The organism is Niveispirillum lacus, from assembly GCF_002251795.1.
Lineage (GTDB): Bacteria > Pseudomonadota > Alphaproteobacteria > Azospirillales > Azospirillaceae > Niveispirillum > Niveispirillum lacus.
Genome location: NZ_NOXU01000026.1, coordinates 171,955 through 229,165, shown reverse-complemented (window position 1 = coordinate 229,165; position 57,211 = coordinate 171,955). Strand labels below are relative to the sequence as shown.

Sequence of the window (57,211 nt, the reverse complement as noted above, 5' to 3'; positions counted from 1 at the left end):
CCTTCAACGCCCTCCACAGCACAGACCAAACCACAGGCATTGGACCCCAGGATCGGACCTGCCTGTTCCAGAACCGTCTGGGCATAAGCATCCAACCCCATATCGGGTCGCAGGCGATCATCAAGAGCGATCATGCGCCGCAGTCCGCGGCGGTTAGCCTCAATGGTTGTGATGCTGTCATAAGCCCGCAGTGCTGCAATCACGGTGGTAAACAGCTTTTGCGAGGTCAGTTCCGTCTTAGCCTTGTAGTCATTGACGTCATAATCGACGATCACCCGTTCTTCCGGGGCCTGTCCGGGCTGTCCGGTGCGCAGGATGATACGGATGGCCATATCGCCAAGATCTTCACGGATGGCACGCACCAGCCGCAGACCGGCATCATCCGTCTCCATCACCACGTCCAGCAGGACCAGAGCGACCGCAGACTCCGCCGCCAACATGGTCAATGCTTGCGCAGCGGAATAGGCTGACAACAGTTCCAGGGGCCGGTCGCGAAACCGAACCTTGCGCAGCGCATAGCGGGTGACAGAATGTACTTCTTCGTCATCATCGACGATCAGGATACGCCAGGGCGGGCCGTCCGGCTGGCGGCTTTCCGGAAGCGCGATTGGCGCACCGCGCAGGGTGCCATCCTCCGCGAACAGGAAATCGTCATCAACCAATGATCGCCCCGTTCTGTCTGCGGCGCCCGTCCCTTGCTGGGTCGTCGCCGACACACCAAACCAACACAAAATAAGACCACCCGGCCATTCCCCGCGATCAAACGGCAGAACGGGTCAGGCGGCTGACTAATCTGATTACCACTATAAATCCTTTCAGGAACCGATGCCCGCCCTAAATGATGGGTCCAGCAGGATTTCCCCATTGGCGTCCGGGGCAGCACCGCCCTATCTTTGCCACCAAACTCACAATGAATAGGGTGTCGCAAATGTCATCGGGTGATCCAGCGCGGGGCGGTATTCGCCGCCCAGGCATCCTTATCCTGTTTGCTGCCCTGGTTGGGGCCACCACCCTTGCCTACGTAACCCTGCCGAGGAAGCCCGCCGAAATGCCGACACAGCCCGTCGCCCAGGCCGGCAACGACCTGCCACCTTTGCGTCAAAGCCTGTTCCCCGCACCACCCGTCGCCCAACAGATCCCGGTGGAACATGTGCGCCATGGCGACACGTGGATCGATCCGTATGATTGGCTACGGGACCGCTCCTACCCCAAGGTCGATGATCCGGAGGTGCTGGACTATCTCAAGGCCGAGAACGCCTATACTGACACGGTCATGGGGGCCGAAGAGGATGGGCTGCGGGCGGCACTTTTCAGCGAACTGAAGAGCCGGGTGAAAGAAGACGACACCGGCGTGCCCTACCCCAAAGGCGGATATATCTATCAGTCACGCTATGCCACTGGCCAGGACCACCCCACCATTGTGCGCCGCGCCAAGGGCGAGCCGGAAGGGGCGGAGAAGACCATCCTGGATGTGAACGATTTGGCCAAAGGCAAAGATTTCTATGATATTGGCGACATGGCGCCCAGCCCTGATGGCCGTTATCTCGCCTACAGCTTTGATGATAACGGCTCGGAGAACTTCACGCTTGTCGTGAAGGACCTGACAAACGGCGAATTCTTGGGCGAACCGATCCCCGCAACGTCTGGATCTGTGGTCTGGGCCGCGGACAACCGGACCCTGTTTTATGTGCTGAAGGATGAAAGCCAGCGGCCCAAGCAGGTGATGCGTACCACATTGGGTGCCAAGGCCGATGCCGGCGTGCTCGTCTATGAGGAACAGGACCCGTCCTGGTGGGTCGGCATTGGTGAAAGCCAGTCAGGCCGCTTCATCGAGATCGGGTCAGGCACCCTGGTTTCCTCCGAAACCATGCTGATCCCGTCTGACAATCCGACGGCAGCGCCCAAGCCCGTGATCCCGCGCCGCGAGAATCACCTTTATTCCGTGGCCGACCAGGGTGACAGTCTGTGGATTCTGTCCAATGACAAGCACCTGAATTTCCGTCTGTTGAAGACCCCGATCAATGACTGGTCGGAAAAAGCCTGGACGGAAGTGATGGCAGGTAGTGACCGGCAGTACCTGACCGGACTGCTGGCGCTGAAGGACTGGCTGGTGGTGTTCGGCCGCCAGGATGGCACGCAACAGGTCTGGGTACTGGACAGTAAGGGCGGGTCGCACACCATCGCCTTCCCCGACGCCGCCTTCGCCGTATCGGGCATGAATAATGAGGAATATGAGACGGGCACCCTGCGGGTCCGTTATCATTCGCTGGTGACGCCGCCGACCGTATTTGATTATGATCTGGCCGCCCGCACCTTGACCACACGCAAGGTGCAGGAAATCCCCAGCGGTTATGATCCCTCTCTCTACACGTCCGAACGGCTGATGGCCCTGGCGCGGGATGGCACGCCCATTCCCGTCTCCATCGTCTATCGCAAGGATGTGAAGAAGGACGGCAAGGCGCCGCTGCACCTCTATGGTTATGGTTCCTACTCCATCGCCATGGAACCCGGCTTCTCCACCAACCGAATCGGCCTGCTGGATCGCGGCTTTGTCTATGCCATCGCCCATATTCGCGGGGGTGAGGAGATGGGCCGTCCCTGGCACGATGCCGGTCGCCTGACCAACAAGCCCAACACCTTCAACGATTTCTTGGATGTGGCCCAGTTCCTGGTGGCCCAGGGCTATACCAGCCCCGGCCAGATCAGCATCGAGGGTGGGTCTGCCGGTGGCACCCTGATGGGGGCCGTACTGAACATGGCATCCGACGGCATGTTCGCTGGGGCCGTGGCGCATGTGCCCTTCGTCGATGTGCTGAACACGCTGTTCGATGACACGCTGCCACTGACTACCGGCGATTACCCGGAATGGGGCAATCCCAATATCAAGGAAATCTACGATGTCATGAAGACCTACAGCCCCTATGACAATGTGACCAAGCGGCCCTATCCGCCGCTGCTGATCACGGCGGGGCTGAATGACTACCGCGTCACCTATTGGGAACCGGCCAAATGGGCGGCAAAACTGCGCGCCTACAAGACCGACGACAATGTCTTGATGTTAAAGACGGAGATGAGTGCAGGTCATGGCGGCTCAACCGGCCGTTTTGACAAGTTGAAGGAAGTGGCGTTGTCCCAAGCCTTCATTCTGCGCGCCCATGGGATGAACCAGTGACCGAACAGACGTTCGGCCGCTATCCGGCCGACACATTGAAGGCCGATGGGCTAAGGTCAGCAGGGGGCCTGGCGGTGACGCTGGGCCCCCTTGCCCTGGTTGGGTTCGACGCTCACCCGCTGGTAGCCATCCCACTGCTGACGGGGGCAGGTCTGTTCCTTTGGCTTGGGCTACGGACGCTGGGCCGACAGCAAACACAGTACAGCCTGCGGTCCGATGGACTGGGCTTTCAGACGAATTTCGTGGCCGCCATTCTGCGCTGGGACCAGATCACCGGCGTGAAGCTGCGCTATTATTCCACGAAGAAGGACCGGTCCGGCGGCTGGATGCAACTGACCTTGCAAGTGGGCCGCCGTCGCCACAGCATCGAAAGCCAGCTCACCGGCTTCGATGCGATTGCGGCGCGTGTAGCAGAACTGGTGCTGGAACGCCAACTGCCCGTCGACGCCACAACACAGGAGAATTTCCTGTCATTAGGACACTACATCAATCCGTCTTGATCGGTTACGATCAAGACGGATTTCTGTGCCAATGGTTGCTCACTGCAAAAGCAAAACCCCCGCCGGTGACCCGGCGGGGGTTCGCATATCAGCACCCCGCAAAGGGCGCTCAAATCAGTAGCGGTAATGATCCGGCTTGAACGGACCCTGGACCGGCACGGCGATATAATCGGCCTGCTTCTGCGTCAACTGGGTCAGCTTGGCGCCGATCTTTTCCAGATGCAGGCGGGCCACTTTCTCGTCCAGGTGCTTGGGCAGCACATAGACCTTGTTCTCGTACTTGGCATGGTTCTGCCACAGCTCAATCTGGGCCAGCACCTGGTTGGTGAAGCTGGCGGACATCACGAAGCTGGGGTGACCGGTGGCGCAGCCCAGGTTCACCAAGCGGCCCTTGGCCAGAACGATCAGGCGCTTGCCATCGGGGAACACGACCTCATCGACCTGCGGCTTCACTTCGTCCCAGACATAGTTCTGGAGCGAGGCGATCTGAATCTCGCTGTCGAAATGGCCGATATTGCAGACGATGGCGCGATCCTTCATGGCGCGCATATGGTCTTGGGTGATGACGTCGACATTGCCCGTGGCGGTCACGAAGATGTCGCCGACGGGGGCTGCTTCTTCCATGGTGACAACCTGATAGCCTTCCATGGCGGCCTGGAGCGCGTTGATCGGGTCGATCTCGGTCACCAGGACGCGGGCACCCTGGGTGCGCAGGGAGGCGGCAGAGCCCTTGCCCACGTCGCCGTAACCGGCAACGACGGCGACCTTGCCGGCGATCATCACGTCAGTGGCGCGCTTGATGCCGTCCACCAGCGATTCCCGGCAGCCATAGAGATTGTCGAACTTCGACTTGGTGACGCTGTCATTCACGTTGATGGCGGGGACCTTCAGGGTCCCGGCCTTCACCATCTCATACAGACGATGCACGCCCGTCGTGGTCTCTTCCGACAGACCCTTCACCTCGGCCAGCATCTCCGGGTACTTCTCATGCATGATCTGGGTGACGTCGCCGCCATCGTCCAGGATCATGTTCGGGGTCCAGCCGTCGGGGCCACGCAGCGTCTGCTCAATGCACCACCAGAATTCTTCTTCCGTCTCGCCCTTCCAGGCGAAAACCGGGATGCCGGCAGCAGCGATAGCGGCAGCGGCCTGATCCTGGGTGGAGAAGATATTGCACGAAGACCAACGCACAGTCGCGCCCAGGGCAGTCAGCGTCTCGATCAGCACGGCCGTCTGAATGGTCATGTGCAGGCAGCCGACGATGCGGGCACCGGCCAGCGGCTTGGACGCGCCATATTCCTCACGCAGGGCCATCAGGCCCGGCATCTCGGTCTCGGCGATGGTGATTTCCTTGCGGCCCCAGCCGGCCAGCGAGATGTCGGCGACCTTGTAATCGGTGAAGGCGGTCATGGATGGCTCCGGTGGCACCCGTGCAGGTGCTGATCTTGGCGTTTACAGAATGCAAAACAGCGGCATGCCATAATGGCCACCGCGTCTGGTGCAGGATGTATCAGGCAGAGCGATGGCAAGCAAGCATAAAGATATCTTTATGTGTGCATCTGTTTGTTGCGATTCTGTTTCGGCTCCGCGACACTTTGACGCCAGCCATGTGAAGGAGGCGGATTGCCACCCCCGCCCCGCTGACGGACTATCGGAAACGGTGGGGGCCATTTGTAAGTGGGACGACAGATGGAAATGGATGATCGGGACCAAGGTGGCGGGCGGCGTGTTGTCACCACGGAGAACCAGACGGACGAACAGCGCCGCCAGTCACGGCAGACAGATTGCATCCGTGATCTGGAACGGATGATGCGCGGGGCCGCAGCGTTTTCACGCCAATCCGGGGAATAGGGGGCGGGTCAGCCGCGCTTTATCAAAAAGCCGCGGGCCACCCGCACCGCCTCTGCCAGACCGACCTTGCGCACCTCCACCCCGTCGGGGAAAGCGCCTAGCAGGCGCGATGGCATCATCGGGTCCAGCAGGACAAACACCCCCTGATCATCGGCCCGGCGCACCAATCGGCCAAAAGCCTGGCGCAGGCGCAGGCGGGTGATCATGTCGTCAAAGCCGCGGCGGCCCGCGATCTTGTCGAAATAGTTCCGCCGTGCCTTGTGCAGGATATCGGGCCGGGGCCAGGGCACGCGGTCAAAGACGATCAGGCGCAGGGATCGGCCCGGTACATCCACACCGTCCCGGACAGCATCGGTACCCAGCAGGCAGGCATCCTCCTCGCCCCTGAAGATATCCACCAAGGTGGGCACATCCATGCCGTCCAGATGCTGGGCCAGCAGCGGGATACCCGCCGCCTCCAGCGGTTCGGCGATGCGTTCATGGACGGCGCGCAACCGTTGGATCGCCGTGAACAGGCCAAGACCGCCCCCACCCGCCGCCAGGAACAGTTCCCGGTAGGCCGCCGCCACCTGCCCCAGATCATCCTTGCGTACATCATTGACCACCAGCACCCGCGTCTGGTTGGCATAGTCGAAGGGGCTGGGTACCGCAGCACGCAAGGCCGTAGCCGCCATATGGACGGTACCGGTGCGCAGATGCGCCGCCTGCCAGTCCTGCTCCACATCTCCGGTCCCGTCGGTCAGGGTCGCACTGGTCAGGACCAGCCCATGGGCCGCCGTTCCCACCGTATCAGCAAAGGGAATAGTGGGGTCGACCCAGTGGCGATACATACCCAGGTCAAAATCGCGTCCTTCCACCCGCTCAATCCCGAACCAGTCCACGAACTTACGCGGCGTCTCATCCTTCAGGCTTTGCAGCATCAGCCGCCAGCCATTGACTTCATTCTGTGCGCGGCGTTTGCAGGCGCGCGCCACGCTGTCCATGCGGCGCCGGGTTTCGGCCTCCAATTCGTCGCTTTCTTCGTCCAGCATCTCCTTCAACCGGTCGGCCAGCTTCTCCAACGGCGTGGCCAGTTTCAAAAGAGCGGTATCCAGGTCGATGGCCAAATCGACCAGCCCCTCGGCCACGGGCTTGCAATCGGTTTCCAGGCTGTAGGGATTATCCACGCCCTGGGCGCGGGCGTAGACCTGTCCGCGCACCCCGGCCAGGAAGGCCTCCAACGGGCCCTTCACCTCCCCGCCATGGATGCGCTGCGACCAGGCTTCACCCGGCAGGATCTGGGCCGCCTGCTGTATCTCCTGCAGCAGGTCCAGGGAGACCTTGTCCCCACCGACCAGATCCTCCACCCGCCGGCGCAGGCCGCGTGCCCGGCTGCGGCCCGATACTTCCGCTCCCAGCAGCCAGCGGCGCAACTCCGCCGCCTCTGCCGCTGTCAGGTGGCCGGCAAAGGCATTGTCGGCGGCATCAAAGACATGATGCCCCTCGTCGAAGACATAGCGGGTGGGGACATAGGCATCATCCCCCCCGCCCAGCGCCGCCTGCACCATGACCAGAGCATGGTTAGCCACCACAATGTCGGCTTTGCGCGCCCGCCTGACGGACTTCTCTATGAAACACCGGGAATAGTGCGAACAGGCATTGTAGACACATTCGCCCCGCCGATCCGCAAGGCCCAGCGTGCGCCCCTTGCCCAGAATATCCACCAGCCAGCCAGGAAAATCCCCGCCCGCCATGTCGCCATCACGCGTGGCCGCCGCCCAGCGGGCCATCAGACCGATGGCATTGGCATAGGCCGGCTGGGTATGGGCGATATTGGCCGCTTCCTCCAGGTTCAGCAGGCACAGGTAATTCTCCCGCCCCTTGCGCACCACCACCCGCTTGGCCTTCACCGCCGGGTCGGGATGCAGCCGGTCCAGTTCCTTGTCGATCTGCTGCTGAAGTTGGCGGGTATAGGTCGATATCCAGACGGGTCCGCTGTTCTTTTCCGCCCAGACCGTGGCGGGCGCCAAATAGCCCAAGGTCTTACCAACGCCCGTCCCGGCCTCTGCCAGAACCACATTGGGTACGCCCTGTTCCTCACGCGGGGTGAAGGCGCTGGAGACGGCGCTGGCATAGTCGGCCTGCTGCGGGCGCGGTTCGGCCCCGGCCCCGCTACCCACCAGTTCGGCCAGACGCCAGCGCGCCTCCGCCGGTTCCACGGGGATATGGCCGGGCGGTGGTTCCGGCGCCTCCGCCTGCCATTCCTTTAGGTGGTTCCAGACCATCAGGCCGCGCCGAGCCCGCCCGTCGCCGGGACCATGGGGCAAGCCTAATGCAGCCATCACTGACGGCGCCCAGGACCAGCCCGCCTGCCCCATGAACCAGCCGATGCCGGCAGCGTCCGACCGTTCGCGGGGTAGTTTACGCTTCTCCCCGTCGGGTTCGGGGCGATTATTCTCGGCCAGTTCAGACAGAAGCGCGCGGGCACTGTCAATCAGAGACAGGGCCTCTGCCTCCGGATCGGCGGGGATGGGCTGTCCCGTCGCCTCGGCCAACCCCTTGGGCGTGGGCAGGCAGAACCGTGCAGGCCGAACAAAGGCGAACAGTTCCAGCAGGTCGAACGGATCGGCCATCCGTTCTGACCTCAGGCGTCGGGCCACAGCACGAGCATGGACCATAATCACATTCTGGTGACGCAGGCGGTATGCTGCCTCGTCGTGCGGGATCAGGTCCACCTCCCCATCAGGGGTCACCCACGTAACGCCCCGCGCGCCTACCACAATGGCCGGCGCATCGGGTAACAGCAGGCGCGGCGGTGCCGTACGCAGCTTGGTGGCCGCGTCTGGCACCTTGTCGGCGCCGGGCCGGCGGAAGGGGACAATCTCGCTCATGGCGGCGGAGTATAGGCAACTCCAGCAGCCATGCATCAACAAAACGGGAACATCACCAATCGATCAGCGCGGCAGTAACCGGTCCAACGCCTCAGCCACCGCCGTCATCCCTGCAAGGTTGGGGTGGTAGGGCGCTACGCCGGGGGGTGCAGGATAACCAGTCATCCAGGATACTGTAGAGCAAGCCCCGTGATCACGTGAGAGATCAGAGACCTTCAGCAAAAAGGTCCCGGACGCCTCCGCGGCGGCAGCCGTCAAGCCCCGAAGCCGCCGGTCTATGTCCCGCAGTCGCTCAGCGGACTCTGCCGACAAGGGGGTTGCAGCACAGGTGCCGATTGGTGGCAGGATTGCGGCATAGTCCACAAAAACCACAATGGCTTCAGGTGCGCGGCTACGGATTTCTGCGGCAACCCTGCGCAACGATGTGTCCAGGCGCTGGAACCCGTCTTCGGTCGGCCAAGCGGGTGCCCGGCACTTATCCATGCCCTGGCCGGCACCGGCGGCAAGTATTTGACAAGAGGCAGCGATCATATTGCCGATATAGGCAACATCATTGCCGCCGATGGTTATCGTGACCAAGCGCGTATCGGTACCAATGGCCGTCATTTGTGCCGGCAGTTCGTTCCAGCCATCCAGCACCGCTCCGGTCGCAGCCCCGGAACAGGTGACATCCACCAGGGCAAGACCGCGTTTCACCGCCAACTGCTGGGCATAGTTGCGGCTGGACCGGGCACAGCGTGCGGGCGCGCCCGGAACATAGGGCAGAAGACCAGGGCCGGCAGCAAACGAACTGCCCATCGCGACATAAGATGCCCCCGGTGGCAGTGATTGTTGACCGCCGGCGCAGGCGGTCAACAAAGATGACAACAAGGCAAGGCAGAGAAGGCGCATGGCGGCCACCACAGAGCTGAAACCTCCGCCACCCTGCCAGACCCCAGGCCGATTCCCAAACCAAGGAACCGGACCGCCCATCCTGTGAACAGGGCTGGGATCAGGCCGCCCGGATACCGGAGAGGAAGGTCTCGACCCTGTTCTTCATGATTTCGGCCTGTTCGCCCAGTTCACGAGCAGCCCCCAGCACCTGGGTGGCGGATGCACCGGTTTCCCCAGCCGCCTGGGTTACCGTGGCAATGTTGGACGAAACTTCCCGCGTGCCCAATGCCGCCTGCTGCACATTGCGGCTGATCTCCAGCGTTGTGGCATTCTGCTGTTCCACCGCAGCGGAAATGGTGGCCATGGCTTCGTTGATCTGGCCGATCGTACCGGTGATGGAACCGATGGCCCCCACCGCATCCCCTGTTACCGCCTGCATAGACTGTATCTGCAAGGCGATCTCATCCGTGGCCTTGGCGGTCTGGTTGGCAAGGCTTTTCACTTCTGACGCAACAACGGCAAAGCCTTTGCCCGCCTCTCCGGCTCGCGCCGCCTCAATCGTTGCATTCAACGCCAGAAGGTTGGTCTGGCTGGCAATCTCGGAAATCAACTGCACCACGGTCCCGATACGCTGAGCTGCTTCGGCGAGCGTCTGCACTGTATCATTGGTGCGCGCGGCCTGGTCGGCGGCCTGATCGGCCACCTGGGTAGAATGCACGACCTGGCGCGCGATTTCCTGGATTGAACTGGCCATCTCTTCAGCCGCAGAAGCGACTGTCTGTACATTGGCGGCGGTCTGATCCGCAGCACTGGCAGTCGCGGTGGCTTGGGCGCGCGTTTCCTCAGCAATCGCGGTCATGCCCTGGGCAGTAGCATCCAACTGACTGGTGGCCCCGGTCACACTGCCGAGGACGTCTGAGACCTCACGGTCGAAGCGAGCAATCAGATCTTCGATGGCCTGGGTCCTGCGCACTTTGGCCGCTTGTTCACGGGCCTGTTCGGCGGCCAGTTCATCGGCGCGGATCGCGTTCTGACGGAACACTTCCAACGCACGGGCCATGCCCCCGACTTCATCCTTGCGGTCCAGACCAACGACCGTGATGGTCTTATCCCCGCCCGCCAACAAGCCCATCTGATCGGTCATTTTAACGATCGGTCGTGCAATGGCACCCGCAAGCGCCAGACCCGCACCGATGGCGATGATCAGCGACCCAATGGCCCCCGCAATGGTGGCAATGTTCGCTGTCAAAAAGGCGCCTTGCAACCCTTCACGACGGCTTTCCAGCAGCGCACGCTGCGTGTCCTGCACCTCTTCCACTTTGGCTCGCAGGGCGATCATGCGGGTCTTGCCAATACCTGTGGCGGCCATGGCACGGGTTGCTTCGCGGGTGGCCGGATCTTTCATACCGGCAATCATGGGCTCCGCCACATCGCGGTTCCAAGCGTCGGAGGCCTGCTTGATGTCGCGCAGCCGCGCCTGCTGCTCCGGATCGTTTTTGGTCAGTTCACTGGCGCGGGCGAAACTGTCGTCAAAATTCTTTATCCCTGCATAATAGGGTTCCAGAAAGTTGTCGTCTGCGGTCAGAAGGAAACCACGCAGGCCTGTTTCCTGATCAACTTTGGCAAGGGTAAGCTGTCGTACCGTGCGCATGACCTCATAGGTATGCACAGTTTCAACATTACCGGCTTCAATGAACGTCAACTGACCGCGATTGATCATCCCGACCGCCGCTGACGTCAGGACAAGAGCGCCGAAAGCCATCAGCAGTTTGCGGGCAATTGACAGGTTGCGCAGGGTGGCAAGCATGTTTGTCTCCATTCCACGTCCGGTTCGCCGGCGTGTATCGGCATCGGGAAAGGCCTATGGCCTCTTATTGGGGGAGCCGCCTGATAGTTAAAATAAATAAATTAATCGCAATCTATGTTTCCTAGCCAAACACACACAGAGTCTTGAATATATCATTCAGTTATAGAATTATTATCTCTGATGTGATTGCGTCACTTTTTAGTTCAAGGGTGTTTTTTGTTGGTTTATATTTATGGCAATCAGATACGCATACAAGAAGGACAAGCGGCATCCACCCAATAACTTTGGTGTTACGACTGAGCTAATTCAAAGGGAAGATATACGGCTATGTCCCTAGAGAAACAGGGTAAGCACCCCGGTATAGCCGTAAAGACGGGCATTGGAGATTTCGCCACCCGCTGCAAAACCGGTGAGTGGAAAATCACCCAGATGGCGGTGGATCAGCTCAATCTCTGCACCCTCTCTGCCAAAAAGCCGGGCACCACGGGCGACACAAGTGACATAGATGCCGGCGCGCGGCGCCTGGCCCGTCGGCAAGCGGCGCTTTAACCCTTCAAGCATGCGATCAAGGTCGACTTCAGCCGCTTGGGCGTCCCGACGGCAAAACTGGATCGCTAGGCCATTGGCAATAGTTTCCCCGATGGCAAGCCACCCGCGTTCCAGATCAATGGCGGTCAGGTCCCGGACCAGTCGGTCGCCGCGATCATCGCCACGGACGGGCAGCCCGGCCATGATCAGGCCACCAATGCGGCGTAGGTCACCGGCCAGATCCGGACCGATGTCGGCTTTAAGGACCGACAGGGCTGGTAGACCATCGATCTCCATGACCACATGTGCGTCAGATCGGGTGACGGTGCGGACCGGGCCAATGGGGGTACAGCCCTGGCTGAGGCCAGTCGCCACCGGCACTTCAGCATCGAACATGATGCCCGATAGACCCGGATTAATATCGTGACCGCATAACACCGCCTGTTCCCCGCGCGATGCCGTCAATCCCCCAACGATGAAACTGCCCGTCCGCCCCGCCACATCGGTCAACAGACCAGGCAGGCGCGCGTGTCGTGGGTCACCATGCATCAGCATCAGCAAGGGGGCATGGTCACGCAGCCATGGCGTTGCCGCGTCCAACGGCGCCATGGCGTCGGTCAGCGGTCCCAAGAGCCTTGTGGCTCCCGCTGCCAGTCGCCCGATCAGAACAGAGACGGCCGGCCGGTCGAAAATCTCCACGCCCGCACCCAGCACCCCCAACCCAACTGTCCCTACCCAGTCGCGGACACCCGTAACCCCGCGCAACAGAGTGGCGACACTACCCAACTGGTCGGCCAGATGGTCGGTGACATAAAGCACACCGAAATTCGCACCGGGCACCAGGGTCAGATTATTTAGGCAGTCCTTGGCAGCGCTAGACCAATCGGCACCGGTCCCAGTGGCGCTGGCAAAGAGCGGGGCATCGTCGCGCGGGTCTTCCATCACTTAGCCCCGGCCTTCATCGTGTCCAACACCGCCATAACGGAGGGCATGATATTCTTGACGATCACGGCCACCCCTTCAGCCGTGGGATGCATGCCATCTTCCTGATTCAGTTTCGGGTCCATGGCCACCCCTTCCAGGAAAAAGGGGTAAAGCGGCACCCCATGTTTCTTGGCAAGGTCAGGATAGATCGCATCGAACACCTTTGCGTATTCGCTGCCCAGATTGCGCGGTGCCATCATACCGGCCAACAGCACCGGCACTTTCTTTTCCTTCAGCTTCGACAGGATCTTATCAAGATTTTCCCGTGTGCGGGCGGGATCAATGCCCCGCAGCCCGTCATTGGCACCCAGTTCGACAATCATCATGTCCGGTTTGTCCCCCAGGACCCAGTCCAGGCGGGAAAGCCCGCCCGAAGTGGTTTCGCCGGAGACCCCGGTATTGGGCACAGTGACGTCATAGCCCTTGGCCTTCAGTGCCACTTCCAACTGGCTGGTGAAGGCGGCCTCACGCGGCAGTTTGTAGCCGGCGGACAAGCTGTCACCCAGTACGATAATTTTTATTGGCCCGCCTGACGTGGCAGGTGTGACCTGCGCCATCGCGGCGCGTGGTGCCAAAAGGCACAAAAGCAGCAAGATCACAGTTCCGAGTCGGTTGAAAGCCGACCCTAAAAGGCCATATCGGTTCGGATCACCCTTGCTGCAAAGGTTTGTCATGGCGATGCCCATTGTTCCGGCCGATCCCGTTGTGCAGTTGCGCGATATCCGTCTTAAGCTGGAGAGCGAGGCGGGCAGCGTCAACATCCTGAAAGGAATTGATCTGCATGTCGGCCGTGGCGAAAAGGTAGGGGTCGTGGGGCCCAGCGGGTCTGGAAAATCATCCATGATGATGATCCTGGGCGGATTGCAGCCCCCAACCTCCGGTTCCGTGCAGGTCAAAGGGCATGAATTGACACGCATGGACGAAGATGCGTTAGCCCGCTTCCGCCGCGATGAGGTGGGGATCGTATTCCAGTCCTTCCACCTCATACCCACCATGACGGCGCTGGAGAATGTCGCCATTCCGTTGGAATTTGCCGGGGCGCCTGATGCGTTCGAGCGGGCTCGCAAGGGGCTGGAAGCCGTCGGCCTGGGCCATCGCCTGACCCATTATCCTGGCCAATTGTCGGGCGGTGAACAGCAGCGTGTGGCCTTGGCCCGCGCCTTTGCGCCAGAACCATCCCTGCTGCTGGCGGATGAACCCACAGGCAATCTGGACGGGGATACGGGCAAACGCATCATCGAACTGATGTTCGCTATGGCCGACCGGGTGGGCACAACCATTGTCCTGATCACTCATGATTCGGGTTTGGCCCGGCAATGTGACCGGGTGATCCGCCTGGTCGACGGGCTGATTGTGGATGACGCACGCGGCGATGTGCAGCGTCGGGCGGCGGGGCATTGAGATGACTGCAACAACGCTTTCCACCGGAACGGTGACGGCACCGCCCAAGGGCACTTGGCTGTCAGAATGGAAATTGGCATTCACCATCGCGCGACGTGAACTGCGCGGCGGGCTCTCCGGTTTTCGGATTTTCATCGCCTGTCTGGCTATCGGTGTTGGTGCCATCGCAACGGTGCAGTCAATATCAAGCGGGATTGAGAATGGCATGCGCAGTGACGGACGCGCCATTCTGGGTGGGGACGTTGCCGCGCGTATCCTGTATCGCGAAGCGACGCCCGAACAACTGGCGTTCCTGACAAGCAGGGGCGAGGTGATGACCTCGGCCGAAATGCGGGCGATGGCCCGCGATCCGCAAGATGGCGGCACCAGCGCCCTGGTTGAGCTGAAATCAGTCAGCCCCAATTACCCGCTTTATGGGACCTTTGAGATTCAAGGGCCGGATGGATTGCCACAAGCGGTGGATATCCAGGCCCTTCTGGCCGAAAGGCAGGGCCGTTTCGGTACGGTGGTGGAAGATACCCTCGCCACCCGCCTGAACCTGAAAACCGGTTCCCTGGTCAGTGTCGGCGGCACAGAGGTGGAGGTACGAGGTCTGATCGCGCGTGAACCGGACAAGGCCGGATCGGGCAGCTTCTCTCTTGGCCCCCGACTGATGGTGTCCGATGCGGCCCTGGCACGCACAGAGTTGGTGCAACCCGGCAGCCTGATCACCTGGTCCTACCAAGTCCGGCTGAAGGATGGGATTGGCATCAAAGAGTTCCGAGAACAGGCAAAGGCCGAACTGCCCGATGCGCCGTGGCGGCTGCGAGATTATCTGAATGCCGCCCCGCAATTGTCGCGTTTCATCGACCGCATGACCCTGTTTTTGACCCTGGTTGGGTTGACGGCGCTGCTGGTGGGCGGGGTTGGCGTCGGTAATGCAGTGCGTGCGTATATGGATGCCAAATCGAACACCATCGCCATGCTGAAATGCGTCGGCGCGTCGGGTTCGCTGATCTTCAAAACCTATCTCATTCAGATTTTGGCACTGTCATCGATTGGCATCGCTATCGGTCTGGCGGTGGGTACGGCCGGCCCCCTGGCGGCCGGCCAGGCACTGGCGGAAGTGTTACCTATTACAGCACGGATCGGGGTCTATCCGCAGGCATTGGCTATCGCCGCAGGTTTCGGGTTTCTGACCGCCCTGGCTTTCTCGCTATGGCCATTGGGTCACGCGCGCGAAGTTCCGGCCATCGCGCTGTTCCGGGAAGTGGTGCAGAAGGCCAAGGGCACACCACGCTTCGCTTATCTTCTGGGGATTGCCGCATCCGGTTTGGCCTTGGGGACGTTGGCCGTTGCGACAGCAGAAGAGAAAGGGTTCGCCATCTCCTTCGTTATTGGCTCCGTAATGGTGTTAGGGCTGTTCTGGCTGGCTGGTATCGGTGTGACAAAACTGGCCAAGGCGGCAGGCAGGCCGCGCCTGCCTGTCCTTCGACTGGCGCTGGCCAATATCCACCGTCCCGGCAGCCCGACCAGTGCCGTGGTCCTGTCACTGGGCCTGGGCCTGACCGTCCTGGTCGCAATTGCCCTGATCGAAGGGAATTTCCAGAAGGAAGTCTCCGACCGCCTGCCGACTGATGCGCCGGCCTTTTTCTTCGTCGATATCCAGCCTGATCAGGTGGAGGAATTCAGCCAGACAGTATTGGCCGTACCTGGTACGGAAGACCTAAACCTCGTGCCCAATCTGCGCGCCCGAATCGTTGCCATCAACGGAGTAGAGGCGGAAAAAGCGCTGAAGACCAAGGAATATTCCTGGGTTCTGAATGGTGACCGCGGCATCACCTGGCAGGCCAAGGCCCCGGCCAATGACACGGTCCTGGCCGGCGAATGGTGGCCGGCAGATTATCAAGGCCCGCCCAAACTGGCCGTTTCAAAGGAGATTGCGGAGAGTTTTGGTATCGGACCCGGTGCGACAATGACCATCAATGTCCTCGGCCGTGATATCGAGGGGGAAGTTGCGGTGGTCCGTGAACTGGATTGGGATACGATCACCATCAACTTCACCCTGGTCTTCTCTCCCGGGGTTCTAGAGTCGGCACCCCAGACCTACCTAGCAACGGTGCGCGTGCCGGAGGCCTCGGAATCGGCTGTGCAGCGCAATGTAGCGGTAAAGTTCAGCAATATCAGCGCCGTCCGTGTCAAGGATGCCCTGGATACGGTGTCGGGGATTCTGATGAATGTGGGGTTGGCCGTCCGGTTGACGGCGGCAGTGACCCTGCTAGCCGGCACCTTGGTACTGGCTGGCGCGGTGGCGGCAGGCCATCGCCGCCGGGTCTATGACGCCGTGGTCCTGAAGGTGCTGGGCGCCACCCGCACCACCGTTCTACGCGCTTTCCTGTTGGAATACGGACTTCTGGGCCTGATCACGGCAGCGATTTCGGGAATTCTGGGTACGGTGGTCGCCTGGATTGTGATCACCGAAGTGATGGATTTCTCCTTCCACTTCATGCCCTGGGCCGTAATCAGCACGGCTTTGATTTGTACCGCCATCACCCTGACCTTGGGCTTCATTGGGACTTGGCGCGCCCTGGGTCAGCCAGCCGCCCCTGTCCTTAGGATTGATTGACGAGACCTGATCCCGTCTGTTGTAAATATGCAAAAGGTGGTCCCCCACGCGTGATAAGCGTGGGGTCCTCCCCTATCGCGGATGGGACAGTGATACAGGTGACAACAATGGACCCGGCGATCATCGATCCAGTGGTCAAGGAACCGGCCGCAAGCGCCAATGGCACGGCGGATGCCATCCCGGATGAGGCGCTGAACGCCAAACTGATCGCCTGCTGGCAAGCGGCGCTCAATACCGATGACCCGAATGAAAGCCAGCGCTGGGTCGATATGGCCGAATGGCTGGCCCATCGTGACGATGTGACGATGCCTGTCAGCATGGACAAGCGGCCGACCACCGAACGCCGGCGCTTCCCGCGCGTTCCTGTGCGAAGCCCGGCCCTCCTGGCTGTCGGGGATCGGGTTATCCGCGGCGAAACCGTCAACCTGTCGCGTACTGGCGCCTGTTTTGCCTGTACGGGGCCAGAGGGGGTTGACGCAGGTGCCGTTGGCCTGTTCTCCGTCCATGGGTGGGTAGAAGATCGTACCGCCCGTATCGTTGCATTGGAACCGGGCCAGATCCGATTGACCTGGTCGATTTGATCGGATTCTGCTCGCGCTTGTCCCAAGCGACGGCCTGATGCGGCAACAAAAAACCCCGCCATCGTCATGATGGCGGGGTTTTTTTTTGAATGTCGGCCAGATGGGTTTAGAAGAACCTGACCGACACCGGACTCAGGCAGCGGCCTTGCGCTGCTCAACGGCGGCAACGAAGTTGCGCAGCATCGCATCAATCAGCCCGCTCATATCTTCATTGCTCTTGGCGGTCAGCAAGAAGCGATCCTGCACAATCTCATCGTCAGACCATTTGGCACCAGCAGCCTCCAGTGTCGCCTTGGCGCTGTCGGCACCGGTCACGGTGCGACCCTTGATCCGTTCCACCAGAGCTAGGAGCTCGACACCCTTGCCGAAGGCGGCAATGCCTTTGCCGCTATCGACAAAGCTGCCCACGATGCGGCGGGTGTGGGGATTGCTGGCCAACTTGGCCACGGAACGATCGCCGCCGGGCAGGACCAGCAGGTCGAAATCAGCCGCCAGAACTTCGCCGACATGACGATCAGTGGGGAAATAATGTCCCCAGGCGGCTCCGTGCCAGCCATTGACCAGGCCCTGTTCGGGCGAAATCACTTTCGGCTTTGCGCCAGCCTTCAGCAAGGCGCGCTGCGGCTCGGTCATCTCCAGTTCTTCAAAGCCATTGGCCACAAGAATGGCGATGTTCTTTCCGGCAAGCAGTTGTTCGGTCAAGGTCTCGTCTCCTTCTGTTGGTCCGGTGGTTTCGGGGCCCGACCCGGGGTCGGTGAAACCATGGACAGGGAACGCGCCAGCCGGGCCGGTCACGTCCAATTTGCCATGCCGAAAGCGGCGCTCGATCCCGCATCCCCATTAAATCCGGTCCCGATGACGCTGCTGCCATGTCAGGGCGGAATTGGGACTGTTCCAGGTACGGCACTGGCATCCGTTCCAGCCCGTCTATGCGGTGCTGGTCGGGCTAGAGCCCCCCTTGGGGTCCCACGGGGACTGGGGGCGGATTACGTCTTTTCATGCATGGCGCGGTAATTGGGCCTTTGTGCGCGGAAGGTCAATCCGCAATTCCCTCAAACCAGCCATCACCGGTCGGCGGTCACGCCATAAGTCCGATCTTAACAGGTCAGCGGAAGATTAACTGGGGCCCGTTCCTTGACGATGTCCAGCACTGTCCCGCCCACCGGCACAAACCCGGTCCGGTCCAATAGCCTATGCGCCGGGTTATCGTAAAATAACCGCGCACGTAATGATCGCCCAAATCGGTCAGCAACGGCACACAGCGCGGACAGCGCAGAGGTCCCGTGACCCCGCCGCCGAAGTTCGGGCAACAGGGTTAAATCAACAAGCGTGACGGGGCCGGTGGAGGGCCAGTCCAGGATCAACAGACCAATGGGGCGGCCGGCATGCGACAGCAACAGGATGCTGGCCAGCGGATGATCCCGCATCAGCGCTGACAGACGGCCCTCCACCTGGGCACCAATCAGCAGAGCACGCGCCGAAGCCGGAACGCCGGTGAGCATCTCGCCCGTATCCGCCCCCACGATCTGCCGCAGCGCCGCCCGGTCAGCCTGGCCGGCAACGCGGGCCTGCATGTCGGCCAATGTGTCGAGCAGGGCGGCGATGGGGTCAGGGTTCATGACGCGACGATCCTGGGTTGCGTTATCGGTCCCAGGATAGACGCGGCCGGCATCAGTACCCGTGTGAATTGCTTCACGTCATGGTCTGCACCGGCCGCGGTTCTATTCGGCTGCGGCCCCAGCGTTTGGCAGGGCATGGTTCAGGAACCGCTTACGCAGTTCGGTTTTCAGGATCTTACCTGTAGCCGTGTGGGGCAACTCGTTAACAAAGACAATGTCGTCGGGCAGCCACCATTTGGCCACCTCGCCTTCAAGATGGCGCATCAGCGCGTCCTTGTCGGCCGCATGTCCAGCACGGGGAACGATGATCAGCAAGGGGCGTTCGACCCATCGTGGATGGGGCACACCGACCACGGCCGCCTCCTGCACCGATGGATGCCCCATGGCGGCGTTTTCCAGATCAATGGAACTGATCCACTCACCGCCGGACTTGATCACATCCTTGGCGCGATCAACAATGCTCATGGCGCCATCGGGGCTGATCACGGCCACATCACCGGTCCTGAACCAGCCATCGGGCGTGAAAGCGCCCGCATTCGCCTTCTCCTCCCGGTAATAGCCCCGGGTGATCCACGGACCGCGCACGACCAGTTCGCCATAGGAGGTGCCGTCACGCGGCTGATCCTGACCATCCGGGCCAATGACACGCATTTCCACACCGTAAAGCGGGCGACCCGCCCGCATTTTGGCATCATGCTGCTTCTCCATGGGCAGTTTGGCCTCGGCCTGAGACAGAGCGCCGACGCTGCCAACGGGCGACATTTCGGTCATGCCCCAGCCCTGGACACAGGCCACGCCGTGGGTCAGTTCAAATTCCTCCAGCATGGCCCGTGGCAAGGCGGACCCACCGACCGTCACACTCTTCAAGCTGGTGAACTTTGCGCCCGTGCTGCGCAGATGGGCCAGAAGACCCAGCCAGACAGTCGGCACCCCAGAGGAGATGGTGACCTGTTCCTGCTCCATCAGTTCATAAACACTCTTGCCATCCAGCTTGGGCCCGGGAAGCACCATCCGCGCTCCGGCAATGGCGGCGGCATAGGGGTAACCCCAGGCATTGGCATGAAAGAGTGGTACCACCACCAGAATCGTCGATGCTGACCGCACATCCAGGCCCGGTGCTGTCAATACGCCATACGCATGCAGGACCGAGGATCGATGGGAATAGAGCACCCCCTTAGGGTTTCCCGTCGTACCGGAGGTATAGCAAAGCCCGCATGCCGTATTCTCGTCGAATTCAGGCCAGTCAAACGTGTCGGCTTGGCCGGCCAGCAAGGTTTCATAACAGAGAAGGTTGGGGATGGCACTGGCGGCCGGCATCAGGTCCGGCCTGGTCATGACAATCACCGCTTCTACCTGCTGAAAGGCTGGCCACAGCTTTTCCACAAGCGGTAGAAACATGGGATCAATGAACAGAAACCGATCTTCGGCATGGTTGACGATATAGGTGATCTGATCCGGGAACAGCCGTGGATTGATGGTGTGACACACCGCTCCAATTCCCGGCAGCGCGTAATAGAGCTCCAGGTGCCGATGGTCGTTCCAGGCCACCGTTCCCACCCGATCACCGGGCTTCACGCCTAACCCATTCAGGGCATGGGCCAACCGCGCCGATCGATGCCAAGCATCCCGCCATGTGTAGCGATGCGGATCTTCCAGCGCGAAACGCGAGGTGATTTCCTGGTCTCCGTAGTTCAAGGCGGCATGCCGTAGCAAACCAGTCGTCAGCAACGGCCGGTCCATCATCAACCCTGCAAGCATTCGGATCGTCCTCCCAAGCGTTTTTGTTATGGCTCGAATGCATATAGCTTGGGGCTTTCCACAGCCGCTTTCCAGAGGCATTTAAACGCTTGTTCCAAAAAATCCTCGCCGCGGAGACATATGCACACGAAAAAGCCCGGCTGCCGTTTCGGCGCCGGGCTTTGGCCAGACGGACATCAATCGGGTGTTCGGGACCAGCCAGTCAGCGGCAGGCCTCAAACTCCGCCAGCAATTCCCGCATATCAAGCGCCTGTAGCGCTTCAAGGGCAGCGGTCAATTCGGCCGCACAGCGGCTAAGTTGTTGGGCGTGAAAGCTGATTGTAGCTGCATGATTGGCGATGTGCCCGTGCGGCAGGCGTGTACGCATATCAATGACCATGGAGACCCCGTGGATGCTGGTGTGGCTTGTTTTGGTGGACGATACTTATGGTTAGGTACTTTGGTCTTGAGTCCATTGATGCATGTCTTGGAAATCGCTGCAATAGAAAAAGTAGTGCACTATATTCACCTAAAATTTTAGAAGGTTTCCTTTAAAAGCGCACTGAGATACACCAACTGGATCGGTGCGATTGCCACCCTTGCGAAGAAAGCCAGTTTTATGGATGACCAGACCCAAACGGAACTTGAAGCGGCGGCCTTCCGCCATTTGGTGGCCCACTTGCAGGCCCGAACAGACGTGCAGAACATCGATATGATGAATCTGGCCGGCTTTTGTCGTAACTGCTTGTCCAAATGGTACCGGGCTGCCGCGGTAGAACGCGGGATAGAGATCACCGATGCGGCTGCACGCGAACGGATCTATGGCATGCCATACGAGGAATGGAAGGCCAGACACCAGCGGGAGGCAACGCCAGAACAGAAGGCTGCGTTCCAACAGGCCAATGGGCATTGAGCAGTATCACAGGGCGCCGGTGACGATGCCGGGCATGCAGTAACCAGCATCACCGCAAATGAAAACATTTGCGGCGCGAACGACACGATCAATCGCATCCTATAGTTTGCAACCTTGATCAGAACCTGCCGGTTCTGATCAAGGGCGCCTGAGGCTGGCAGTCGTTACCTTACTAAGGGTGTGATGAGTTCCCCTCATCAAAACTGGGTATCAGGCGGGATAGACATTGGCACGACGCAGACGCAGTGATACGGCCTGTCCCGGCGCCAGGAGCAACGGTGTGGCGTGTCGGTCCAGAACGGCCTCCACCACCTTGCCATCCAGGTCCAGATCCAGGCGCAGTTGCGGCCCCACGGGCTGGATCAGACGGATGATGGCCGGCAAAGTCCCCGCCTCACCCGCCGGTGCCAAATCAATATCGTGGGCGCGGATATAGGCGGTGGCCGGTCCTGGCGGGGGTAGATCATTGACCACGGGTACCCGGGCCCCGCCGATCACCGCCGCCCCATCGGCTACGACACACTCCAGTCGCGTGCCTCCCCCCAGGAAGTCACAGACAAAAGCAGAGGCCGGATTATCATAAACTTCTGCCGGGGTGCCCACCTGTTCGATGCGTCCCTTGTTCAAAATCGCGACACGATCAGCAAGTTCGAGCGCCTCTTCCTGGTCATGGGTCACGAACACTGTCGTGACACCCATACCCTTGTGAATATCGCGCAACCAGCGGCGCAGCTCCTTACGTACCTTGGCATCAAGCGCACCGAACGGCTCATCCAGCAACAGCACACGTGGTTCGGTGGCCAGCGCGCGGGCCAGGGCCACACGTTGCCGCTGACCGCCCGACAACTGGTTGGGGTAACGGTCTGACAGCGGGGCCAGTTGCACCAATTCCAGAAGGTTCATAACCCGGGTACGGATTTCCGCTTCGGAAATTTTCGGGCGGCGACGGGATACGCGCAGCCCAAAGGCCACATTTTCAAAGACGCTCATATGCCGAAAAAGCGCATAGTGCTGGAACACAAACCCCACGCGGCGCGCGTGCGGTTCGGCGATCGTGGCATCCTCCCCCTCGATCAGCAGCGTACCCTCATCGGCAAAATCCAGACCGCCGATCATGCGCAGCAAGGTGGTCTTGCCCGATCCGGACGGACCCAGCAGGGCCATCAGTTCACCAGAGTGAATATCCAGGTCGATCCCATCGACCGCTGCGAAGCCACCGAAACGCTTGGTCAGGTTATTGATGTTGATGCTCATCGGTCCATTCCCATCAATGGCGGCGGGCGGTGGCTGCCAATTCGGCGCCGTGACGCCATTCCAGCAGCGATTTGGCGACCAGCGTCACCAGGGCCAGGATGGCCAGAAGCGAGGCCACCGCAAAGGCCGCCACGAAATTGTACTCGTTATAGAGGATCTCCACATGCAGGGGCATGGTATTGGTCTCACCCCTGATGTGACCGGACACGACCGACACAGCCCCAAACTCTCCCATGGCGCGGGCGTTACACAGCAACACGCCATAAAGCAGGCCCCAGCGAATATTTGGAAGAGTCACGCGACGGAAGGTCTGCCAACCGCTGGCGCCCAGCGTTATCGCCGCCTCTTCCTCATCCACACCCTGGGCCTGCATCAGGGGGATCAGTTCGCGCGCCACAAAGGGGAAGGTGATAAACATGGTTGCCAGCACCAAACCTGGCACTGCGAATACGATCTGCACGCCATGTTCACGCAAAAACGGCCCCAACAGACCGTGCGCCCCGAATAACAACACATAGACCAGGCCGGAGATGACCGGACTTACCGAAAAGGGCAGATCAATCAGGGTCAGCAGCAGGGATTTGCCGGGAAACTTGTGCTTGGCGATGGCCCAGGCGGCGGCAATGCCGAAGACCACATTCGCGGGCACGGCGATGACGGCGACCAGCAAGGTCAGTTTGATGGCGGCCAGCGCGTCGGGTTCCACCAATGCCTCGGCATAGGCGCCGAAGCCACGGCGCAAAGCCTCGGTGAACACGGCTGCCAACGGCAGCAGGATGAAAAAGCCCAGAAAGCCCAGGCCTGCCAGCATGATCAGTGCCTTGACCCAAGTGGGCTCCGACAGGGTCACGCGGGATTTGGGGGTATGTCCGCTCATCTCACACCCCCGCCCAGCGGCGCGACCAGCGCTGCAACAGATTGATCACCAGCAACATGATGAAGGACAGGATCAGCATGGCGATACCGACAGAGGCGGCGCCGGCATAGTTGAACTGCTCCAGCTTAATCACGATCAGCAGCGGCGCGATTTCCGACACCATGGGCATATTGCCGGCAATGAAGATTACCGACCCGTACTCCCCAACCGCCCGCGCCAAGGCGAGAGCGAAGCCGGTCAGGAGGGCTGGGAAGATCACGGGGAAGATGACGCGCATGAAGGTTTCAAACCGCGTGGCACCCAAACAGGCCGCTGCTTCCTCCAGTTCGGTATCCAGTTCTTCCAGCACCGGTTGAACCGTGCGCACCACAAACGGCAAGCCGATAAAGGTCAGCGCTACCACGACGCCCAGCGGCGTGTAGGCAACCTTGATCCCCAACGGGTCCAGGAACTGCCCTATCCAGCCATTGGGCGCGTAAAGGGCGGTCAGCGCGATACCAGCCACGGCCGTGGGCAGGGCAAAGGGCAGATCGACAGTGGCATCCACCACCCGCTTGCCCCAGAAATCATAACGCACCAGCATCCAGGCCACCGCCAGCCCGAACACCGCATTGATGGCCGCCGCCACAAATGCCGCCCCGAACGACAGGCGCAGTGCCGCCAGCACACGCGGTTCTGTGACCTGATGCAAAAAGCCCGACAGGCCGATCTCCCAGGGGCGGATCACCAGGGCCGCCAGCGGTATCAGCACGATCAGGGTCAGATATGTCAGCGTTATGCCCATCGTCAGGCCAAAGCCCGGTATGATGGAACGGTTGCGCCGTCGGAAAAGCGAGAAGCCGGAAGACACCGTCATGCTATGCCCCCGCGATGGGCAATGCCGACGCGGCGCTGAAAGGATGGCAGTGAAGGCAAGGCAAAGTTCCTGTCCAAAAATGCCCCCTTTCTTGACGCACAGACCCCGCCGACCCTGTCGGGTCCGGCGGGGAACTGGCTCTGGGGGTAAGGGTAGTCTGATTCTGCACCACCACAAAGGGTGCAGTGGTTAACATCGCTATTACTGACCGGGCTTGTAGATCTCGTCGAACACACCGCCGTCGGCAAAGTGGGTTTTCTGAGCCACGGTCCAGCCACCGAACTTGTTAATATCGAACAGTTTGATGTTTGGGAACTGGTGGGCGTATTTCTGGGCCAACTGGGGAAGGCGCGGGCGATAATAATGCTTGGCAGCCAGTTCCTGACCCTCGGGCGTGTAGAGATAGGTCAGGTAAGCTTCGGCCACCTTGCGTGTGCCCTTGCGATCAACATTCTTGTCCAGCACAGCCACCGGCGGTTCGGCCAGGATGGAGACGGACGGCACCACGATCTCCAGCTTGTCGGCGCCCAGTTCATTGATGGCCAGGAACGCCTCATTTTCCCAGGCCAGCAGCACGTCACCAATGCCACGCTGGACAAAGGTCGTGGTGGAACCACGGGCACCGGTATCCAGCACCGGTACATTCTTAAACAGTTTGGTCACGAATTCCTTGCCCGCCGCGTCACTGCCACCGGCCTTGTCCGCCGCATAGCCCCAGGCAGCCAGATAGTTCCAGCGCGCCCCGCCCGAGGTCTTGGGGTTGGGCGTGATCACCTGGATGCCAGGCTTCACCAGATCATCCCAGTCCTTGATGCCCTTGGGGTTGCCCTTGCGGACCAGGAACACGATGGTGCTGGTATAGGGTGTTGAATTATAGGGCAGCTTGGCCTGCCAATCTTTGGACAGGAGGTCCGAGTTCTCGGCAATCGCGTCAATGTCCGATGCCAGGGCGAGGGTCACGACATCGGCGTCCAGCCCGTCAATGACGGAGCGGGCCTGCTTGCCGGAACCGCCATGCGAAACCTTGATCTCCAGCTCTTCGCCCGTCGTGGCCTTCCAATGTTTGGCAAAGGCGGCGTTGAACTCTTTGTAAAGTTCACGGGTCGGGTCGTAGGAGACGTTGAGAATCTGACCGCTGCCCCACACAGGCGACACGGCCAGGGTGGCAAGTGCGGCGGTGGTGATGGCGACTCGCTTAAACCATTTCATCGTGGAAACTCCTTCATCCATCAGGCGGCTGCCACGAAGCATGGTTCGTGGCGCTTTAGCGTTTGGTGACGCGGCGCAAGCTGCGCGATCAAATTGCCGCGACCGTCGGGGTAATCCCTATCGGTGATATGGACTTTCGCCTTGTCATCACGTGGTGTCAATATGATTTTTTAACGGTAGGAAAATGTTGTTTTTCCAACGAAGGGGGTATTTTACTAGTCCGCGAAGTGTATTTTCATATAATCTATGTAAATCAGTATCTTAGCGCTGGTAACGGCATCGTGCCGTCGCAGCGTGCGTCCAACAGAAAGCGTGCCACCTGCAGGCATGCAGACGGAAAACCGCCAGGGCATGATCACTGAGCGACGAATGCGTCTTTCTTTTACATGAAATAATCGGAAAATTAAATGGACGGCGATACTGCCAAGGGCTGACGCGTATCGACCACCATTTGTGCCCTGCGGTGCCGGGCCGTATCCTCAGCCACCGCGCTGCCAGACCTTACTGATCAGGAAATTCTTGGCCAGGAACTGATAGGTACGCTTCAACCGGTTTTCGGTTTCCGGTTCCTTGTCGATATCGTTCCCATCCCACATATCGATCATCTCGTCCCACACCATCAACAGGGTGTGCAACTCATCGCGCATACGGCGGATGAAGGCGACCTGGGCATCAAAAGTACGCAGCATGGCCATCACCTCAGCCGTCTGCCCGTCCACTTGGTCGAAGATATCATCGAAATTGGCGACAGGCGTCTTGGCCAAAGCCTGCATACGCGCTACGTCCGCGACGACCTGCCCCTCGCCTTTGAAAGTGCGTTTGGCCTGATTGAGCTTCGACATGATTTTCTGAACATGCGAATAGCGGTCACGCAGCGCTTCGATGTAGGACAGTTCGCGGGCCAGATAATCGACCTTATCGACCATCTCCTGTTTGCGGTCTTCGGGCAGGCCGAATTGTTTGGCCAGTTTGGAGAAGGCTTCCTGTGCCTTCTGCTTGGTCTGGGGGTCTTCCACGATCTGTTCCAGTTGGAACCGGTCAGTGATCATGGATTCCCGGCCCGTGATCCAGGAAACCAGTTGCAGGGTCAGGCGGCCACGCGCGATGGTCAAGTGCCGTTCATCAACACGCCAGGACGCCGAACCGTCGAGCAATTCACGCGGGATGCTGTCGCCTGGGCGGATTTCCCTGACGAATTTCAGACCCTTTTCCACGATGCCCAGCAGGCGGGCATCATCGCTCTTGTCTTCAATCTGAAAACTCTCCCGCAGGGTACGGAACGGAATCTTCCCCCAGACATCACCCAAATGCACATTGAAAACAGGATCATTGTTGTCCTTGGACAGGGCAAAATAGCCGCCAGGCAACTGGAAGACCTTGCTGGTGAAGAGAAAATGGGTACTGGTGTCCCCTTTCTGCTCCCCTTGATCCTTGCTTGGGCCGTCTGTCGGGTTTTTTTCAGACACTGAAACCTTCCGGGCAAGCCCGGTCCCCATCGTCCACGATCATTGTGACGACCAGTATAGCCGGCCCGTCCCCATTTGCGAACGGAACCATATCATCCAAAGGGTGGGTTGACGAACCCCTAAGTTGATTTCTGGCGTGTGCCTGTTTGGAAATGGACAGACCCCTGTAACCTTTACGGTACAAGGCTTAGTCATTCATCATCTTGGCGCTCTTGATGGCGTCACGCAGCAACACACCTTTGCGCAGAATGTTGTCGACGATACGGCCCTGCACCAACTGAATACCAGCCTTCTCCGCGAACATCAGACCGGACACAGAGCCGCACCGGGCAAGAATGAAGCGGCAATTGCTCTGAGCCCGGATTTTTTCGGCAAACACCTCATATTCATGGTCTGACATCATGTCCATTTCGTCGTTCCAGAATATCTTGGCATAGTCGCAGGCCATATACTCCAGGTCCATATGCGTGACCCAAAAGTCATTCAGCCCGTCGATGCAAATCTGATAGCCTTTGGACGAGGCAAAATCGACGACCTCCTTGTAGGTGTCGATATTCTCCACCAGATCGGCCTTGTTGATCTCCAGGATCACATTGCCACGTAGATCGGCGGTGAGGCGTTCATCGAACTTCACGAAAGCAGCCGACATGATGGTCGACAAGTTCAGGTTCAACCCAATACGGCGGCCCCGCAGAAAATCGACCCCATAATTGAGTGCCTTCAGCACTGAATTATCCAAGTTGGCGGTAAAATAACTGAACAGCCATTTGTTGGCGGTAATGTCGTAGTTGGGTGACAGCCGCTCTTCCAACGCCTTTATCGCGATATAAAGCTCGAAATACTCGAACTGATTCTGTTCGCTGTTGGTAATGTCAACAACTGGTTGATTCAGCATGAAGGGCGACAGGTCGAACATCTGTACAGCGCGTTCGATCTTGCCCAGTTCTTCCAGCGTGATTGGCGGCTTTGTCTCCGCCTTGGCGGCATCTGGCCCATTCTCCCGGGCCAACCCTTCGATGAACCGGATCACGTTCACGAAGTTCAGGGAGAGTTCCATGATGGAATAGAGGCTGTCTTCCCCATAGGGATTGCGCTTCACCATGGAGGTGCGCGACAGCATCAGCTTCTCGATCTTAGAGCAGACGTCTGAAATCAAGGAGAACTTGATGCCCTTATAGAGGACGATGACGTCGTCATTGGACAGGGAGAAAAGCTGGAGGTATGCCGACTGATCAGCCGTTTCCTGCATGGCCCGCTTGATGGAGATCAGATCAAGCTGGCTTTTATCCTTCAGCAAAGACATATGCAGGTGGATCAGGCGCAGACCCTGCACCTCGCGCTTGGCACTCTGCAGCAGTGTCAGCAGCTTCTGATCATCATATTCGGGCTTTTCATTCATCGCGTTGGCAGACGAACGCTCGCCGGGTTTTACCCGGACCCAATCGCGTTTCGGTGCATTCGGTTGGCGATTCATGAAGCTGCCCTTGCGCCCTTCTGCCTGGATGCCGTTTCCGGCGGCACATTGTCCCGTGTGGGTTCCGTGATCGTCGGGTCCACCGTGCGTTCACATAGGGTATTTATACCCCAAAGACATACATCCGACTATCCACCATCGGACAAGTATACAAAATTTTATCTATTCCTCCTAACGTGATCTTCCACCGCTTCACAACGCTCTGCAAGAGGATCAGTCGCATATATGCGGAAGTAACGCCCGGCTGGCGGAACGCATAGGGCAACATCTTGATCCGATGGAAAAATCAACAGGGTGGCTGGGGCGCCAGGATTCGAACCTGGGAATGGCGGTACCAAAAACCGCTGCCTTACCGCTTGGCGACGCCCCAACACCGGCCCTTACCTGGGCGGGCGGCACCATAGTCAGTTTGATTGCCGGGTGCAATAGGGTCGCGAGGGCTTCATCATCACATTTGCCAGATGGCTTGGATATGGCGAACACAAGTGGTCATGCTAAAGTGTCGTGCATACCCACTCCCTAGTGTCGGAAAGACCGGCCGGTGCCGGAACTGTCAAGAATGTCGATCAAAGCCCCTGCCACCGTGCTACGCCGATTCGCCCGCTGCCTTGTCCTGCCTCTGCTGCTTTCGGCGACGGCGCCGGCATCACTGGCGCAGGTGACGGAACCGAAAAAACCGACAGTGCAGAAACCCGCTAAACCTGCGGTGAAAAAAACCACAGCAGCAACCACGACTGCTGCCAAACCCAAAGCGAAACGCAAGGCTGGGGCTGCCGCTGGCGCGGCTGTCACAGCGGGGGCCGCAGCGTCAGCGTTGGCCGCCGGCACACAACTTCCCCCGCCACTGCCGGCTAACGCCGATCCGGAACTGAAGCTGCTGGAAGCAAAGGCGCGTGAAGGGGAGGCTGAAGCCCAGATTGGACTTGCCGATGCCCTGATCGCGCAAACGCCGACCAGTGCCGTAGACATGCGCCGCGCGCTTTATTGGTATGGACAGGCCGCCAACAAGGGCGATGCCGATGCTGCCTGGACACTAGCAGAATTGTTCCGGGGCGATCTGGGCATACCGGATGATATGGAACAGGCCGCCGGCTGGTACCGTAAAGCGGCAGAAATGGGGCATGCCGAGGCGGCTTTTGATCTGGGCCTGCTCTACACAGAAGGTTATGGCGTTGAACGTGACACCAGCGAGGCAGCGCGTTGGTTTCAGCAAGCGGCGGATGCTGGCATTGCTCGCGCGCTGTACATGCTGGGCACGCTTTATGAGCAAGGGGTCGATGGCGCCGCCGATCTGGAGGCAGCACGCGCATGGTATCGTCAGGCCCAGGATGCCGGCGATACGGGGGCCAGCCAAGCCCTGCGGCGACTGGATACCGGCGGTCGCAATGTCGAGGTGGCAGCAGGCCCGCCTGCCGGTATGCTGGGCGGGCCGCCGGGCAGTGCCAGTATCCGACGCTCGACGGCATCTGTAAGCCCTACCAGCGCCGAGGGGGAGGAAGATGGCGAAGCGAATGGCCCCACCCCGCCAGACCGCCCGACTCAGCTTAACGGTACGACCATTGCCAACCGCCCTATACCGGTGGACCAGGCTGGTGTCCGGGAGATCCAGACACGGTTGGTCAAACTAGGATTCCACAAAGGCAAGGCTGATGGCTTTCTGGGAAAAAGGACCGCCGCAGCCATCCGTGCCTATCAGAAGTCGGTTGGTCTGCCATCCGACGGCAAACCCACCCAGGCCCTGCTCTACCGTTTGCGGCAAGGTTGAAACGGTCCTCAGCAACGAACAAGGGCCTAGTACCAGGGCTGTCCCAAACCCTCCTGTTCAAAGGCACGGGTAACGGCGGGTAAGGCTGTGGTACGGGCCGCGTGGGCCCCGAGATGATGTAACAGGCGAGGCGGTCGCCCAGCAAAGTTTCGGCCCCAGCGCACCATCATCAGCAGCATGAAATCGACGATGCCGGGCCCGCCCCCGCCCAACCATTCTCGGCCCTCCAGCGCCTTCTCAACCACGTCAAACAGCGCGTTCAGGCGGTTTTCGGCCGCCTGTTTGACGCTGTCAGCAAAGGCAGGGTCCATCACATGACGCTCCGGATAGTAATAGGCTAAAAAGGCAACCTGCACCGAATTGGTCAGATGGATCAGCCATTGGCAGGCCCGCGCCCGTTCAATGCTGCCGAGTGGCGGGAGCAGACCAGCCTGGGGATGCCGGTCGGCCAGATGCAGCAGAATGGCGGCCGTTTCAAAAATCGGCTGATCGCCATCCACCAATGTCGGCAACCGGCCGGTTGGGTTCAGCCGCAGGTACTCTGGCTGGTGATGCTGCTGGTTGGCCGTATCGACCCAAACCATCACATAGGGCACGCCGATGGTTTCCAGCGCCATATGCGGTGCCAGATTGGCCATGCCGGGACTCCCATAAAGCTTGTACATCGCCGGTGGCTCCTTCATTGAGTGTAGCGGAGGTTTGCTTCTCTTAAGGGACCATACCCCCATTGTCCGCACCAAGATGCGGACAGGGACGGGCAGGCTGTCGGGATACGGAGAGGATGGCGAGCGGCAGGCGCTGGAGCATTCGGAAGATAGTGCGGGCCCTTGCGCTGACCGTGGCTGTGCTGTTCGGCCTGTCCATAGTGTGGGTCCTGACCTACGCCGTGTTGCCTGTGCCGGCGACCCCGTTGATGATCATCCGTGCCCTGGAAGGCCATGGCTGGCACCATGAATGGCGCTCCATGGAAAAGATCAGCCCCGCCCTGGTTCGGGCTGTCATCGCGGCAGAGGATAGCCGGTTCTGCAACCATATGGGGGTTGATCTTGACGCTGTGGAACGGGCGCTTGAGCGCAACCAGACCGGCAAACCTCTGAGGGGCGGCAGCACCATCAGCCAACAGGTAGCGAAGAACGCCTTTCTGTGGCCCGACCGATCTTGGCTGCGCAAAGGAGTGGAACTTTGGTTCACCCTGCTGGTGGAAAGTTTCTGGCCAAAGAAACGGATTATGGAGGTCTACCTGAACATTGTGGAGTGGGCGCCTGGTGTCTATGGCGCTGAAGCCGCCGCACGCACCTGGTTCGGTAAGGGTACCAGCGAACTCTCCAACCAGGAGGCCGCCCTGCTCGCCGCTATCCTGCCTAATCCGCTGAAATGGAAAGCCAACCCGCCGGGCCGCTATGTTGCATCCCGCGCGGGGGTGTTGCAGCAGCGTATGGAGATTGTCCGCCGCGACGCGCTGGACACCTGTACCCGGTAGGGATCAGGCCTTTTCATTACGTTGTGACAAGCACTGCCCCAATCGGTCACGTTCTGCACCGGGCAGATCATAAAACGCCACACCCATGGCGCCAGCTTGGCGCCAACCAACAATCGCCTCACCGGCAATGTCAGAACCGCCGAGCGACAGGACAAAACTGAACCGGTCCTGTGGGTTCAACAAACCGCGATAGCCCAAAAGACACATTCCCGACCCGTTTACCTCAGTCACAGCCAGCTTTTGTCCGTTCACCAGTACCGAGACGCCCAGCAGCGGCGGGGACGAATGCGGCCGACTGCGCCACAGCCTGCCCAACCACCGTAGTAGCGACAAGGTACCCGGCAGGGAACGTATGGGTCCGGTCTGGGTTTGGGCGGTGGCTGTCATGGGATAAGCCTGTGGGCATCATGTGGATAACTCCAGAATCGCACGGAGTCTGGCCACTTGAACAGCGCTGCCAAAGACCACACACCAAAGGTGTAGATTTGGCAGCAGCACCCCGGCGATTTGACTAGGCCGGCCTGCTGACACACATTACCGAGCCCTATGCCGCTCGGAGACACACCATGCCCGACGCCCTGCCCATCGCCGACCTGGCTGACCGCGTTCGCGCTGGTGACCGCCGCGCGCTGGCACAGGCCATCACGTTGGTGGAAAGCACACGCGCCGACCACCGCGACCAGGCAGAGGCGCTGCTAGCGACATTGCTGCCCTTTAGCGGCCAGGGCGTGCGGGTGGGAATAACCGGGGTGCCGGGGGTTGGCAAGTCGACCTTTATCGAGGCGTTCGGCCTGCATGTCATCGCGTGTGGGCACAAGGTTGCGGTTCTGGCTATCGATCCAACAAGTCAGCGCACGGGCGGATCCATCCTGGGCGATAAGACCCGCATGGAGTTGCTGTCCCGTGAAACCCGCGCTTTCATCCGCCCCTCCCCCGCCGGCAGCACACTTGGCGGTGTGGCCCGTCGGACGCGCGAGGCCATGTTGCTGGTGGAAGCCGCAGGCTTTGATGTGGTGATCGTGGAAACAGTGGGCGTAGGCCAGTCAGAAACCGCGGTCGCCGACATGGTGGATCTTTTTTTACTGCTGCTTCCACCGGCGGGCGGCGATGAATTGCAAGGGATCAAGAAAGGTATTGTCGAACTGGCCGACATGATTGTGGTGAACAAGGCCGACGGCGATCTGACCAATGCCGCCCGGCACGCAGAGGCAGAATATCGCCATGCCCTTGCGCTTCTGCGCCCAGCCAACCGTAACTGGCCGGTGCCGGTTCTGTCTTGCTCGGCTCTGAACAAGGTTGGCATTGACGGTATCTGGGATCGAATCAACGAGTATCGGCGTCTTCTGGGGCACGATGGCTCGATTGACCGTCGCCGCGCCGATCAGGCCCGGGCCTGGATGTGGAACGAAATCCGGGAAAATCTGATTGCCGCTTTCCAGGGGGATCACGCTGTTCGTACTGAACTGTCGGCCCTGGAGCAGGCGACGGCCGCCGGTACGGTTACGCCGGGGGCAGCGGCCCGCCGGTTGCTGGGTCTGTTCCGTGGGGCAGATCGCTGATCTCGATTCTAATCGCTACCCGGTCGGCAATAAAAAGGCTGGCCAGACCGGGTTGCATGCCGAAATCACTGCGCCTGATGCTGGTGGTGGCCGTTGCCCGCCGGTGATCCAGGCTGACCTCAAGAACGACAGGCCGTGTTATCCCCCGCAATGTCAGATTGCCCGATACACGGCCGGAATGCGGCCCCGTCCGGACCGTCTCATGGCCGATGAAACGCATCGTGGGATATTCGTCGGAAGCAAAAAAATCAGCCCCCTGCAGGTCGCGGTCACGGGCCGGACTACCTGTATCAACACTGCTGGTAGCAATGGCGACATCAATTCCGCCGACCTCATCCGTCTGAGGATCGAAAGTAAAGCTGCCAGAAACATCGCTGAATCGGCCTGTGGCCTTTGCCACCAGCAGATAGCGGATGGAAAAGCTGACTTGGGTATTGGCAGCCGTCACGACCTGTGTCTGCGGTGACGCCAGAACAGGGCTGGATAGTGCCAGGGTAGCAACAAGGAGCATCCATCGGATCAAGGGTGTTTCCTACCCAATTGGGTCCTGTGGACCACGACACCCATAATCTGACATCGCCGCGGGTCGCTGGGAATAGCGGGCCAAGCCAACCATTCCTGCCGGACGCGCGGCGACCGGCCAGCGTTGACCTGGTGCCCATGGATCAGCGCGCTGGACGCTTGCCGTCAGCCTGCCCGCACCTTGGCGACAAACTGAGCCACCTGTTGGTTAAGGGCATGGCTTTCGTCGACCAGATCATTGGCAGCACTGAGTACATCCCCGGCCATATAGCCCGTTTCAGCAGCAGCACGAGTCACTTCACCGATGGTGGCGCTGACATTCTGCGTACCGGTCGCTGCTTGAGCCACAGAACTGGCAATTTCTCGCGTGGCTGCCCCCTGTTCCTCCACGGCGGTGGCGATGGTGGATACAATCCCACTGATCTTATCAATCGTCCCGCCGACACCACGAATAGCATCAGCGGCATTGCCGGCAGCGGACTGCATGGCGGCGATCTGGCTGCCAATTTCCTCCGTTGCTTTGGCCGTCTGGGTAGCCAATGCCTTGACCTCTGACGCCACCACCGCGAAGCCCTTGCCCGCATCGCCGGCGCGTGCCGCCTCAATTGTTGCATTCAGGGCCAGAAGATTGGTCTGGCTGGCAATGTCACCGATCAACCGCACGATCTCCCCAATGCGTTGCGCAGCATCCACCAACCCGGTAACCGTACTGTTCGACCGTTCGGCCTCTGCCACCGCATCGTGAGCAATCGCAGCGCTTTCTGCGACGCGGCGCGAGATTTCGTTAATGGATGCGGTCAGTTGCTCGGCTGCGGCCGCAACCGTGTTCACATTCTCGGCCGCCTGTTCAGCGGCACTGGCCACCGCTTCGGACTGCCGGTTGGTTTCATCAGCCACACTGTTAAGGCCCTGGGCGGTACCACGCATGCGGTCGGCGGCGCCACCGACGGCGCTGACCACGGCGTTCATGCTGTTTTCGAAATCATCGGCCAGTTGGGTCATGGCCTGACGCTTCTGTGCTTCCACCCGTTCTTCCATGGCGGCCTGTTCGTTGCGCATGGTTTCCGCCTCGCGCATGCCTTTCTGGAACACGGCGAGCGCACGGGCCGTGGCGCCGATCTCATCCCGACGGTCGCCACCCGACACTTTCACCGTCAGGTCGCCATCGGCCAGCTTAGTCATCATAGTGACGATGCGGCGCAGGGGGCGGGAAATGCCAACCATGCCAAGCGCGATGCCCAGGGCCAGCACAATGGCCGTACCCGACAGACCCACGATCAGCGTGACGGCCAGCGCACGGTCAAACCGGCTCTGAGCGGCTTGCTTGCCGCCAGCCAGCTTGGCCTCTACATCACCAGTCGTCACAGCCAGCTTGTCGAGGACGTCGGTCAGTTTGATATCAAACCGGTCAACCAGAATGGCAGCGGCCTGCGCACCCTTGCCTTCCAGCGCCAATTGCCGGGCCTGTTCAACAATCTCCAACATGCGCCGCGTATCCTCCCGGATCGCGTCGATATCTGCCTTACGTTCGGGCAGGATCTTCTCCACACGGTCCAGATGGCCCGCCAGTTCATCCCGCTTCAGGGCGATTTCGTCCTGCATGCTGTCCAGGATGAAGCTGTCCGTCTCCGCGACCATGGTATAGCCCAGGCGACCGAGGTCGGTGGCGGTCTCCCGCGCGTTCAAGATGGCCTTGGCATTTTCCGACCGGTCCAGCATAGCGCGATATTCATTGCCCACCGCCTCCATCTGGAACAGGGCGTAGAGCGACGTGCCGATGGTCAGCACGCCCATCAGCAGCAATGGCAGAACCAGCTTCCACACGATGGGAAGATTTTTAAGCGCACGCATGTTCCCTCCCGATACTTTTTTCGGCTTGCCCACCCTGAACTGGCTTCGGGCGCCATTTTGTTTTCTTTCACTGTAGCGGTGTTTCGACAGTCAAGCCAAGGGGTCAACACCTGCCAGATAGCGATTTTGCCCTGTTTTCCAAGGGACGCGACAAAGGTGTGACGGCATTTTGTTGTTATAGACTTTGGCGCGATGCAATGTGTATTTGAATGGAATTTTGTATATGGGTATTATTTATTGCACTCAGGGAAGTGTATCGTGATTGTTTTCATGGTGAAAACATGGCATCAATAAGAAATGCGCTTCAGCGTTATAATGGAATCACAAAGTTCCAAACCGGAAAGATGGGTTTCAACCCACCTTACGTAAACGTCATGTAAACATGTCGTCTGCGTAAGCCGCAGCGTTTGACATGCAGGTCGCTCATAATAGCCATGAAAAAAGGGGCATCACCTGCGTGATGCCCCTTTGCTGCTGTTGCCGGCTGCGTGGATCAACCGCGCAAGGATGCGCCCGTCGCTTTGGCGACAGCGGCCACCACCTTGGCGGCTACATCCTCGATCTCCTTGTCGGTGAGGGTTTTGTCGACCGGCTGGAGCTTGACCGACAGGGCCACCGACTTGAAGCCGGGCTCCACACCCTTGCCTTCATAGATGTCGAAGATGCTGACATCGCTAATCAGGGCCTTGTCGGCCCCCTTGGCGGCCTTCACCAGCCTGTCACTGTCGGTGCTGTTGGCCACCAGGAAGGCGAAGTCCCGGTCCACCGGCTGGAACGGCGACAGGACCAGCAGGGGCTTGGCCGTGCCGCCCTTCTTCTTGGGGGCGGGAACGGCGTCTAGGAACAACTCAAACGCCACCACAGGACCGGACACGTCCAGCGCCTCCAACAGGGCAGGATGCAACTCGCCAAAGCGGCCCAACACCGTGGGGCCCAAGCGGAAGCTCCCCGAACGGCCAGGGTGATACCAGCCCGGCGCATCACGGGTGACCTGAAGATTGGCGACGGGCGCACCGGCCGCCTCCAGGATGGCCAAGGCATCGCCCTTGACATCGAAAGCATCGACAGGGCGTTCGCCCTTCGACCAGTTACGCAGCACGGCAGCACCGGCGCGCACGCCGGCCACCACCAGATCCTGACCCGTTTCAGACCCGTCGCGGAAGGCCGGGCCAACCTCGAACAGACCGACATCCTTGAAGCCCTTGGCAGCGTTGCGGCCGGCGGCTGGCACCAGGGTGCCCAGAATCGACGGGCGCATCACGGCCAGATCGGCGCTGATCGGGTTCAGCAGGCGCAGTTCATCCTTGTCGCCATCGAACAGCGCCGCAACCTTGGGGTCGACAAAGGACCAGGTCACCGATTCCAGCAGGCCGCGTTCCGCCGCCGCCCGGCGGGCATTGAAACGGCGGCGTTGATCGTTGGACAGTGCCGGGGCGGGTGTGCCCACCTCCCGCGGCAGCGGTGTGGCCGGAATCTTGTCGAATCCGTTGACGCGCAACACCTCTTCCACCAGGTCGGCCTCGCCCTCCACATCGCGGCGCCAGGACGGGACATCCGCCACCAGCACGCCGTCGTCGCGGCGGGTAACGGTGAAGCCCAGGACGGACAGGATCCGGACCTGTTCATCCACCGGCACGTCGACGCCGCCCAATGCGGCCACCCGCGCCGGGCGCAGGGTCAGGGTGCGCTGCCAGGCGGGTTCAGCGCCCGTCAGGCTGACGGCGCCGGCGGATCCGCCGCACAGCTCCAGGATCAAGGCGGTGGCCAGTTCGACCTTCTCCAGGATGTTGGCCGGGTCCACACCGCGTTCAAAGCGATAGCGGGCGTCGCTGTCCAGTTGCAGGGCGCGGCCCGCCTCGGCGACGCGCACCGGCTCAAACGTTGCCACTTCCAGCACGACATCGGTGGTGTCGGCGGTGACGCCCGTGGTCTCCCCGCCCATGACGCCGGCCATGGAGATCATCTTGGCATCGTCATAGATGCCGATCAGGCCGGCGGGCACGGCATATTCCTTACCGTTGAGCGCCAGCAGCGTGTCTCCCTCCGCCGTCGGCTTCAGGGTGATGCCGCCTGACAGCTTTGCTGCGTCAAAAACATGCAGCGGGCGGCACAGGTCCAGGCTGAAATAATTGGTGATATCGACCAACGCACTGATCGGGCGAAGGCCCACGGCCAGCAACCGGTCGGCCAGCCATTTCGGGCTGGGGCCGTTCTTGACGCCCCGAATCAGGCGGAAGGCGATTTGCGGGCAGCCGGGATGGTCCAGATTGACCTTCAACGGGTTGTCAAAGGCGGGCGTCACGCGCATGGGGGCCAGCGGCTTCAGCGTGCCCAGACCGGATGCTGCAAGGTCGCGGGCGACCCCGCGCACCCCGGCGCAATCGACGCGGTCGGGCGTCAGCGCGATCTCGATCACCGGGTCGGACAGGCCGCGCCAATCGGCGAAGGAGCCGCCCACGGGGGCATCCTCCGGCAGCTCGATAATGCCATTATGTTCGTCGGACAGCAGCAGTTCGCGCTCCGAACACATCATGCCCCGGCTTTCCACGCCACGGATGGTGCCGATGGAGAGCGTGTCGCCCGACACGGGGATGACAGTGCCGGGGGCGGCGAAGACCACCTTGATGCCGGCCCGCGCATTGGGCGCGCCGCAGACCACCTGCACCGGCTCACCTGCACCGGTATCGACCATGCACAGGCGCAGCTTGTCGGCGTTCGGGTGCTTTTCCGCTGATACGACATGGGCGATGCGGAAGGCCGACAAGGCGGCGCCCCGATCCTCGACCCCCTCGACCTCCAGACCCAGGGCCGTCAGCGCATCGGTGATCTGGTCCAGCGTGGCATCGGTGTCGAGATGCGTCTTCAGCCAGGAAAGGGTGAACTTCATTTCAACGTCCTCGGAATTCTTCGTGGCTGATCAGCGGGAAAGGCCCTGCGCCAGGTTCGGCTGGTCCAGCGGCACGAAGCCGTAATGGCGCAGCCAGCGCAGGTCGGCATCGAAGAAGGAGCGCAGGTCGGGGATGCCGTATTTCAGCATGGCCACGCGCTCGATCCCCATACCAAAGGCAAAGCCCTGGTACTTGGTGCTGTCGATGCCGCAATTCTCCAACACCTTGGGATGCACCATGCCGGAGCCCATGATTTCCAGCCAGTCGCCATGATTGCCCAGCTTCAGTTCCCCGCCCTTGCGCGAGCAGCCGATATCCACCTCTGCCGAGGGTTCGGTGAAGGGGAAGAAACTGGGGCGGAAGCGGATGGGCAGGTCGTCGATCTGGAAGAAGGCGCGGCAAAATTCCAGGATGCAGCCCTTCAGATGGCCCATATGGATATCCTCGCCGATCACCAGACCTTCGATCTGATGGAAGACGGGTGTGTGCGTCTGATCATAGTCCGACCGATAGGTGCGGCCCGGCGCAATGATGCGGATGGGCGGCTTGTTCTTCAGCAAGGTGCGGATCTGCACAGGGCTGGTATGGGTGCGCAGGACACGGGCCGCCCCTTCCGGCGAGGGCGGCAGATAGAAGGTGTCGTGCATCTGCCGGGCCGGATGTTCCGGCGGGATGTTCAACGCCGTGAAATTGTTGAAGTCCGTCTCGATATCCGGCCCTTCGGCGACGGTGAAGCCCATGGCGGCGAAAATCGCCACCATCTCATCCACGGTCTGGCTGATCGGGTGGATGCGGCCCTGGGTTTCGGGCCGGGGGGCCAGGGTGACGTCAATGCGTTCCGACGCCAGGCGGCGCTCCAACTCGATACTCTTCAACTCCGCCCGACGGCCCTCAATCGCGGCCTCCACGGCGGTCTTCACCGCGTTCAGCGTGGCACCACGGGCCTTGCGCTCGTCCGGTGACAGGTTGCGCATATCGCCCATCAGGGCCGTGATGCTGCCCTTCTTGCCCATGACGGCAACCCGCACCTCTTCCAGGGCGGCGCTATCGGTGGCAGAGGCGATGGTGGCCAGCGTTTCGGCCTTGAGCGTATCGAGCGTGTCCATGATGGATCCGGGTCAGGAAAGGGTGGGGGCGGAAGCGCCCGGTTGGAAGTCGGTCAAGGGGGTGACAAGCGAGGCCCAGGGCGGAGGCATATCCAGATTGCGGATCTTGGCCACCAGTCGCTTGTCCGCTGTCACAAATCGGGCACCTTGCTGGCGGGCCAGCGCCACATAAACCAGATCATAGGCCGGGTGTCGCAGATTCCCGGCCATGGCTAGGGCCTCTGATACCAAATCCCGACTGGGAAAGGAGACGGGGTTCAGGGACAAGACGATCTGTAAGGCCCGTGATGCCTCTGATGCTGTCATCTCCCCGCGTATGACGCGCATGGTCAGGAGGTTGGCGATCTCGGCAAAGGCAAGATCGGGAACCATCACCTCATGATCCAGTAGGGCCCGCGCCTCAGCCGACATCGGCTCTGGCAGGACCCATTTCGCAATCACGCTGGCGTCAACGACAAGCCTCATCGTTCGTCCCGCATCTGGCGCAGGAGGTCCTCTGACGGGGTCATGATGCGACCCGCAAGGCTTTGGCGGAATATGTCCATGCGGGCCAGCAATGCTGTCCGATCCGTCTGGCCGGGCTGCACCATTTCGGTCAGAACAGCCGCCACCTCTTCCTCGATCGTGCGGCCCGACCGCAAGGCGCGGTCTTCCAGTCCCTTGATCAAGGCTTCATCGTCGATGCGGATGGTCAGCGAACCCATGGTGTCCTCCGGTTCCGGTGCGGCCCCGATGATAGCACAGATGGCGGGCACAATATTGGCCGCACAAGCAAAAGGGGGAGCGGGCCCGCCGGGCCTGCTCCCCCTTTCAACTTGCAACCGTTCTGAAATCCGATAGTCGGAAATCAGGCGGCCTTGAGAGCAGCCTGGGCCTGATCGCACAGGCTCTTAAAGCTCTCCGGCTCGCGGGCGGCGATGTCGGACAGAACCTTACGGTCCAGCTCGATACCGGCGCGCTTCAGGCCGTGGATCAGGGTGCTGTACTTCAGCCCGTGCAGGCGTGCACCGGCGTTGATACGCTGAATCCACAGGCCGCGGAAATCGCGCTTCTTGTTGCGACGGTCGCGATAGGCGTAACGAAGCGCCTTTTCGACCTTTTCAATCGCAACGCGATAGCACTTGGAACCGCGACCACGATAGCCCTTGGCGAGCTTCAGGATCTTCTTGTGACGGGCGTGAGTGGTGACGCCCCGCTTAACGCGTGCCATAGGTCAGTCCTCTCACTTAACCCGCAGGAAATTCTCGGCGATCTTCTCGCCGTCGGCCTTGAACATAACGAACGTACCACGCGCGTTACGCTTCATCTTCAGGGGGCGCTTGCTCATGCCGTGGCGCTTGCCAGCGGCCTGGGCCTTCACCTTGCCCGAAGCGGTGAACTTAAACCGCTTCTTGGCGCCCGAATGGTTCTTCAACTTGGGCATTTTCGGTCCTTCTTCACATGTGGACGGTGGGCATGCCCCGGGCTTCTCGCCCGGCCGCACCGTCCGATGGAGCGGGTGCTTATAGAGGAGGTGGCCCTTCTTGGCAAGAAGCCTAGGTAAGCAGACTCCACATGGGCACCCGGCGAGTCTGGAAGTGCCAATATGCCCAACCTATTTGCCTCCCCCGCGAAAGCGGGGGTCCAGGGGTCATGCGCATTAAACTGTCGGGCCTGTCGCCCCCGGGTCCCCGCTTTCGCGGGGAAAGCAATGAAAAGATCACGCCGAAGGATTTAGCTCCCCTCAATCCTCAAACGGATCCTTCATCAGGATCGTGTCGTCGCGTTCGGGGCTGGTGGACAGCAGCGTCACCGGGGCCTCGATCAGTTCCTCGATCCGACGCACATATTTGATGGCAGCGGCGGGCAACTGGGCCCAGGAACGCGCGCCCTGGGTGCTTTCGCTCCAGCCCTCGAACGTCTCATAGATCGGTTCCACCTGAGCCTGGGCCGTCTGGCCGGCGGGCAGGTGCTGGATCACCTCGCCATTCAGCTTATAGCCTGTGCAGACCTTGAGCGTCTCGAACCCGTCCAGCACGTCCAGCTTGGTCAGTGCGATACCGGTGATGCCGCCGGTCTTGATGGCCTGACGCACCATGACGGCATCAAACCAGCCGCAGCGGCGCTTGCGGCCCGTGACAGTGCCAAACTCATGACCACGCTGGCCGATCCTGTCTCCGATCTCGTCATGCAGTTCGGTAGGGAACGGACCGGAGCCGACGCGCGTGGTATAGGCCTTGGTGATACCCAGTACGTGGCCGACAGCACCCGGCCCCATGCCCGACCCGGCGGCGGCATTGCCGGCCACCGTGTTGGAGGAGGTAACGAACGGGTAGGTACCGTGATCCACGTCCAGCATGGCCCCCTGCGCCCCTTCGAACAGGATGCGCTTGCCCTGGCGGCGCGCCTCATCCAGACGCTTCCAGACCACAGCGCTATAGGGCAGCAGCTTGGGCGCCACCTCGCGCAACTGGGCCAGAACCTCGTCCTTGGCTAACTCCTCGGCGCCCAGGCCGCGCAGCAAAGCATTGTGGTGGAACAGAAGCTGTTCGACCTTGTGCTCCAGCACCGCCTCATCGGCCAGATCACAGACGCGGATGGCGCGGCGGGCCACCTTGTCCTCGTACGCCGGGCCGATGCCACGGCCCGTGGTGCCGATCTTGTTGACGCCGCGCGCTTCCTCACGCGCCTTATCCACCGCGCTGTGCAGCGGCAGGATCAGGGCGCAGTTTTCCGCCACCAGCAGGGTCTCGGGTGTGATTTCGACACCCTTTTCCTGAATGGCCGCGATTTCCTTCAGCAAGGCCCAGGGGTCGACCACGACGCCATTGCCGATCACCGACAGCTTGCCAGGGCGGACCACGCCGCTGGGCAGCAGGGAAAGCTTATAGACCACGCCGTTGATCACCAGCGTATGGCCAGCATTGTGACCGCCCTGGAAGCGGACCACGACATCGGCCCGGCTGGACAGCCAGTCGACGATCTTGCCCTTGCCTTCGTCGCCCCACTGGGACCCGACGACCGCCACATTGGCCATGATATTCCTCGCTTGCGTGAGACGTCCGGGTCCGTGGCCCGGCTGGGCCCGCACCCTAGGTTGGTTTCGGTCAAATGGTCAGACGGGCGCCGGCCCGTCCGCCGTCAACAAATGTGAGCAGGAGAGACGCTTGGCCTCCGCCGCCAGATCACTGGCCACCGCCATGGCGGCAACTGTATGCCAGCCCTGGGCGCGCAGCGCCTGGGCATCAGCGTAATCGGTACCCAGTGGCAGCAATACTCGCTTGACCGGCGACGGGCCGGGCAGGGCACGCAGGACCGTGTCGGTATAGAGCGTGAAGCCCGTGGCGGGTTCGCCCACCGGATCGGCCCCGCCGGTGCGATACCGGCCACCCCGACCCAGTTCACCCCGTACGCCGCGCGCGAAAATCGTGAAGCTGACGCCCGTCTGATATTCAAACCCGCGCATTTCAACGGGGTCGATGGTGACAGACAGGCCCGGTGCCGCAGCCGCGATGAGGCGCACGACGTCGGCCAGTTCCTGGCGTGCAGCCTTGGCCACGTCGGGCATATCCACGGCGGACAGCCGTTCCACCGCCGCCGGCGCCGGGCCACTAGCACCCAGGATGGACAAGAACAGTGACGCGTGCGGACCGGCAGCCTCAGCCAGGGCGGCGGCGTCGCGGTGGTCCAGTGCGGCGCGCAGGCGGGCATAATCATCGTCGGACAGGGACAGGGCGCGCGCCACGGCCGGCACCAAGGTGGGCACCGTCAGGTCGATGGAAATGCCCTTGGCCCCTACCGACGACAGAGCCGAAGCGGCCAGCAGGATAATCTCAGCATCCGCGTCGGCCCGGTCGGGGCCAATCAGCTCCACACCGACCTGTCCGAACTGCCGTTCCTGGCGCAGGCTGCTGCCTTTCACGCGCAGGACTTGCCCCGCATAGGATAGGCGCAGCGGGCGCGGCGCCTTGCGCAGGCGGGTCGTGGCGATGCGGGCGACCTGCGGTGTCATGTCGGACCGCACGCCCATCATCCGCTGCGACACCGGGTCCATGATGCGAAAGGTCTGGTTGGCCAGACTGGCCGCGGAACCGGACAGCAGCCCCTCCTCGAACTCCACCAGTGGCGGTTTCACCCGCTCATAGCCGTGGCGATGGAATTCCTTCAGCAGACGACCAACAACCTGCGCTTCATGCTCCGCATCCGGGGGAAGCAGGTCACGCAGTCCGGTGGGCAGCAGCGCCTTGGCCGCCAGGGCCTTCGGGGGCGTATCGGTCATGTCTGGGCTTACCGATGGTGAGTGCCGTCAAGCGAAGGGAGGAACCCCAACACCGGTAACCGGTCTTAGCCCAGGGACCGGTTTCACGCAAATGCAAACACCCCGCATGGGCAGGCGGGCAGCCTTGCGCGCGGCGGGATCAGCCCTGGGCTGCCAGCACGAGCTGCAACGGCAGTGCATAGGTAGCCAGTACAGTGAGAAATTCCAAAGCAACGAACCCAGCCGCCACGGCGCCGGAACAGCCCAGCGCCGACCGGACGGCGAACCACCCATAATACAGATTCCACATGAAGAACCCTAAGCCGATGCCATTGGCCACAGGCTCCGACGCGTTCAAGCTCACAGCCAGGACGACCAGAGCCACCGTGCTGCTCACAATACTGCACCAGGCATAGGTCGAGACGAAGATCGCGAACCGGTCATCGCGGCCCGTCGTTTCCAGGATTCGGGAGACCACCAGCAGGTAACCCGTCATCTGCATGGCGGACACCGCCACTCCCAACGGCAGATAGGGAATTGGCGCGATCCCTTCTGGCAAGGTCGCCAGATCAGCGATCGCACCGATCAGCAGCAGAGGCACCAGCAGGACCAAACTGCGCCAAGCCGCCAAGGGTGAAGGATCAATCAGCGTGATGCCACGCTTATCCAAGGCGGCCAACCGCAATGCACCAGTCAGCGCGCTCATGATACCGCCTTGGCAAAGAAATCGGTCAGAACGCGGTCGTAGATAGCGGCAAGCAAGCGGATATCCTCCACGTCCACATGTTCATCCACCTTATGCATGGTCTGTCCGACCAGCCCAAATTCCACCACCGGGCAGAAATTTTTGATGAAACGGGCATCAGATGTGCCGCCGGAGGTTGACAGTTCCGGCTCCCGCCCGGTGACGGCTGCCACCGCGCCCGAGACTGTGGCGACCAGGGCACCCGGTGGGGTCAGGAATGCCTCCCCGGACACAGCCATCTTGATATCCCAGGCCCCACCAACCTCCTCCAGCACGTCGCGGATGTGCGCTTCCAGGCTCTTGGGCGTGTGCAGGTCATTGAACCGGATATTGAATTTGGCTGTCCCTTTGGCAGGGATGACATTACTGGCCGGGTTGCCGACATCAATCGTGGTGACGGCCAACGTACTGGGTTGGAAATGCGGTGTCCCTTCGTCCAGCGGGCTGTCGGCCAGCATAGACAGGGCCCGCGTCAGGCGCGGCAGCGGATTATCGGCCAGATGCGGATACGCAACATGGCCCTGGGCCCCATAGGCAATCAGGGTCGCGGTTACCGACCCGCGCCGTCCGATCTTCATCATGTCGCCCAGAGCATGGGGGTTGGTCGGTTCGCCGACCAGACAGGCGTCGATCACCTCTCCGTTCGCCTGCATCCAGTCCAGCACCTTACGCGTGCCATTGATGCTTGGCCCCTCCTCATCCCCGGTAATCAGCAGGGAGATGGAGCCGTTGGGCGCACCGTTCCGGTCTAAAAACGATTTAACTGCCGCTGCAAAGGCAGCGATTGCACCTTTCATATCGGACGTACCGCGGCCGTAAAGTTTACCATTGATAATTTCGGCACCGAAAGGATCAACGGTCCACGCCGCCGCATCGCCGACCGGAACGACATCCGTATGGCCAGCGAAACAGAAATTGGGGCTACCGGTTCCTAACCGCGCATAAAGATTATCTATGGGATCGGTGCCCGCTTCCCCGAAGACCAGACGGTGACAGGTAAAGCCCATTGCCTCTAGCACCCGCTGCAAAACCCCCAAGGCACCAGCATCGGCGGGGGTGACGCTGGGGCAGCGGATCAGGTCCTGAGTGAGGGAAACGGGATCAATCGTCATGGCGTGGAAGCTCTGTACGGAAAGGGTGCAGGCTTTTTACCCGCAGTTGCGTGCCACCGCCATCCTGCTGATTGACGCGGCCCCGCTTCGTTTCAAGGGATAGCCAATAGGCTGACGAAAACGCTTGTCCTAAAAATGCCTATTTATTGATCATTGGTAAAGACAAGGCTTGAATCGGGCCGCGACTCCGGCGGCACCCACAGCTTTATCCACAGATTCTGGGGATTGCATACCGCATGATCGAGCTTGTCTTGACCAGCGGGGCGCAATACCCATTTATGATGTATTACGCGGTCTCCACCGGTGCCTGTAAGGGCCGGCGGTACCGACGGGGAGAGCAGACCCCGGACTCGCTCAATCATGAGGGGACCAGACGTGACGACCCGCCTGTCGCTGTTCAACAGCCCGTTCCTGCTGGGCTTCGACCAGTTCGAACGTACACTTGACCGTATCGCCAAGAACGCCAACGAAGGCTACCCACCTTACAATATCGAACAAACTGGTCCTGATGGGCTGCGCATCACCCTGGCTGTCGCTGGATTCACCTCCGAGGATCTTGCGGTCCAGATGGAGGACAATCAACTGGTGATCCGGGGCAAACAAGCCGACGATAAGAACCGCATCTATTTGCATCGCGGCATCGCCGCCCGGCAATTCCAGCGCAGTTTTGTCCTGGCCGAAGGTATTGAGGTCGTGGGATGCAATCTGGACAATGGCCTGTTGCATGTGGATTTGCGCCGGCCAATCCCAGAACCCAAGGTCCGAACCATCAAGATCGGTACTGGCGAGAATGGCAGCGGCGAGAGCCCGCGCACCATTGATGTCTCACCCGACCGTCGTGCCTGACACCGGGATTCTGCCTTTTGCCCTGCCCTTGGGGCTTCGTATGTCACAAGTTGTAAACCATATTTCAACTCTTGACCGTCTAAATGGGGTGACGCCAACCCTTTTGTTTCCTGTCGGATGCGTGCAGGAAAAAGACGTGGAGTTCCGGGGGACATGAATCCGACCATTCAGTATCTGCGCCGGTTGAGCCCCAAGGATTTCGCTGCTTTCGGCGTCAATGATCTGGCTTATGTGAAGCCCACCCAGACGGAGGGTAAGCCAGCCTATGCGATCCATGCCGCAGACGGTACGATGCTCACGGTGGTCGAACGTCAGGATGTGGCCTTTGCGACGGTGCGACAGCACGATATGGAGCCGTTGAGCCTGCAATGAAAGCAGGCCCATGGCCTCACTATTTCATCCGCTCGATTGTGTTGGTGGTGCTGTGTCCAGCAGCCAGATCTGCCAGGACCACGCGTCCACCCCAGCCCATAACCTCTTTGGCACCCACCACATCGTCGATTTTATAATCGGCCCCCTTCACCAGGATATCGGGGCGCAGCGCCTTGATCAGCGTCAATGGCGTATCGTCGGCAAAGGTAACGACCAGATCAACATCGCCTAACGCCGACAGAACCGTAGCACGCGATGTCACATTCTGCACCGGCCGGGCCGGGCCCTTCAGGCGTCGTACGCTGTCATCGCTGTTAAGACCTAAGACCAGACGGTCACATTGTGCGCGGGCCTGGGCGATCAGGCTGACATGGCCTGGATGTAGCAGGTCAAAACAGCCATTGGTGAAACCTACCCGCAGCCCCTGCCGACGCCAACGCTCCACTTGTTCAACCGCCTGGTCCAGCGTGACGCTCTTTGACCCAGGCCCGGCGACAATGGCGTGCCCCAAAGCGTCGCGCAATTCATTGGGGCGGACGGTGGCCGTGCCCACCTTGGCCACAACGACACCGGCCGCAACATTAGCCAGGGTTGCCGCTTCCACAAGGTCAGCACCAGCAGTCAAGGCAGCGGCCAGCACGGCAACCACCGTGTCGCCGGCCCCCGACACATCGAATACTTCCCTGGCCCTGGCGTAAAGATGCGTGGCCGCACCATCGGCCGGGACCACACTCATGCCCTGTTCGCTGCGGGTAGCCACGACCGCTGCGATACCATGGCAATTGGCCAGGGTGCGCGCCGTCGCCACCAGACTGGCCGTGTCGGCGGGCATGATGCCCGTGGCGTCCGCCAGTTCTCGCATGTTGGGGGTAACACAATAGGCGCCGCGATAACGGGCATAATCCCGCCCCTTGGGATCGACCAGCACCCGCACTCCCGCCGCCCGCGCCAGTTCAATCAGGGCTGCTGATACTTCACTGGTCAGGACACCCTTATTGTAATCGGAAAGGACCAGCATGCTGACATCGGGCATCTTTGTTGCCGCCAGCGCCAACAACTGTGTGGCATCCGCATCCGACAGCGGTATGTCGGTTTCCGCATCCGCGCGGAGCAACTGCTGCCCCCCAGCCACAAACCTTGTTTTGGTTGTGGTGGGACGGTTGGTGCTCGTCAATAAACTGTTACGCTGTCCGTTCAATGTCAGCATCAGCCGGGACAGTTCCTGGCCCGCGGCATCATCACCTACGACGCTGATCAGGTCAGCTTCCACGCCCAGGGCGACCATATTGGCCACGACATTGCCCGCCCCGCCCGGCATGGCGGTTTCCCGCTGCACCCGCAGCACCGGGATCGGCGCTTCTGGTGATATCCGATCCACCCGGCCATGGATGAACCGGTCCAGCATGACATCCCCCACCACAAGGATGCGGGTACCGGCAATGGCGTCGATCAGGCTGTTCAGGTCGGTGGTCATGGCCCGGGCGTTAACGGAGACGGAAGGCGACAAGGATAGCCACCCCCTGCCATAACCGCCAGCCTCTCCATTGATGCGCAGCGCATGCCACTCAAAGACAGAGCGGTCAGGCCTTGGGAGCGTGTTTATTCAAGATACGCTGCAAGGTGCGGCGGTGCATTTTCAGCCGACGGGCCGTCTCCGACACATTGCGGTCGCATTGTTCAAACACCCGCTGAATATGTTCCCAGCGGACACGATCGGCGGACATTGGGCTTTCCGGCGGCGGCGGCAGGGGACCATCGGTCAGCAGCGCCGCTTCCACCGCGTCGGCGTCGGCCGGTTTGGGCAGATAGTCAACGGCACCGAACTTCACAGCCGCGACCGCCGTAGCGATATTGCCATATCCGGTCAACATGACGACGCGGGCATCAGGCCGTGCATCGCGCAGCGCCTTTACCACATCAAGACCAGAGCCATCACCCAGGCGCAGGTCGACAACGGCAAAGCGTGGAGCGCTTTCATGGGCCACCTCGACACCCAGATTGACGCTGTCCACAGCCACCACATCAAAGCCACGCCGTTCCATGGCACGGGCCAGGCGGATACGGAAGGGCGCATCATCATCCACAATCAGCAGCGAGCGTGAGGCATCGCCCGTGAAGGTCAGTTTCGGCTGTTCGCCAGCATCAAGCGCCGCGTCCGTCATGGTTACGGGGTCCCTTCCTGCGTATGGGCGTTCTTCTTAGGCCTGTGAAACTTTCTACACGGTGAATGTAGGATGTTTCCAGCGAATGACCACCACCGCGCCACCAGCCCTGCCATTCATATAGCGAACGGATGCACCAGACCGCTCCAGCAAAGTCTGCGCGATGAACAGGCCCAGACCCATATTGCCCGCCGCCTCCCGTGCAGCGGGGTTGCGACCACTGACATAGGGTTCGCCCAGACGGGCAACCAATGTCGCCGGATAACCCGGCCCGTCATCCTGCACCCGCAGAGTCAACCCCGGTGCGGTCCAATCCGCCGTCACCGTCACCCGTTCATGGGCAAACTGCATAGCGTTTTGAAGTATATTGGCAAGGCCATGCACCATTTCGGGTACTGACTGTACCTGTGGCGCCCCCTCTTCCGGTTCCGCGACCGTTTCGATCAACAGGTCGATACCGTGACGCAGATAGGGGGCCGCCGTCGTCTCGATCAGGGCGGCCAGCGGCACAATCGGTTCCGCGCCGCCCCGGTCGCCGGGCCGACGGGACAGTTCGGCCAAAATGTCGCGGCAGCGCGCGACCTGACTTTGCAGCAGGGCCACATCCTCGGCAATCGGGCTATCAAGCGGGATATCGCGGGCCAGTTCCTTGGCCACCACCGCGATGGTCCCCAGCGGGCTGCCCAATTCATGCGCCGCCGCCGCCGCCAGCGCGCCCACGGCAGAGGCACGCTGCGCCCGCGCCAGGGCATCCTGGCTGGCATTCAACGCCCCGGACAGGCGACGGGCGCCATCTGCCACCTGATAGAGATAGGCCGCAATAAATCCAGCCGAGAGGGTCAGTGCCACCCAGACGCCAAACCGGTACAATGGCGGCAGGGCCGCCGCTTCCGCCCCCGGCCAGGGTAACGGGGTCGCCACCAGCGCCAGACCCGTGAAGCAGCAGACTGCCAGGGACGTCAGCACAATGACCGCCATCCGGCCCAGCGCGCTGGCTGCAACGGTCAGAGGCGCCAGCATCAGCACCGCAAACGGATTATCAAGGCCGCCCGTCAGATAGAGAAGGGCTGTCAGTTGCACCATGTCATACGCGAGGTAAAGCGCGGCCTCCCGGTCATCCAGAAACGGGTGTGTGGCCAGCCGGCGGGCGGCATAAAGATTGACCAGCACCGACACGCCAACTCCGGCCAAAGCCTGCGCCAACGCCAGTTCAAATTCAAACAAGGCCATGACCGTGGTCAGGGTCGCAAACTGCCCGGCCACCGCAATCCAGCGAATGGTGATCAGGGTGCGGGCACTGACCCTTCCTTCTGCCGATACCAGGGCCGGGCCGGACCGGGTTGCAGAAACGGAACCTGTGGTGTTGGTGATTGCCTCACTCATCCCTATATCCCATCATCATCCGCAATCGCCCGTGGGGAGCCTATGACAAGTAGTTCCCCAAGCAAGGAAAGACCGCAAGCCGCTCCAATGCCCCTAGACGCTAGCAAGCTGCTCCCCCCCGCCATTCTTGTCGAGACGCTGACCAAACGGTTCGACGCGCATACAGCGCTGGACGCGATCAGCTTCACGGTGCCGGCGGGACAGACGGTAGCGCTGCTGGGCGGCAACGGGGCCGGCAAGACCACCACCATTTCCATCCTGCTGGGGCTGCTGTTGCCCACCGCTGGGACGGTAAAGGTATTGGGTTATGACATGCTGACAGAGCGCTATCGTGTGCTGCCACGCATGAATTTCTCCAGCCCTTATGTCGATTTACCCCATCGGCTGACAGTGCGGGAGAATCTGACGGTTTATGGTCACCTTTACGGGCTCACCCATCTGAACCACCGTATCGGACGGCTTGCCGAGGAACTGGATCTGACCGGGATCCTCACGCGCCCGTCGGGAAACCTGTCGGCGGGCCAAAAGACACGCGTAGCCTTGGCCAAAGCACTGCTGAACGAACCGGAACTGCTGCTTCTGGACGAGCCGACCGCCAGCCTTGATCCCGATACCGCCGACTGGGTGCGGGGGTTCTTGGAAAATTACCGGGCCCGCACTGGCGCCACAATCCTGCTGGCCAGCCACAATATGGCGGAGGTAGAGCGGATGTGCGACGGGGTGCTGATGATGAAAGGCGGCCGCATCGTGGACCGGGGAACCCCGGCCGACCTCCTGTCCCGCTATGGCCGGGACAATCTGGAGGAGGTTTTCCTGGATATCGCGCGCGACAGACACCAAACAGAAATCGTGGGATGAACCGAACGGTTCACCCCACAATGGGCCCTGTTACAGACCTTTGGACTTCACCAGCTCGGCCAGATTGACTTCCGACCGGGCGCCGTAATGGGTGATGATCTCCCCGGCGCAGATGGCACCCAGGCGGGCGCAGTCAGATGGGCTGCGTCCCTGTGTATAGCCATAGAGAAAACCTGCTGCGAACAGGTCGCCGGCACCGGTGGTGTCCACCACCTTGGAGACTTTCTCGGCCGGAACCGAGAAGGTCTCCCCACCCACCAGAACGGTTGCCCCGTGCTCGCCCCGCGTCAGGACGGCCACTTCGACATGCTGGCGCGCCTCGGCGGCGGCGCTGTCGAAATCCCCACCGAACAGGGCAACAATCTCGCTCTCATTGGCGAACAGAATATCGACATGGTTCTTTACCAGGTCGCGGAAGCTGTCCAGGTGACGGTTCACGCAGAACGGGTCGGACAGAGACAGGGCCACTTTCTGACCGGCCTCATGGGCCAGGGCCGCTGCCTTCAGGAAGGCCTGCTTGGCAGCCGGCGGGTCCCACAGATACCCTTCCATATAAGTGACCTTGGACGACTTGATCACAACCGGATCGATATCATCGGGCGTCAGGTCCAGACAGGCACCCAGGAAAGTATTCATGGTGCGGTGACCGTCCGGGGTTACCAGAATCAGGCAGGAACCCGTAGGCTTGCCGTCGGTCAGGTCAGGCGTATCGAACACCACGCCGGCCGCGCGGATATCATGGCGATAGACCTTACCCAGTTGATCATGGGCAACCTTGCCCACGAACACGCCCTTGCCGCCCAGCGACGCCAGGGCTGCCATGGTGTTGCCGGCTGACCCGCCCGACATTTCCAGACCCGGACCCATCTTGGCATACAGCGCGTCGGCCTCTTCGGCGCTGATCAGGCGCATGGCGTTCTTCACCAGGCCATTGGCGGTCAGAAAGTCCTCGTCGGCCTTGGCAATCACGTCGACGATCGCGTTACCCAGACCCACCACATCATACAAAGCCGCCACGAATGGCCTCCACAAAACGATCAGAATTGGCGCGGAGTATAGGCAGACCGCGTCTTGCGGCAAGTGCCCATGCATCCCCATATGGGTTAGGCCTGCGCATGGGTCGCGGGTTTGTTGGTACGGCGGTGACAGCCGCCGCGCCGCACATGCGGCGTGAAGCCAAGGGTGCGGATGTGCCCGCCCGGCGTTTGAAGGGGCGGGCGAAAGGGGGAGCAAGGCATGATCCGGGAATTGTCGCGCGCCGTGGGGCAGTTGCCCGACCCCGCCTTTACCCGTGTACTGATCCTGTCAGCACTGGGCACTATTGGGCTTTTTGTGGCCCTGCTGTTCGGGTTCGGCTGGCTGCTGGCCCACACTTCCCTGTTCAGCATCCCCTGGGTGGAGACGGGCATCGACCTACTGGGTGGGGTGGCGGGACTGGCTTTGGCCTGGCTGATGTTTCCCGCCGTCATGGTCGCCGTTTCCTCCACCTTGCTGGATGGCATTGTCGATGCCGTGGAACGCCGCCATTACCCGCATCTGCCGGCGCCGCGCCCTGTCCCTGTGTGGCGCTCCGCGCTGGAGGGATTGAAGTTTCTGGGCCTGATCGTGCTGGCCAATCTGCTGGCCCTGCCCTTCTATTTCGTGCCCGTGGTCAATCTGTTCGTGTGGATCGTGGTGAACGGATATCTGATCGGACGTGAATATTTCGAATTGGTGGCCATCCGCCGGCTTACCCCGATGGGGGTGAAATTCCTGCGCAATGAGCGGCGGATGGGACTTTTTGCGGCGGGCATCATTATCGCCTTTCTTTCGTCGCTGCCACTCGTCAATCTGCTGGTGCCCGTGCTGGCGGCGGCGTTCATGGCGCATCTCGTAGAAGGGATGCGGCGCGAACTTCCGGCCGCTGCGGCCTGAGCCCACCCCACCTTTTTTCGATGCGATATTGGGGGCAAGACGACATGTTCCGACGCCAGAGACCGCCCGTGGCCCCGGCCACGCCCACCCCGCCAGAACCACCGGTGCCATCGGCACCGACGGTTGATGCCGGTGGCAGCACTGCCGGGTTCGCCCCGGTGGAGTCGGCGGTCGCGCCATCCCTCCCTTCCAATGCTGCACCCAGCACCGATACCGGTTCCGAAACCAGCCCGAGGACGACGATGAATACGCCCTTCTCTGCCCCGCCCGGCGGCCCTCTTTCTTCTGCTGCCCCGTCGCTGAAGACGGAGATTCCGCGTCGCGTCGTCGACATCCCCAACAGTCCGCCCAAGCGCGTGGCCCCTACCGGCACAGAGGGCAACAGCCCAGCGACCGCCGAGATGCGCAAGCTGATCGTGGGCCGTGATATCAGCCTGTCGGGTGAGATTGCCGCCTGTGACGTCCTGGTCGTCGAGGGCACCGTAGAGGCCAAGCTGCGCGACGGCCATGTCGTGGAGATTACCGATACCGGCCTGTTCAAGGGATCGGTCGAGATCGACGAGGCGGATATCGGAGGGCGGTTTGAGGGCGACATCACCGTGCGCGGTACGCTGAAGGTCCGCACCACAGGCCGCATCAATGGCAATATCCGCTACGGCACCCTGGAAGTCGAAAATGGCGGACAATTGTCTGGCACCATCCAGGTGTTGGGCGGCACGCCTGTCGCCAGCCCGGCCGCAGCGGAGCCGGCCCCGGTGCCGGTGGTCGACACGACAGCAGACGCAACGGCGGAAACCGCGGCCGGTTGATCCCCGCCATCGGCACCCGACCCGCAGAACCCCGTCGGCACCACCGGCGGGGTTTTTCATGTAGCGGAGACAATCGAACCCCTTGGCGCCAGGCTGGGGCCGGTGTTGGCTGTGGCAAGATCACCACCGCCAGGGGAGGCCGCCGCCATGACCCAGCCCTTCCTGTTCCCACCCGCCGCCGCCTTGGCGGCCATCGGCGACCGCGCAGGCATACAGCGCTTCCACTATGTGATCCGCCACGGCAGCATGAAGGCAGGCCTATACGCCCCAAACGACCGGGACGAACAAGGGCCGCATCAACAAGACGAGCTTTACGTGGTGCTGACCGGTACCGGCCGTTTCGAGAAAGCTGGCAGGGTGGTAGATTTCGGCCCTGGCGACCTGATCTTCGTGGAGGCGGGGGTGGAGCATCATTTCACGGTCTTCAGTGCTGATTTTACCTGCTGGGCCCTTTTCTGGGGCCCGGTTGGTGGGGAGGGGTAAAGCCGGTCACATGCCTGCCTTGCCTGGGGGGCTGATCAAGGGGCTTGCATCCGTCGCCGCTTTTGTCCATAAAGCCGCCCACCGCGATGGTCACCCAGACATCGCGCCACAGTTTCGGGGCCATAGCTCAGCTGGGAGAGCGCTACAATGGCATTGTAGAGGTCAGCGGTTCGATCCCGCTTGGCTCCACCAAAACGAAGGCTCCGCTGGCAACAGCGGGGCCTTTTGTGTTTTCCGGCCTGTTTGCTGCCAATCCTGCTTGCCGCTCCCCTTCCCAAAAGGGAAACTGTGCCGCCGAATTCGGACGGATGGGGGGTCAGTTGGTGCGCAGGCGACATGGACGGCGGCAGGGCTTCGGCTGGGGCCGGGCGTTGAGATATGGGGCGGCGGGGGTGGCGGGACTGGTCCTGGTCGCGGCCGGTGCCTTCACGGTCAATCTGTTTGTGTCAAAGCCCGCGCTGGACGGATCACTCGCCTTGAACGGCCTGACCGCCCCTGTCGCCGTGTCGCGTGACGCCCAGGGCATTCCGACGCTCACAGGCGATTCGCGTCTTGATCTGGCCCGCGCTCTCGGCTTTCTGCATGCGCAGGAGCGCTATTTCCAGATGGACTTGATCCGCCGGTCGGCGGCAGGGGAACTGTCTGGCCTGCTGGGTCCGGTCGGCCCGGTATTGGAGATTGACCGGTCACGGCGCCTTCACCGGTTGCGCCACCGAGCGGAACAGGTAATTGCCGGCCTGCCCGCGGACCAGAAATCCATGCTGGAGGCCTACGCCGATGGCGTGAACCAAGGCCTGGCCGCGATCAATGGGCGCCCGTTTGAGTATGCGCTGTTGCTGGCCACCCCCCAACCCTGGACAACCCAGGATACAATTCTGGCTGCCTATGCCATGTATCTGGATCTGCAGGACGAAGACGCCCTGACCGACCGGATTCGGGGTCAGACTTTGGCCCGGCTTGGGCCTGAAATGACGGATTTCCTGTATCCGCGTGCAACAAGCCTGGATGCGCCCATCGACGGCCTGCCCCTGCCTGAACCGGCCTTACCTTCTGCCTTGCCCGCGCTGGGAAACAAGACTGCGATGATCAACGCCGATCCCGGCCCGACCATCGGCAGCAACGCCTGGGCTGTGGGCGGTGCCCTGACGGCAAACGGAGCGGCCCTGGTAGCCGACGACATGCATCTGGGGATCAGCGTACCCGGGACCTGGTATCGTGCGCGTCTGCTGGTCCGTGGCGGGCCTGACGCCATGGATGCCACCGGCGTCACACTGCCGGGCACACCAGCCCTGGTCGCCGGCAGCAATGGTAAAGTAGCCTGGGGCTACACTAATTCCTACATCGATACCGCCGATGTCATTGTGCTGGAGCCAGCGGAGGGGACGCCCGGTCGTTATCATACACCTGAGGGGCCTAAAGAACTGACACGTGTGCGGGAACGGCTCTGCCCCGCCTGGGTGGCCTGCCAGGACATGGTAGTAGAGGAAAGCATCTGGGGACCGGTGGTCGAAACCCGGGCCGACGGGAGCAAGCTGGCTGTACGCTGGACGGGGCATGAACCAGACGCGATAAATCTGACCGGTCTTCTCGGCCTGGAACGGGCGGAAAGCGTCGATGCGGCAATCGCCATCGCGCATCGGGCCCGTCAGCCGCAGCAAAATCTGGTGGTGGGCGACACTGCCGGGAATGTGGCCTGGACCATCATCGGAGCAGTGCCGGCACGGTTCGGCCATGATGGCAGCATCCCCAGCAGTTGGGCCGACGGTACACGGGGCTGGAACGGCATGCTGCCGCCCGATCAGATCCCAGTGATCCGCAACCCCGACCATCACCGCATATGGACCGCCAATGCCCGTATCGTCGGGGGTGACGCCTATGCCAAACTGGGCGATGGCGGCTATGATATGGGCGGGCGCCAAGCGCAGATCCGTGATGGGCTGTTCTCCCGTGACCGGTTTGGGCCGGCCGAAATGCTGGCTATCCAGTTAGATGACCGTGCCCTGGTACTGGGTTTCTGGCAGGAACAGATGCTGGCCGCCCTGATGGCGCGCCCGGCAGATGCACGGCTGGCAGCCCTGGCCCAACCCGTTCGTGACTGGGGCGCGCGCGCCGCCACCGACAGTGTCGGCTATCGCCTTGTCCGGGCCTTCCGCACAGCCCTGGCGCAAAAACTGTACAGCGGCTATCTGGGCCTGGACGGACCGATGCCACGCAACCGCAGTGCCGCCCAACAGGAAGGACCGCTGCGCCGCCTGATGACCGAACGCCCGCCAGCGCTGGTGCCACCTGGATACAAGGATTGGGATGCGCTGGTCAGTGCGGCGCTGACGGAAGTGGCAGACCAGGTGGATAAAGCCGGTGGCATACAATCCTTCACCTGGGGCGCGCGCAATGTCGCGGAGATACGCCATCCCCTGGCGCGTATTCTGCCACCGGTGGGCTGGCTGACCGATCCCCCCGAACAGGGCTTGCCGGGCGACAGCATGATGCCGCGCGTCCAAGGACCGGGTTTTGGCGCCAGCCAGCGATTCGCCGTCGCACC

General features: G+C 61.2%; 52 protein-coding genes and 2 tRNA genes (2 of these 54 running past the window's edge). 18 read left to right on the top strand and 36 right to left on the bottom strand.

The genetic code is table 11. The features are described from left to right. Positions 1-662, bottom strand: the beginning of a protein-coding gene (locus tag CHU95_RS09005; protein WP_094455837.1) for a diguanylate cyclase. The gene continues 907 nt to the left of window position 1, outside the view; the window shows 662 of its 1,569 coding nt (coding positions 1-662); its start codon is at positions 660-662; its stop codon lies beyond the left edge, outside the window. 266 nt (positions 663-928) lie between these two features. Between CHU95_RS09005 and CHU95_RS09000 the strand changes: the two genes are divergently transcribed. Together CHU95_RS09000 and CHU95_RS08995 are read left to right on the top strand one after the other, a co-directional pair. Then, positions 929-3,172 (top strand): S9 family peptidase, encoded by a 2,244-nt coding sequence (locus tag CHU95_RS09000; protein ID WP_245838077.1) that lies wholly within the window; start codon positions 929-931, stop codon positions 3,170-3,172. Further along, complete coding sequence (locus CHU95_RS08995) at positions 3,169-3,672, top strand: hypothetical protein (protein ID WP_094455835.1); 504 nt, start codon at positions 3,169-3,171, stop codon at positions 3,670-3,672. Before CHU95_RS09000 ends, CHU95_RS08995 begins: the two co-directional genes overlap by 4 nt. A 114-nt stretch (positions 3,673-3,786) precedes the next feature. On the opposite strand, the gene ahcY is transcribed toward CHU95_RS08995, so the two are convergent. Next, complete coding sequence (gene ahcY, locus CHU95_RS08990; RefSeq protein ID WP_094455833.1) at positions 3,787-5,082, bottom strand: adenosylhomocysteinase; 1,296 nt, start codon at positions 5,080-5,082, stop codon at positions 3,787-3,789. A 279-nt stretch (positions 5,083-5,361) separates the two neighbouring features. On the opposite strand from ahcY, the gene CHU95_RS22410 reads away from it, so the two are divergent. Next, entirely contained in the window at positions 5,362-5,523 is a 162-nt protein-coding gene (locus CHU95_RS22410) for a hypothetical protein (RefSeq protein WP_165772101.1), read from the top strand. A gap of 8 nt (positions 5,524-5,531) precedes the next feature. Here the strand turns inward: CHU95_RS22410 and CHU95_RS08985 are convergent, their stop codons facing one another. The 5 genes from CHU95_RS08985 to CHU95_RS08965 all read right to left on the bottom strand — a co-directional run bounded on the left by CHU95_RS08985 (position 5,532) and on the right by CHU95_RS08965 (position 13,142). Further along, positions 5,532-8,393, bottom strand: coding sequence for an ATP-dependent DNA helicase (locus CHU95_RS08985; RefSeq protein ID WP_094455830.1), 2,862 nt, complete (start codon positions 8,391-8,393; stop codon positions 5,532-5,534). Between the two features lie 63 nt (positions 8,394-8,456). Continuing rightward, complete coding sequence (locus CHU95_RS08980; protein ID WP_165772100.1) at positions 8,457-9,284, bottom strand: SGNH/GDSL hydrolase family protein; 828 nt, start codon at positions 9,282-9,284, stop codon at positions 8,457-8,459. A 100-nt stretch (positions 9,285-9,384) separates the two neighbouring features. After that, positions 9,385-11,073, bottom strand: coding sequence for a methyl-accepting chemotaxis protein (locus tag CHU95_RS08975; protein ID WP_094455825.1), 1,689 nt, complete (start codon positions 11,071-11,073; stop codon positions 9,385-9,387). 333 nt (positions 11,074-11,406) lie between these two features. Further along, positions 11,407-12,543 (bottom strand): FIST signal transduction protein, encoded by a 1,137-nt coding sequence (locus tag CHU95_RS08970; protein WP_094455823.1) that lies wholly within the window; start codon positions 12,541-12,543, stop codon positions 11,407-11,409. Continuing rightward, positions 12,543-13,142, bottom strand: a complete 600-nt coding sequence (locus CHU95_RS08965) for an arylesterase (protein ID WP_207762429.1) — start codon at positions 13,140-13,142, stop codon at positions 12,543-12,545. Before CHU95_RS08965 ends, CHU95_RS08970 begins: the two co-directional genes overlap by 1 nt. Before the next feature lie 115 nt (positions 13,143-13,257). On the opposite strand from CHU95_RS08965, the gene CHU95_RS08960 reads away from it, so the two are divergent. From CHU95_RS08960 to CHU95_RS08950, 3 genes are all read left to right on the top strand, one after another. Continuing rightward, entirely contained in the window at positions 13,258-13,986 is a 729-nt protein-coding gene (locus tag CHU95_RS08960; RefSeq protein ID WP_245838070.1) for an ABC transporter ATP-binding protein, read from the top strand. A gap of 1 nt (position 13,987) precedes the next feature. After that, the gene (locus CHU95_RS08955) at positions 13,988-16,591 is read left to right on the top strand and encodes an ABC transporter permease (RefSeq protein WP_094455953.1); all 2,604 of its coding nucleotides are present in this window, start codon (positions 13,988-13,990) and stop codon (positions 16,589-16,591) included. 107 nt (positions 16,592-16,698) lie between these two features. Further along, on the top strand, positions 16,699-17,172 hold the full coding sequence (locus tag CHU95_RS08950) for a PilZ domain-containing protein (RefSeq protein ID WP_094455818.1): 474 nt from the start codon (positions 16,699-16,701) through the stop codon (positions 17,170-17,172). A 132-nt stretch (positions 17,173-17,304) separates the two neighbouring features. Here CHU95_RS08950 and CHU95_RS08945 read toward each other — a convergent pair whose 3' ends face one another. From CHU95_RS08945 to CHU95_RS22405, 4 genes are all read right to left on the bottom strand, one after another. Beyond that, positions 17,305-17,874, bottom strand: a complete 570-nt coding sequence (locus CHU95_RS08945) for a DJ-1/PfpI family protein (RefSeq protein WP_094455951.1) — start codon at positions 17,872-17,874, stop codon at positions 17,305-17,307. A gap of 395 nt (positions 17,875-18,269) precedes the next feature. Then, positions 18,270-18,791, bottom strand: a complete 522-nt coding sequence (locus CHU95_RS08940) for a GNAT family N-acetyltransferase (RefSeq protein ID WP_094455816.1) — start codon at positions 18,789-18,791, stop codon at positions 18,270-18,272. 102 nt (positions 18,792-18,893) lie between these two features. Further along, on the bottom strand, positions 18,894-20,549 hold the full coding sequence (locus CHU95_RS08935; RefSeq protein WP_094455814.1) for a long-chain-fatty-acid--CoA ligase: 1,656 nt from the start codon (positions 20,547-20,549) through the stop codon (positions 18,894-18,896). A 202-nt stretch (positions 20,550-20,751) separates the two neighbouring features. Then, positions 20,752-20,928: a hypothetical protein gene (locus CHU95_RS22405; protein ID WP_165772099.1), complete on the bottom strand. Its 177-nt coding sequence runs from the start codon at positions 20,926-20,928 to the stop codon at positions 20,752-20,754. A gap of 219 nt (positions 20,929-21,147) precedes the next feature. On the opposite strand from CHU95_RS22405, the gene CHU95_RS08930 reads away from it, so the two are divergent. Beyond that, positions 21,148-21,441 carry a DUF1244 domain-containing protein gene (locus CHU95_RS08930; RefSeq protein WP_094455812.1) on the top strand — a complete coding sequence of 98 codons (294 nt, stop codon included), beginning with the start codon at positions 21,148-21,150 and terminating at the stop codon, positions 21,439-21,441. Between the two features lie 210 nt (positions 21,442-21,651). Here CHU95_RS08930 and CHU95_RS08925 read toward each other — a convergent pair whose 3' ends face one another. The 7 genes from CHU95_RS08925 to CHU95_RS08895 all read right to left on the bottom strand — a co-directional run bounded on the left by CHU95_RS08925 (position 21,652) and on the right by CHU95_RS08895 (position 28,947). Further along, complete coding sequence (locus CHU95_RS08925; RefSeq protein WP_094455810.1) at positions 21,652-22,695, bottom strand: sulfate/molybdate ABC transporter ATP-binding protein; 1,044 nt, start codon at positions 22,693-22,695, stop codon at positions 21,652-21,654. A 13-nt stretch (positions 22,696-22,708) separates the two neighbouring features. After that, a complete protein-coding gene (cysW, locus tag CHU95_RS08920; protein ID WP_094455808.1) occupies positions 22,709-23,572 on the bottom strand; it encodes a sulfate ABC transporter permease subunit CysW in 864 nt (287 codons plus the stop codon). A 1-nt stretch (position 23,573) separates the two neighbouring features. Continuing rightward, entirely contained in the window at positions 23,574-24,428 is an 855-nt protein-coding gene (gene cysT, locus CHU95_RS08915; protein WP_094455806.1) for a sulfate ABC transporter permease subunit CysT, read from the bottom strand. Positions 24,429-24,629: 201 nt separating this feature from the next. Then, positions 24,630-25,637, bottom strand: coding sequence for a sulfate ABC transporter substrate-binding protein (locus CHU95_RS08910; RefSeq protein ID WP_094455805.1), 1,008 nt, complete (start codon positions 25,635-25,637; stop codon positions 24,630-24,632). Between the two features lie 479 nt (positions 25,638-26,116). Then, positions 26,117-27,103: a hypothetical protein gene (locus CHU95_RS08905; RefSeq protein ID WP_133065484.1), complete on the bottom strand. Its 987-nt coding sequence runs from the start codon at positions 27,101-27,103 to the stop codon at positions 26,117-26,119. Between the two features lie 187 nt (positions 27,104-27,290). Continuing rightward, positions 27,291-28,577, bottom strand: coding sequence for an EAL domain-containing protein (locus CHU95_RS08900; RefSeq protein ID WP_094455801.1), 1,287 nt, complete (start codon positions 28,575-28,577; stop codon positions 27,291-27,293). Positions 28,578-28,872: 295 nt separating this feature from the next. Then, a tRNA-Gln gene (locus tag CHU95_RS08895) sits at positions 28,873-28,947 on the bottom strand. A gap of 189 nt (positions 28,948-29,136) precedes the next feature. Here CHU95_RS08895 and CHU95_RS08890 point away from each other — a divergent pair. Beyond that, positions 29,137-30,342 carry an SEL1-like repeat protein gene (locus tag CHU95_RS08890; protein ID WP_094455799.1) on the top strand — a complete coding sequence of 402 codons (1,206 nt, stop codon included), beginning with the start codon at positions 29,137-29,139 and terminating at the stop codon, positions 30,340-30,342. Between the two features lie 26 nt (positions 30,343-30,368). Here CHU95_RS08890 and CHU95_RS08885 read toward each other — a convergent pair whose 3' ends face one another. Next, complete coding sequence (locus tag CHU95_RS08885; protein ID WP_094455797.1) at positions 30,369-31,007, bottom strand: glutathione S-transferase family protein; 639 nt, start codon at positions 31,005-31,007, stop codon at positions 30,369-30,371. A gap of 152 nt (positions 31,008-31,159) precedes the next feature. Here CHU95_RS08885 and mtgA point away from each other — a divergent pair, with 152 nt between their 5' ends. Then, complete coding sequence (gene mtgA, locus CHU95_RS08880) at positions 31,160-31,822, top strand: monofunctional biosynthetic peptidoglycan transglycosylase (protein ID WP_245838069.1); 663 nt, start codon at positions 31,160-31,162, stop codon at positions 31,820-31,822. A 3-nt stretch (positions 31,823-31,825) separates the two neighbouring features. Here mtgA and CHU95_RS22075 read toward each other — a convergent pair whose 3' ends face one another. Further along, entirely contained in the window at positions 31,826-32,209 is a 384-nt protein-coding gene (locus tag CHU95_RS22075) for a hypothetical protein (protein ID WP_133065483.1), read from the bottom strand. 179 nt (positions 32,210-32,388) lie between these two features. Between CHU95_RS22075 and meaB the strand changes: the two genes are divergently transcribed. Beyond that, positions 32,389-33,381: a methylmalonyl Co-A mutase-associated GTPase MeaB gene (gene meaB, locus CHU95_RS08870; RefSeq protein ID WP_094455793.1), complete on the top strand. Its 993-nt coding sequence runs from the start codon at positions 32,389-32,391 to the stop codon at positions 33,379-33,381. Here meaB and CHU95_RS08865 read toward each other — a convergent pair. The 12 genes from CHU95_RS08865 to dapE all read right to left on the bottom strand — a co-directional run bounded on the left by CHU95_RS08865 (position 33,323) and on the right by dapE (position 45,842). After that, positions 33,323-33,892 (bottom strand): YceI family protein, encoded by a 570-nt coding sequence (locus CHU95_RS08865; protein WP_094455791.1) that lies wholly within the window; start codon positions 33,890-33,892, stop codon positions 33,323-33,325. The genes meaB and CHU95_RS08865 overlap by 59 nt on opposite strands. A 176-nt stretch (positions 33,893-34,068) precedes the next feature. Beyond that, the gene (locus CHU95_RS08860) at positions 34,069-35,754 is read right to left on the bottom strand and encodes a methyl-accepting chemotaxis protein (protein ID WP_094455789.1); all 1,686 of its coding nucleotides are present in this window, start codon (positions 35,752-35,754) and stop codon (positions 34,069-34,071) included. A 493-nt stretch (positions 35,755-36,247) separates the two neighbouring features. Further along, positions 36,248-38,641: a phenylalanine--tRNA ligase subunit beta gene (pheT, locus tag CHU95_RS08855; RefSeq protein WP_094455787.1), complete on the bottom strand. Its 2,394-nt coding sequence runs from the start codon at positions 38,639-38,641 to the stop codon at positions 36,248-36,250. Positions 38,642-38,671: 30 nt separating this feature from the next. Further along, the gene (gene pheS, locus CHU95_RS08850; RefSeq protein WP_094455785.1) at positions 38,672-39,748 is read right to left on the bottom strand and encodes a phenylalanine--tRNA ligase subunit alpha; all 1,077 of its coding nucleotides are present in this window, start codon (positions 39,746-39,748) and stop codon (positions 38,672-38,674) included. A 12-nt stretch (positions 39,749-39,760) separates the two neighbouring features. After that, positions 39,761-40,213, bottom strand: coding sequence for a type II toxin-antitoxin system VapC family toxin (locus tag CHU95_RS08845; protein ID WP_094455783.1), 453 nt, complete (start codon positions 40,211-40,213; stop codon positions 39,761-39,763). Beyond that, a complete protein-coding gene (locus CHU95_RS08840; RefSeq protein WP_094455781.1) occupies positions 40,210-40,452 on the bottom strand; it encodes a hypothetical protein in 243 nt (80 codons plus the stop codon). Before CHU95_RS08840 ends, CHU95_RS08845 begins: the two co-directional genes overlap by 4 nt. 143 nt (positions 40,453-40,595) lie before the next feature. Then, positions 40,596-40,958: a 50S ribosomal protein L20 gene (gene rplT / locus CHU95_RS08835; protein ID WP_094455779.1), complete on the bottom strand. Its 363-nt coding sequence runs from the start codon at positions 40,956-40,958 to the stop codon at positions 40,596-40,598. A 12-nt stretch (positions 40,959-40,970) separates the two neighbouring features. Beyond that, entirely contained in the window at positions 40,971-41,171 is a 201-nt protein-coding gene (rpmI, locus tag CHU95_RS08830; RefSeq protein ID WP_029012316.1) for a 50S ribosomal protein L35, read from the bottom strand. 300 nt (positions 41,172-41,471) lie between these two features. Next, on the bottom strand, positions 41,472-42,764 hold the full coding sequence (locus tag CHU95_RS08825; protein ID WP_094455777.1) for an adenylosuccinate synthase: 1,293 nt from the start codon (positions 42,762-42,764) through the stop codon (positions 41,472-41,474). 78 nt (positions 42,765-42,842) lie between these two features. Next, on the bottom strand, positions 42,843-44,006 hold the full coding sequence (locus tag CHU95_RS08820; protein ID WP_094455775.1) for an ATP phosphoribosyltransferase regulatory subunit: 1,164 nt from the start codon (positions 44,004-44,006) through the stop codon (positions 42,843-42,845). A gap of 139 nt (positions 44,007-44,145) precedes the next feature. Further along, positions 44,146-44,691: a hypothetical protein gene (locus CHU95_RS08815; RefSeq protein ID WP_094455773.1), complete on the bottom strand. Its 546-nt coding sequence runs from the start codon at positions 44,689-44,691 to the stop codon at positions 44,146-44,148. Next, positions 44,688-45,842 carry a succinyl-diaminopimelate desuccinylase gene (gene dapE, locus CHU95_RS08810; protein WP_094455771.1) on the bottom strand — a complete coding sequence of 385 codons (1,155 nt, stop codon included), beginning with the start codon at positions 45,840-45,842 and terminating at the stop codon, positions 44,688-44,690. The genes CHU95_RS08815 and dapE overlap by 4 nt, the downstream gene beginning before the upstream one ends. Positions 45,843-46,202: 360 nt before the next feature. On the opposite strand from dapE, the gene CHU95_RS08805 reads away from it, so the two are divergent. Both CHU95_RS08805 and CHU95_RS08800 read left to right on the top strand, forming a co-directional pair. Beyond that, on the top strand, positions 46,203-46,688 hold the full coding sequence (locus tag CHU95_RS08805; RefSeq protein ID WP_245838068.1) for an Hsp20 family protein: 486 nt from the start codon (positions 46,203-46,205) through the stop codon (positions 46,686-46,688). 153 nt (positions 46,689-46,841) lie between these two features. Continuing rightward, positions 46,842-47,060, top strand: a complete 219-nt coding sequence (locus CHU95_RS08800; protein WP_094455767.1) for a DUF1150 family protein — start codon at positions 46,842-46,844, stop codon at positions 47,058-47,060. A gap of 19 nt (positions 47,061-47,079) precedes the next feature. Here the strand turns inward: CHU95_RS08800 and rfaE1 are convergent, their stop codons facing one another. From rfaE1 to CHU95_RS08785, 3 genes are all read right to left on the bottom strand, one after another. Next, a complete protein-coding gene (gene rfaE1, locus CHU95_RS08795; protein ID WP_094455765.1) occupies positions 47,080-48,534 on the bottom strand; it encodes a D-glycero-beta-D-manno-heptose-7-phosphate kinase in 1,455 nt (484 codons plus the stop codon). A gap of 106 nt (positions 48,535-48,640) precedes the next feature. Next, positions 48,641-49,222, bottom strand: a complete 582-nt coding sequence (locus CHU95_RS08790; RefSeq protein ID WP_245838067.1) for an ActR/PrrA/RegA family redox response regulator transcription factor — start codon at positions 49,220-49,222, stop codon at positions 48,641-48,643. Positions 49,223-49,276: 54 nt separating this feature from the next. Beyond that, positions 49,277-50,605, bottom strand: a complete 1,329-nt coding sequence (locus tag CHU95_RS08785; protein ID WP_094455763.1) for an ActS/PrrB/RegB family redox-sensitive histidine kinase — start codon at positions 50,603-50,605, stop codon at positions 49,277-49,279. An 87-nt stretch (positions 50,606-50,692) separates the two neighbouring features. Between CHU95_RS08785 and CHU95_RS08780 the strand changes: the two genes are divergently transcribed. Further along, positions 50,693-51,463 carry an ABC transporter ATP-binding protein gene (locus tag CHU95_RS08780; RefSeq protein ID WP_094455761.1) on the top strand — a complete coding sequence of 257 codons (771 nt, stop codon included), beginning with the start codon at positions 50,693-50,695 and terminating at the stop codon, positions 51,461-51,463. A gap of 30 nt (positions 51,464-51,493) precedes the next feature. On the opposite strand, the gene CHU95_RS08775 is transcribed toward CHU95_RS08780, so the two are convergent. Beyond that, on the bottom strand, positions 51,494-52,480 hold the full coding sequence (locus tag CHU95_RS08775; RefSeq protein ID WP_245838066.1) for an adenosine kinase: 987 nt from the start codon (positions 52,478-52,480) through the stop codon (positions 51,494-51,496). Between the two features lie 219 nt (positions 52,481-52,699). On the opposite strand from CHU95_RS08775, the gene CHU95_RS08770 reads away from it, so the two are divergent. From CHU95_RS08770 to CHU95_RS08750, 5 genes are all read left to right on the top strand, one after another. Continuing rightward, complete coding sequence (locus CHU95_RS08770) at positions 52,700-53,377, top strand: EI24 domain-containing protein (RefSeq protein WP_094455759.1); 678 nt, start codon at positions 52,700-52,702, stop codon at positions 53,375-53,377. Between the two features lie 44 nt (positions 53,378-53,421). Continuing rightward, positions 53,422-54,186: a bactofilin family protein gene (locus tag CHU95_RS08765; RefSeq protein ID WP_245838065.1), complete on the top strand. Its 765-nt coding sequence runs from the start codon at positions 53,422-53,424 to the stop codon at positions 54,184-54,186. 147 nt (positions 54,187-54,333) lie between these two features. Continuing rightward, a complete protein-coding gene (locus CHU95_RS08760; protein ID WP_094455755.1) occupies positions 54,334-54,669 on the top strand; it encodes a cupin domain-containing protein in 336 nt (111 codons plus the stop codon). 116 nt (positions 54,670-54,785) lie between these two features. Then, a tRNA-Ala gene (locus tag CHU95_RS08755) sits at positions 54,786-54,861 on the top strand. A gap of 131 nt (positions 54,862-54,992) precedes the next feature. Further along, a protein-coding gene (locus tag CHU95_RS08750) for a penicillin acylase family protein (protein ID WP_165772097.1) crosses the window boundary here: on the top strand, positions 54,993-57,211 show its 5' portion. 160 nt of this gene lie beyond the right edge of the window; 2,219 of the gene's 2,379 nt are visible here — the first part of the coding sequence; it begins with the start codon at positions 54,993-54,995; its stop codon lies off the right edge, out of view.

What these genes read in the sequence shown, in the direction of transcription:
- ahcY (WP_094455833.1), bottom strand. Translation starts at nt 5,082, where the DNA reads ATGACCGCCTTCACCGATTACAAGGTCGCCGACATCTCGCTGGCCGGC.
- pheT (WP_094455787.1), bottom strand. Translation starts at nt 38,641, where the DNA reads ATGAAGTTCACCCTTTCCTGGCTGAAGACGCATCTCGACACCGATGCC.
- CHU95_RS22410 (WP_165772101.1), top strand. Translation starts at nt 5,362, where the DNA reads ATGGAAATGGATGATCGGGACCAAGGTGGCGGGCGGCGTGTTGTCACC.
- CHU95_RS08910 (WP_094455805.1), bottom strand. Translation starts at nt 25,637, where the DNA reads ATGAAATGGTTTAAGCGAGTCGCCATCACCACCGCCGCACTTGCCACC.
- CHU95_RS08820 (WP_094455775.1), bottom strand. Translation starts at nt 44,006, where the DNA reads ATGACCGATACGCCCCCGAAGGCCCTGGCGGCCAAGGCGCTGCTGCCC.
- CHU95_RS08770 (WP_094455759.1), top strand. Translation starts at nt 52,700, where the DNA reads ATGATCCGGGAATTGTCGCGCGCCGTGGGGCAGTTGCCCGACCCCGCC.
- CHU95_RS08985 (WP_094455830.1), bottom strand. Translation starts at nt 8,393, where the DNA reads ATGAGCGAGATTGTCCCCTTCCGCCGGCCCGGCGCCGACAAGGTGCCA.
- CHU95_RS08975 (WP_094455825.1), bottom strand. Translation starts at nt 11,073, where the DNA reads ATGCTTGCCACCCTGCGCAACCTGTCAATTGCCCGCAAACTGCTGATG.
- CHU95_RS08785 (WP_094455763.1), bottom strand. Translation starts at nt 50,605, where the DNA reads ATGAGTGAGGCAATCACCAACACCACAGGTTCCGTTTCTGCAACCCGG.
- meaB (WP_094455793.1), top strand. Translation starts at nt 32,389, where the DNA reads ATGCCCGACGCCCTGCCCATCGCCGACCTGGCTGACCGCGTTCGCGCT.
- CHU95_RS08885 (WP_094455797.1), bottom strand. Translation starts at nt 31,007, where the DNA reads ATGTACAAGCTTTATGGGAGTCCCGGCATGGCCAATCTGGCACCGCAT.
- CHU95_RS08765 (WP_245838065.1), top strand. Translation starts at nt 53,422, where the DNA reads ATGTTCCGACGCCAGAGACCGCCCGTGGCCCCGGCCACGCCCACCCCG.
- CHU95_RS22075 (WP_133065483.1), bottom strand. Translation starts at nt 32,209, where the DNA reads ATGACAGCCACCGCCCAAACCCAGACCGGACCCATACGTTCCCTGCCG.
- CHU95_RS08890 (WP_094455799.1), top strand. Translation starts at nt 29,137, where the DNA reads ATGTCGATCAAAGCCCCTGCCACCGTGCTACGCCGATTCGCCCGCTGC.
- CHU95_RS08965 (WP_207762429.1), bottom strand. Translation starts at nt 13,142, where the DNA reads ATGGCGCAGGTCACACCTGCCACGTCAGGCGGGCCAATAAAAATTATC.
- CHU95_RS08865 (WP_094455791.1), bottom strand. Translation starts at nt 33,892, where the DNA reads ATGCTCCTTGTTGCTACCCTGGCACTATCCAGCCCTGTTCTGGCGTCA.
- CHU95_RS08815 (WP_094455773.1), bottom strand. Translation starts at nt 44,691, where the DNA reads ATGAGCGCGCTGACTGGTGCATTGCGGTTGGCCGCCTTGGATAAGCGT.
- CHU95_RS08860 (WP_094455789.1), bottom strand. Translation starts at nt 35,754, where the DNA reads ATGCGTGCGCTTAAAAATCTTCCCATCGTGTGGAAGCTGGTTCTGCCA.
- rfaE1 (WP_094455765.1), bottom strand. Translation starts at nt 48,534, where the DNA reads ATGACCACCGACCTGAACAGCCTGATCGACGCCATTGCCGGTACCCGC.
- CHU95_RS08935 (WP_094455814.1), bottom strand. Translation starts at nt 20,549, where the DNA reads ATGCTTGCAGGGTTGATGATGGACCGGCCGTTGCTGACGACTGGTTTG.
- CHU95_RS08900 (WP_094455801.1), bottom strand. Translation starts at nt 28,577, where the DNA reads ATGAATCGCCAACCGAATGCACCGAAACGCGATTGGGTCCGGGTAAAA.
- dapE (WP_094455771.1), bottom strand. Translation starts at nt 45,842, where the DNA reads ATGACGATTGATCCCGTTTCCCTCACTCAGGACCTGATCCGCTGCCCC.
- CHU95_RS08940 (WP_094455816.1), bottom strand. Translation starts at nt 18,791, where the DNA reads ATGAACCCTGACCCCATCGCCGCCCTGCTCGACACATTGGCCGACATG.
- CHU95_RS08805 (WP_245838068.1), top strand. Translation starts at nt 46,203, where the DNA reads ATGAGGGGACCAGACGTGACGACCCGCCTGTCGCTGTTCAACAGCCCG.
- CHU95_RS08930 (WP_094455812.1), top strand. Translation starts at nt 21,148, where the DNA reads ATGGATGACCAGACCCAAACGGAACTTGAAGCGGCGGCCTTCCGCCAT.
- CHU95_RS08970 (WP_094455823.1), bottom strand. Translation starts at nt 12,543, where the DNA reads ATGGAAGACCCGCGCGACGATGCCCCGCTCTTTGCCAGCGCCACTGGG.
- cysT (WP_094455806.1), bottom strand. Translation starts at nt 24,428, where the DNA reads ATGACGGTGTCTTCCGGCTTCTCGCTTTTCCGACGGCGCAACCGTTCC.
- CHU95_RS08800 (WP_094455767.1), top strand. Translation starts at nt 46,842, where the DNA reads ATGAATCCGACCATTCAGTATCTGCGCCGGTTGAGCCCCAAGGATTTC.
- pheS (WP_094455785.1), bottom strand. Translation starts at nt 39,748, where the DNA reads ATGGACACGCTCGATACGCTCAAGGCCGAAACGCTGGCCACCATCGCC.
- CHU95_RS08780 (WP_094455761.1), top strand. Translation starts at nt 50,693, where the DNA reads ATGCCCCTAGACGCTAGCAAGCTGCTCCCCCCCGCCATTCTTGTCGAG.
- CHU95_RS08960 (WP_245838070.1), top strand. Translation starts at nt 13,258, where the DNA reads ATGGCGATGCCCATTGTTCCGGCCGATCCCGTTGTGCAGTTGCGCGAT.
- CHU95_RS08845 (WP_094455783.1), bottom strand. Translation starts at nt 40,213, where the DNA reads ATGAGGCTTGTCGTTGACGCCAGCGTGATTGCGAAATGGGTCCTGCCA.
- CHU95_RS08840 (WP_094455781.1), bottom strand. Translation starts at nt 40,452, where the DNA reads ATGGGTTCGCTGACCATCCGCATCGACGATGAAGCCTTGATCAAGGGA.
- rplT (WP_094455779.1), bottom strand. Translation starts at nt 40,958, where the DNA reads ATGGCACGCGTTAAGCGGGGCGTCACCACTCACGCCCGTCACAAGAAG.
- CHU95_RS09000 (WP_245838077.1), top strand. Translation starts at nt 929, where the DNA reads ATGTCATCGGGTGATCCAGCGCGGGGCGGTATTCGCCGCCCAGGCATC.
- CHU95_RS08925 (WP_094455810.1), bottom strand. Translation starts at nt 22,695, where the DNA reads ATGAGCATCAACATCAATAACCTGACCAAGCGTTTCGGTGGCTTCGCA.
- CHU95_RS22405 (WP_165772099.1), bottom strand. Translation starts at nt 20,928, where the DNA reads ATGGTCATTGATATGCGTACACGCCTGCCGCACGGGCACATCGCCAAT.
- cysW (WP_094455808.1), bottom strand. Translation starts at nt 23,572, where the DNA reads ATGAGCGGACATACCCCCAAATCCCGCGTGACCCTGTCGGAGCCCACT.
- rpmI (WP_029012316.1), bottom strand. Translation starts at nt 41,171, where the DNA reads ATGCCCAAGTTGAAGAACCATTCGGGCGCCAAGAAGCGGTTTAAGTTC.
- CHU95_RS08760 (WP_094455755.1), top strand. Translation starts at nt 54,334, where the DNA reads ATGACCCAGCCCTTCCTGTTCCCACCCGCCGCCGCCTTGGCGGCCATC.
- CHU95_RS08790 (WP_245838067.1), bottom strand. Translation starts at nt 49,222, where the DNA reads ATGACGGACGCGGCGCTTGATGCTGGCGAACAGCCGAAACTGACCTTC.
- CHU95_RS08950 (WP_094455818.1), top strand. Translation starts at nt 16,699, where the DNA reads ATGGACCCGGCGATCATCGATCCAGTGGTCAAGGAACCGGCCGCAAGC.
- CHU95_RS08825 (WP_094455777.1), bottom strand. Translation starts at nt 42,764, where the DNA reads ATGGCCAATGTGGCGGTCGTCGGGTCCCAGTGGGGCGACGAAGGCAAG.
- CHU95_RS08955 (WP_094455953.1), top strand. Translation starts at nt 13,988, where the DNA reads ATGACTGCAACAACGCTTTCCACCGGAACGGTGACGGCACCGCCCAAG.
- CHU95_RS08980 (WP_165772100.1), bottom strand. Translation starts at nt 9,284, where the DNA reads ATGCGCCTTCTCTGCCTTGCCTTGTTGTCATCTTTGTTGACCGCCTGC.